General features: G+C 70.5%; 50 protein-coding genes and 3 pseudogenes (1 of these 53 cut by a window edge). 25 read left to right on the top strand and 28 right to left on the bottom strand.

Annotated elements, in window-relative coordinates; genetic code table 11:
- Positions 1 to 1,037: the 5' portion of a hypothetical protein gene (locus ABZX85_RS37290; RefSeq protein WP_355879116.1), read on the bottom strand. 526 nt of this gene lie to the left of the window's left edge; only the first 1,037 of its 1,563 coding nucleotides appear in the window; the start codon lies at positions 1,035 to 1,037; its stop codon lies off the left edge, out of view.
- A gap of 138 nt (positions 1,038 to 1,175) precedes the next feature.
- Entirely contained in the window at positions 1,176 to 2,360 is a 1,185-nt protein-coding gene (locus ABZX85_RS37285) for a SpoIIE family protein phosphatase (RefSeq protein WP_355879113.1), read from the bottom strand.
- 121 nt (positions 2,361 to 2,481) lie between these two features.
- Between ABZX85_RS37285 and ABZX85_RS37280 the strand changes: the two genes are divergently transcribed.
- Positions 2,482 to 2,904, top strand: a complete 423-nt coding sequence (locus ABZX85_RS37280) for a hypothetical protein (RefSeq protein ID WP_355879110.1) — start codon at positions 2,482 to 2,484, stop codon at positions 2,902 to 2,904.
- A 117-nt stretch (positions 2,905 to 3,021) separates the two neighbouring features.
- Here ABZX85_RS37280 and ABZX85_RS37275 read toward each other — a convergent pair whose 3' ends face one another.
- Positions 3,022 to 3,597 (bottom strand): SH3 domain-containing protein, encoded by a 576-nt coding sequence (locus tag ABZX85_RS37275; RefSeq protein ID WP_355879107.1) that lies wholly within the window; start codon positions 3,595 to 3,597, stop codon positions 3,022 to 3,024.
- A 192-nt stretch (positions 3,598 to 3,789) separates the two neighbouring features.
- Here ABZX85_RS37275 and ABZX85_RS37270 point away from each other — a divergent pair, with 192 nt between their 5' ends.
- Positions 3,790 to 4,656, top strand: coding sequence for a hypothetical protein (locus tag ABZX85_RS37270; RefSeq protein WP_355879104.1), 867 nt, complete (start codon positions 3,790 to 3,792; stop codon positions 4,654 to 4,656).
- 62 nt (positions 4,657 to 4,718) lie between these two features.
- Here ABZX85_RS37270 and ABZX85_RS37265 read toward each other — a convergent pair whose 3' ends face one another.
- Together ABZX85_RS37265 and ABZX85_RS37260 are read right to left on the bottom strand one after the other, a co-directional pair.
- Positions 4,719 to 5,612: an endonuclease/exonuclease/phosphatase family protein gene (locus tag ABZX85_RS37265; protein ID WP_355879101.1), complete on the bottom strand. Its 894-nt coding sequence runs from the start codon at positions 5,610 to 5,612 to the stop codon at positions 4,719 to 4,721.
- A 64-nt stretch (positions 5,613 to 5,676) separates the two neighbouring features.
- Positions 5,677 to 6,030, bottom strand: coding sequence for a hypothetical protein (locus tag ABZX85_RS37260; protein WP_355879098.1), 354 nt, complete (start codon positions 6,028 to 6,030; stop codon positions 5,677 to 5,679).
- Positions 6,031 to 6,133: 103 nt separating this feature from the next.
- Between ABZX85_RS37260 and ABZX85_RS37255 the strand changes: the two genes are divergently transcribed.
- Positions 6,134 to 6,553: a hypothetical protein gene (locus ABZX85_RS37255; RefSeq protein ID WP_355879096.1), complete on the top strand. Its 420-nt coding sequence runs from the start codon at positions 6,134 to 6,136 to the stop codon at positions 6,551 to 6,553.
- Here the strand turns inward: ABZX85_RS37255 and ABZX85_RS37250 are convergent.
- A complete protein-coding gene (locus tag ABZX85_RS37250; protein ID WP_355879093.1) occupies positions 6,550 to 8,637 on the bottom strand; it encodes a PhoX family protein in 2,088 nt (695 codons plus the stop codon). The genes ABZX85_RS37255 and ABZX85_RS37250 overlap by 4 nt on opposite strands.
- Before the next feature lie 311 nt (positions 8,638 to 8,948).
- On the opposite strand from ABZX85_RS37250, the gene ABZX85_RS37245 reads away from it, so the two are divergent.
- Complete coding sequence (locus ABZX85_RS37245; RefSeq protein ID WP_355879090.1) at positions 8,949 to 11,162, top strand: VWA domain-containing protein; 2,214 nt, start codon at positions 8,949 to 8,951, stop codon at positions 11,160 to 11,162.
- A 151-nt stretch (positions 11,163 to 11,313) separates the two neighbouring features.
- Positions 11,314 to 13,029 (top strand): methionine--tRNA ligase, encoded by a 1,716-nt coding sequence (metG, locus tag ABZX85_RS37240; protein ID WP_355879087.1) that lies wholly within the window; start codon positions 11,314 to 11,316, stop codon positions 13,027 to 13,029.
- Between the two features lie 237 nt (positions 13,030 to 13,266).
- Here metG and ABZX85_RS37235 read toward each other — a convergent pair whose 3' ends face one another.
- Positions 13,267 to 14,610: a polysaccharide lyase family 1 protein gene (locus tag ABZX85_RS37235; protein WP_355879084.1), complete on the bottom strand. Its 1,344-nt coding sequence runs from the start codon at positions 14,608 to 14,610 to the stop codon at positions 13,267 to 13,269.
- Between the two features lie 231 nt (positions 14,611 to 14,841).
- Here ABZX85_RS37235 and ABZX85_RS37230 point away from each other — a divergent pair, with 231 nt between their 5' ends.
- Positions 14,842 to 16,536, top strand: coding sequence for a hypothetical protein (locus ABZX85_RS37230; RefSeq protein ID WP_355879081.1), 1,695 nt, complete (start codon positions 14,842 to 14,844; stop codon positions 16,534 to 16,536).
- Between the two features lie 18 nt (positions 16,537 to 16,554).
- On the opposite strand, the gene ABZX85_RS37225 is transcribed toward ABZX85_RS37230, so the two are convergent.
- The 5 genes from ABZX85_RS37225 to aspS all read right to left on the bottom strand — a co-directional run bounded on the left by ABZX85_RS37225 (position 16,555) and on the right by aspS (position 22,717).
- Positions 16,555 to 17,133, bottom strand: coding sequence for a hypothetical protein (locus ABZX85_RS37225; RefSeq protein ID WP_355879078.1), 579 nt, complete (start codon positions 17,131 to 17,133; stop codon positions 16,555 to 16,557).
- Positions 17,134 to 17,183: 50 nt separating this feature from the next.
- Complete coding sequence (locus ABZX85_RS37220; protein ID WP_355879075.1) at positions 17,184 to 18,548, bottom strand: MFS transporter; 1,365 nt, start codon at positions 18,546 to 18,548, stop codon at positions 17,184 to 17,186.
- A gap of 190 nt (positions 18,549 to 18,738) precedes the next feature.
- Entirely contained in the window at positions 18,739 to 19,716 is a 978-nt protein-coding gene (locus ABZX85_RS37215; protein ID WP_355879072.1) for an intradiol ring-cleavage dioxygenase, read from the bottom strand.
- 130 nt (positions 19,717 to 19,846) lie between these two features.
- Positions 19,847 to 20,833 (bottom strand): intradiol ring-cleavage dioxygenase, encoded by a 987-nt coding sequence (locus ABZX85_RS37210; protein WP_355879069.1) that lies wholly within the window; start codon positions 20,831 to 20,833, stop codon positions 19,847 to 19,849.
- A 120-nt stretch (positions 20,834 to 20,953) separates the two neighbouring features.
- A complete protein-coding gene (gene aspS, locus ABZX85_RS37205; protein WP_355879066.1) occupies positions 20,954 to 22,717 on the bottom strand; it encodes an aspartate--tRNA ligase in 1,764 nt (587 codons plus the stop codon).
- Positions 22,718 to 22,900: 183 nt separating this feature from the next.
- Between aspS and ABZX85_RS37200 the strand changes: the two genes are divergently transcribed.
- Positions 22,901 to 24,985: a SpoIIE family protein phosphatase gene (locus ABZX85_RS37200; RefSeq protein ID WP_355879063.1), complete on the top strand. Its 2,085-nt coding sequence runs from the start codon at positions 22,901 to 22,903 to the stop codon at positions 24,983 to 24,985.
- A 97-nt stretch (positions 24,986 to 25,082) separates the two neighbouring features.
- On the opposite strand, the gene ABZX85_RS37195 is transcribed toward ABZX85_RS37200, so the two are convergent.
- Positions 25,083 to 26,054 carry a pirin family protein gene (locus ABZX85_RS37195; RefSeq protein ID WP_355879060.1) on the bottom strand — a complete coding sequence of 324 codons (972 nt, stop codon included), beginning with the start codon at positions 26,052 to 26,054 and terminating at the stop codon, positions 25,083 to 25,085.
- 425 nt (positions 26,055 to 26,479) lie between these two features.
- Between ABZX85_RS37195 and ABZX85_RS37190 the strand changes: the two genes are divergently transcribed.
- Positions 26,480 to 26,683 (top strand): cold-shock protein, encoded by a 204-nt coding sequence (locus ABZX85_RS37190; RefSeq protein ID WP_355879057.1) that lies wholly within the window; start codon positions 26,480 to 26,482, stop codon positions 26,681 to 26,683.
- Positions 26,684 to 26,772: 89 nt separating this feature from the next.
- On the top strand, positions 26,773 to 28,488 hold the full coding sequence (locus ABZX85_RS37185; RefSeq protein ID WP_355879055.1) for a DEAD/DEAH box helicase: 1,716 nt from the start codon (positions 26,773 to 26,775) through the stop codon (positions 28,486 to 28,488).
- A 99-nt stretch (positions 28,489 to 28,587) separates the two neighbouring features.
- Here the strand turns inward: ABZX85_RS37185 and ABZX85_RS37180 are convergent, their stop codons facing one another.
- Complete coding sequence (locus ABZX85_RS37180) at positions 28,588 to 29,064, bottom strand: SseB family protein (protein ID WP_050371310.1); 477 nt, start codon at positions 29,062 to 29,064, stop codon at positions 28,588 to 28,590.
- 254 nt (positions 29,065 to 29,318) lie between these two features.
- On the opposite strand from ABZX85_RS37180, the gene ABZX85_RS37175 reads away from it, so the two are divergent.
- The 5 genes from ABZX85_RS37175 to ABZX85_RS37155 all read left to right on the top strand — a co-directional run bounded on the left by ABZX85_RS37175 (position 29,319) and on the right by ABZX85_RS37155 (position 34,845).
- Positions 29,319 to 29,528: a hypothetical protein gene (locus ABZX85_RS37175; protein WP_355879051.1), complete on the top strand. Its 210-nt coding sequence runs from the start codon at positions 29,319 to 29,321 to the stop codon at positions 29,526 to 29,528.
- 80 nt (positions 29,529 to 29,608) lie between these two features.
- Positions 29,609 to 30,475, top strand: coding sequence for an intradiol ring-cleavage dioxygenase (locus ABZX85_RS37170; RefSeq protein WP_355879048.1), 867 nt, complete (start codon positions 29,609 to 29,611; stop codon positions 30,473 to 30,475).
- A 131-nt stretch (positions 30,476 to 30,606) separates the two neighbouring features.
- On the top strand, positions 30,607 to 32,433 hold the full coding sequence (locus ABZX85_RS37165) for an acyl-CoA dehydrogenase (RefSeq protein ID WP_355879045.1): 1,827 nt from the start codon (positions 30,607 to 30,609) through the stop codon (positions 32,431 to 32,433).
- A 236-nt stretch (positions 32,434 to 32,669) separates the two neighbouring features.
- Entirely contained in the window at positions 32,670 to 33,686 is a 1,017-nt protein-coding gene (locus ABZX85_RS37160) for a serine hydrolase (RefSeq protein ID WP_355879042.1), read from the top strand.
- Between the two features lie 604 nt (positions 33,687 to 34,290).
- A complete protein-coding gene (locus ABZX85_RS37155) occupies positions 34,291 to 34,845 on the top strand; it encodes a hypothetical protein (protein WP_355879039.1) in 555 nt (184 codons plus the stop codon).
- A 217-nt stretch (positions 34,846 to 35,062) separates the two neighbouring features.
- Here the strand turns inward: ABZX85_RS37155 and ABZX85_RS37150 are convergent.
- A pseudogene (locus tag ABZX85_RS37150) lies at positions 35,063 to 35,564 on the bottom strand (Scr1 family TA system antitoxin-like transcriptional regulator).
- 5 nt (positions 35,565 to 35,569) lie between these two features.
- Between ABZX85_RS37150 and ABZX85_RS37145 the strand changes: the two are divergent.
- The 5 genes and pseudogenes from ABZX85_RS37145 (at position 35,570) to ABZX85_RS37125 (ending at position 40,050) form a co-directional block, all read left to right on the top strand.
- Positions 35,570 to 35,818, top strand: a complete 249-nt coding sequence (locus tag ABZX85_RS37145; protein ID WP_355879037.1) for a hypothetical protein — start codon at positions 35,570 to 35,572, stop codon at positions 35,816 to 35,818.
- Between the two features lie 5 nt (positions 35,819 to 35,823).
- Positions 35,824 to 36,111: pseudogene (locus ABZX85_RS37140) on the top strand (50S ribosomal protein L11 methyltransferase); the annotation flags it as partial.
- Between the two features lie 121 nt (positions 36,112 to 36,232).
- Entirely contained in the window at positions 36,233 to 36,766 is a 534-nt protein-coding gene (locus tag ABZX85_RS37135) for a hypothetical protein (protein ID WP_355879455.1), read from the top strand.
- Positions 36,767 to 36,897: 131 nt separating this feature from the next.
- On the top strand, positions 36,898 to 38,616 hold the full coding sequence (locus ABZX85_RS37130; protein WP_355879034.1) for an ALF repeat-containing protein: 1,719 nt from the start codon (positions 36,898 to 36,900) through the stop codon (positions 38,614 to 38,616).
- 135 nt (positions 38,617 to 38,751) lie between these two features.
- Complete coding sequence (locus ABZX85_RS37125; RefSeq protein WP_355879031.1) at positions 38,752 to 40,050, top strand: M18 family aminopeptidase; 1,299 nt, start codon at positions 38,752 to 38,754, stop codon at positions 40,048 to 40,050.
- A 110-nt stretch (positions 40,051 to 40,160) separates the two neighbouring features.
- Here ABZX85_RS37125 and ABZX85_RS37120 read toward each other — a convergent pair whose 3' ends face one another.
- Together ABZX85_RS37120 and ABZX85_RS37115 are read right to left on the bottom strand one after the other, a co-directional pair.
- Positions 40,161 to 41,543 (bottom strand): GH1 family beta-glucosidase, encoded by a 1,383-nt coding sequence (locus tag ABZX85_RS37120; protein WP_355879029.1) that lies wholly within the window; start codon positions 41,541 to 41,543, stop codon positions 40,161 to 40,163.
- 500 nt (positions 41,544 to 42,043) lie between these two features.
- Complete coding sequence (locus tag ABZX85_RS37115) at positions 42,044 to 42,310, bottom strand: hypothetical protein (protein ID WP_355879026.1); 267 nt, start codon at positions 42,308 to 42,310, stop codon at positions 42,044 to 42,046.
- Between the two features lie 275 nt (positions 42,311 to 42,585).
- Between ABZX85_RS37115 and ABZX85_RS37110 the strand changes: the two genes are divergently transcribed.
- The gene (locus tag ABZX85_RS37110) at positions 42,586 to 43,797 is read left to right on the top strand and encodes a hypothetical protein (RefSeq protein WP_355879023.1); all 1,212 of its coding nucleotides are present in this window, start codon (positions 42,586 to 42,588) and stop codon (positions 43,795 to 43,797) included.
- Positions 43,798 to 43,883: 86 nt separating this feature from the next.
- Positions 43,884 to 45,206 (top strand): sugar efflux transporter, encoded by a 1,323-nt coding sequence (locus ABZX85_RS37105; protein ID WP_355879020.1) that lies wholly within the window; start codon positions 43,884 to 43,886, stop codon positions 45,204 to 45,206.
- 135 nt (positions 45,207 to 45,341) lie between these two features.
- Here the strand turns inward: ABZX85_RS37105 and ABZX85_RS37100 are convergent, their stop codons facing one another.
- Both ABZX85_RS37100 and ABZX85_RS37095 read right to left on the bottom strand, forming a co-directional pair.
- Positions 45,342 to 47,159 (bottom strand): NHL domain-containing thioredoxin family protein, encoded by a 1,818-nt coding sequence (locus tag ABZX85_RS37100; protein ID WP_355879017.1) that lies wholly within the window; start codon positions 47,157 to 47,159, stop codon positions 45,342 to 45,344.
- A gap of 30 nt (positions 47,160 to 47,189) precedes the next feature.
- On the bottom strand, positions 47,190 to 47,582 hold the full coding sequence (locus tag ABZX85_RS37095; protein ID WP_355879015.1) for a cupin domain-containing protein: 393 nt from the start codon (positions 47,580 to 47,582) through the stop codon (positions 47,190 to 47,192).
- 53 nt (positions 47,583 to 47,635) lie between these two features.
- On the opposite strand from ABZX85_RS37095, the gene ABZX85_RS37090 reads away from it, so the two are divergent.
- Together ABZX85_RS37090 and ABZX85_RS37085 are read left to right on the top strand one after the other, a co-directional pair.
- A complete protein-coding gene (locus tag ABZX85_RS37090; RefSeq protein WP_355879012.1) occupies positions 47,636 to 48,640 on the top strand; it encodes a helix-turn-helix domain-containing protein in 1,005 nt (334 codons plus the stop codon).
- The gene (locus ABZX85_RS37085; protein WP_355879009.1) at positions 48,637 to 49,131 is read left to right on the top strand and encodes an LURP-one-related family protein; all 495 of its coding nucleotides are present in this window, start codon (positions 48,637 to 48,639) and stop codon (positions 49,129 to 49,131) included. Before ABZX85_RS37090 ends, ABZX85_RS37085 begins: the two co-directional genes overlap by 4 nt.
- A 61-nt stretch (positions 49,132 to 49,192) precedes the next feature.
- Here the strand turns inward: ABZX85_RS37085 and ABZX85_RS37080 are convergent, their stop codons facing one another.
- Positions 49,193 to 49,987 carry a carbon-nitrogen family hydrolase gene (locus ABZX85_RS37080; protein ID WP_355879006.1) on the bottom strand — a complete coding sequence of 265 codons (795 nt, stop codon included), beginning with the start codon at positions 49,985 to 49,987 and terminating at the stop codon, positions 49,193 to 49,195.
- Positions 49,988 to 50,181: 194 nt separating this feature from the next.
- Between ABZX85_RS37080 and ABZX85_RS37075 the strand changes: the two genes are divergently transcribed.
- On the top strand, positions 50,182 to 51,006 hold the full coding sequence (locus tag ABZX85_RS37075; protein WP_355879003.1) for a maleylpyruvate isomerase family mycothiol-dependent enzyme: 825 nt from the start codon (positions 50,182 to 50,184) through the stop codon (positions 51,004 to 51,006).
- A gap of 92 nt (positions 51,007 to 51,098) precedes the next feature.
- Here the strand turns inward: ABZX85_RS37075 and ABZX85_RS37070 are convergent, their stop codons facing one another.
- Together ABZX85_RS37070 and ABZX85_RS37065 are read right to left on the bottom strand one after the other, a co-directional pair.
- Positions 51,099 to 52,406 (bottom strand): MFS transporter, encoded by a 1,308-nt coding sequence (locus ABZX85_RS37070; protein WP_355879000.1) that lies wholly within the window; start codon positions 52,404 to 52,406, stop codon positions 51,099 to 51,101.
- Entirely contained in the window at positions 52,403 to 53,065 is a 663-nt protein-coding gene (locus ABZX85_RS37065) for a GntR family transcriptional regulator (protein WP_355878998.1), read from the bottom strand. The genes ABZX85_RS37070 and ABZX85_RS37065 overlap by 4 nt, the downstream gene beginning before the upstream one ends.
- 219 nt (positions 53,066 to 53,284) lie before the next feature.
- Between ABZX85_RS37065 and ABZX85_RS37060 the strand changes: the two genes are divergently transcribed.
- Entirely contained in the window at positions 53,285 to 54,184 is a 900-nt protein-coding gene (locus ABZX85_RS37060; protein WP_355878995.1) for a serine hydrolase, read from the top strand.
- Positions 54,185 to 54,205: 21 nt separating this feature from the next.
- Here the strand turns inward: ABZX85_RS37060 and ABZX85_RS37055 are convergent, their stop codons facing one another.
- The 6 genes and pseudogenes from ABZX85_RS37055 to ABZX85_RS37030 form a co-directional block, all read right to left on the bottom strand.
- A complete protein-coding gene (locus ABZX85_RS37055) occupies positions 54,206 to 54,877 on the bottom strand; it encodes a contact-dependent growth inhibition system immunity protein (protein ID WP_355878992.1) in 672 nt (223 codons plus the stop codon).
- A gap of 21 nt (positions 54,878 to 54,898) precedes the next feature.
- A complete protein-coding gene (locus ABZX85_RS37050) occupies positions 54,899 to 55,198 on the bottom strand; it encodes an RNase A-like domain-containing protein (RefSeq protein WP_355878989.1) in 300 nt (99 codons plus the stop codon).
- 4 nt (positions 55,199 to 55,202) lie between these two features.
- A complete protein-coding gene (locus tag ABZX85_RS37045; RefSeq protein WP_355878986.1) occupies positions 55,203 to 55,532 on the bottom strand; it encodes a hypothetical protein in 330 nt (109 codons plus the stop codon).
- Positions 55,533 to 55,668: 136 nt separating this feature from the next.
- On the bottom strand, positions 55,669 to 56,241 hold the full coding sequence (locus ABZX85_RS37040; protein ID WP_355878983.1) for a hypothetical protein: 573 nt from the start codon (positions 56,239 to 56,241) through the stop codon (positions 55,669 to 55,671).
- A 16-nt stretch (positions 56,242 to 56,257) separates the two neighbouring features.
- Positions 56,258 to 57,061 (bottom strand): RNase A-like domain-containing protein, encoded by an 804-nt coding sequence (locus ABZX85_RS37035; RefSeq protein WP_355878980.1) that lies wholly within the window; start codon positions 57,059 to 57,061, stop codon positions 56,258 to 56,260.
- A gap of 151 nt (positions 57,062 to 57,212) precedes the next feature.
- Positions 57,213 to 57,298, bottom strand: a pseudogene (locus ABZX85_RS37030) (IS5/IS1182 family transposase); the annotation flags it as partial.

Genomic DNA, 57,298 nt, shown 5'->3' with positions numbered 1-57,298 from the left:
GGGGGGATGGGGAGGGTGGGGGGTCGGGAGGGGGCGGGGGCGATGGGCGCGGTGGGTGAAGTGGGGGTGATACCCGTAGTACTCGCGGCGCCGGTGAGGGTGGGCTCGGGGCTGAGGGCGGGGGCGGTCGTGGGGTGGCCCGTAGTACCCGTAGTACCCGTACCGATGCCCGTGCCGCCGACGTCCGCTCGGCCCTTGGGACCCGTAATACCCGTAGTACCCGCATCCCCGGTGCCCGCGCGTCCCGTAGTACCCGTAATACCCGCCCCGCCGACGCCACCGACGCCCCCGGCGCCCGTCATACCCGTAGTACCCCTACCCCCCGCGCTGCCTCCAGCCCCCGCAAGCCCCGTAGTACCCGTAGTACCCGTAGTACCCGTAGTACCGACCCCACCGGCCCCCCACCCCGTCCCCGGCTCCACCACCAGATCCGCGTTCTCCCCCTCGCCCCGCACCCGCGTCAGCGCGGCCCCGTGCAGGTGCTCGGTGCCGGGGCGGCCCCCGCTGCGCAGGATCGTGCCCACGGCTCTCATGTAGGAGGGCGTGCCGGTGCCGCGGCGCCCGCCGGGCGGTACGACTCGGCCGTAGACGGTGACGTGGGGACCGCAGTCGAGCGGGTTGTCGCGGAGCCACTCCCAGGAGTCGGCGTCGGCGTGCAGGTCGAGCAGGACGGTGGTGGCGCCGGGCTCCCGCAGGCGCAGTTCCTCGCGGAACCAGTGCCAGGGGAAGCCGGTGTAGCGGACGGTCGCGGGGGTGGTGCGGGCCAGCGCGAGGTGCGGAAGGCGCTGGCGGCGGTCGAGCTGGAGCTGGCCGACGACGAAGAGGGTCAGCGGACCGGGCGCCGCGGCGGCGGCCCGCAGCCTGGTCAGGACGGCCTGCGGTTCCAGCGGATCGGCGAGTTCGACGACGTTGGCGGTGTCCGTGCCGGACAGCACGGCGGGCGGCACGGCGGCCAGCACCGGCAGCACGGACGCGGCGTCCACCAGGCGGCCCTTGCCGACAGGCGAAGCCGCCAGCAGCAGCACCGTTCCGGGCATGGGTCCCTCCCCCTGATGGATCACGTACCTCAGCACCGTAGCCGCTACGACTGCGAAGGGAAGCCCCGGTCCGGCAAACCCCGGCTCACCCGGCCCTTCCCCCACCCCTGCCCCGGCTCTGTCCCACCCCCGCCCCGCTCACCCCTCCGGCACCATCCGTACGGCGAAGACCGTCGTGTCGTCCCCCAGCCGGCCCCCGCTGTGCCGCAGGGCCCCTTCCCGGACGAACTCCACCAGCCGCTCCGGCTCCGCGACCCCGGAATCCCCGCCCAGGGCCCGGGCCACCTCCTCCGCCAGGGGATAGAACCGCCCCTCGGCGTCCCGTGCCTCGGTCACCCCGTCCGTCACGAGCAGGACGGTCTCCCCCACCCCGACCTCGACCCGTACGACTTCGGGTCTACCCCACAGGTCCTCAGGGTCCCCGCTCCCCCCGAGTTCCCTCAGCCCGAGCGGCAGTCCGCCCCCACCACCGCCCCCGCCGCCTTCCTCGCTCCCGTCCCCGGCACCGCCCCCTAGTACCCGTACACCCCCGGTACCCACCACCAACGGCGGCTCGTGCCCGAACACCACCACCTCGACGACCACCACACCCCCGACCGCCCCCTCAGGGGGATACCCGAGGAGTACGGCGGTGGCGAACCGGTCCCCCTCCTCCCGCCCGACCGCCGCCGCGTGTGCCCGGTGGCGCAGCATCCGGGTCTCCAGCCGGGCGGCGACCACCCCGAGGTCGGCCTCGTGGTACCCGGCCTCGCGGAACGTCCCGAGCAGCGCCGCCGCGGCCTCGACCGCCGCGAGCCCCTTGCCCTGGACGTCGCCGACGAGCACGCGCGTCCCGTGCGGGCCGGGCTGGATGTCGTAGAAATCGCCGCCCACCCGGGCGTCCGCGTCGGCGGCGAGGTACACCTCCGCGTGCCGCAGCCCGCCCCAGTCGGGGGGCAGCGGGCGCAGCACGGTGCGCCGGGTGGTGTCGGCGACGTCCGCCATCCGCAGCATGCGCCGCTCGGCCCGCAGCCGGGCCGCGCACGCGAGCACGGCGAGCACCCCGCCGACGGCGACGAGCAGCAGGTCGACGGTGCCCGCCTTGTACCGGTCCGGCTCCCGCACCTCGGTGACGACGAACGCGGCGAGCGACAGCACCGCGAACAGCGCGGTCGTCCGCACCCCGCACAGCACGGCCGCGATCGCCGCGACGAACACGCAGAACGACTCGATGTGGAACCGGACGTCGGTCCCCATGTCCAGCAGGGTGATCCCGGCGAGCAGCACCAACGGCACCAGCCAGGTCCCCCTGCGCCCCCGTACGCCGAAGAGCCCGTGCCGCATGGAGCGAGGGAACCACGTTCCGCGACCGGAGGCATCCGCGCCGCGACCGACTTGCCACCGCCTCCCCCTAGGTGTGCCCTGGAGGTCAGGGGTGGGAGAGACCAGGAGAGGAGTACTCCCGATGGCTCACGCGGCACCCGCACCACACGCTCCGAACGACGTCTTCAGCGCCCGCGCGCACCGGATCGCGGCCTGGGCGGTCCCGGTGGTACTAGGGCTCGTCTACGGGTACTGGGTGGCGGCCGTCCGCCGCTCGGGCGGCCCGATCACCGGCTGGAACCTGCTGCTCGGCTTCGTCAGCGCGCTCGCCTTCGCGGCTGCCTACGTCGCGGTGCGCGCCCTGGCCCCGCGCATGAAGCGCGAGTTGCACGCCCTGCTGTGGACGGCCTTCGCGGGCTGTGCCTTCGGCTTCGTCTACAGCCAGACCGGCGCGACGATCTGGCGCTCGGTCATGATGTCCCTAGGGGTCGCGGCGGGCTTCTTCGTCGTCCAGTTCTACCGGTACTACACCCACGAGGACGGAGAGGGCCACCGCATCCGCTGACGCCGTACCCGTAGTACTCGGGTATCCCGTACTACGGGTACGACCGACAGGGCCGGGCCCCGGCGAGGAGGCAGCTCCTGCGCCGGGGCCCGGCCCTGTCACGGTCACGCCATCCGCTCACCACCAGCCCGAGGACCCGGCCGAACTCCAGCTCCAGGACCCGGACGCGCTCCACGACCCGGCGCCCGAGGCGCTCCAGGAGGTGTCGTAGGGGTCGTAGGAGTTGTTCGTGCCGTAGGGGTTGTCCCAGTTGCTCCAGTTGCCGTTCTTCCACTGGGGGCAGGGGTCGGAGCAGGTCGGCACCCAGGCGCCGCCGGTGTTCACGAAGGCGGCGCTGGCCCAGCCCTGGGCGCCGACGAGCCAGTACCAGTAGGGGTTCCCGTTGACGCTCTGCCCCTGGACCATGCACTGCACGCGGTCCTGGCTGCCGGGGGAGAGCGCGGTGACGACGCCCGAGTTCGTGGTGGGCGAGGACCGTACGTTGAGTTCCGTGCGGGAGACGACGGTGCCCCAGATCGGGCCGCCGCCTCCGCCGCCACCGCCTCCGCCGTGTCCGTCGGCGAAGGCCGGCGTCGTGGTCGGTGGAGTGGTCGATGGCGCTGCCGCCGCATGAGTGCCCACCGCGGCCACGGCCAGCGTGCCACCGGTGAGCAGGGCCGCGGCCAGGGTCCGCAGGACCGGAGTACTGCGCATGATTCGGCCTCCTTCTCCCCTGAACGTCCCCGTTTCTCCCCAGCACCAGGAAACACCCGTTCGGGTGAACCCTCCACCGGAGAGGGGAAGGGCCGGTTCGGGGCGGGTCGGCGGCTCCCGCACCCACATGGCGGCAACCCGCTGGCGTACCTCTCGAGTACCCCCTTGCCTGGAAACGTGCCCCTTACCCGCATGCCCCTTAGTACCCGTAGACCCCGTGGAGTCCGCAGCACCCGTAGACCCCGTACGACCGTCTCCGCCGCGCTGGTCGCCCTCGCCTGCCTCCTCGTGCCCCTCTCGACGCTCGCGCTCTGGGCGTCGCACGGGCTGCGGGACCAGGAGCGGTACGTGCGGGCGCTGGCGCCGCTGGCCACGGACGCGGCGGTGCGGCGGACGATCGTGGACGGCGTGGCCCGGGAGGCGCCCGGGGTGCCGCGGCGGATCGTCGAGGACGAGGTGCGCCGCTTCACCGCGACGCCCGCCTACCGCGCGGCCTGGGACGAGGGGAACCGGGAGACGTACGCGGCGGTGCTGAGGGCGCTGGAGGACCCGGCGCAGAAGGTGGTGGCGGTGACGCCCGCACCCCCGGCCCGGCATCAACTCGCCGCCGTGCAGGCGTCGTTCCCCAGTAACCCGGTCACTCTGCTACCCAGCGCGAACCTCGACGTGCTGCGCAGGAGCTACCACGCGCTGGACGTCGCCGGGTTCTGGCTGCCGGTCGCGGCGGTGGTGTTCGCGGGGGCGGGGATCACGCTCGCCGCGTGCCGTCGCCGGGCGCTGACGGCGACCGCGCTCGGTACGGCGCTGGGCGGGGCGCTGCTGGGCCTGTCGGTCGTCGTCGCCCGGTACCTCACCCTCGACGGCCTCACCGACCCGGCCCACCGCATCGCCGCGGCGGCCGTGTACGACGCCCTGACCGAGACCCTGCGCACCGCGTCCTGGCTGCTGCTGGCCGGGGGCCTCGCGGTGGCGGGGGCGGTCCGGCTGGCCAAGGCGGTGCGGGCGCGGGCGGGGCGGTCGGGGTCGGCCGGGACTGAAGTAGTACGGGTACGGCCCTGAGTACGGGGGGGGGGGAGGCGGCCCCGAGTCGGGTACGTCTCCGAGCCGGGCGGGGTCCCCGGTCAGCGTCGCTTGTGCAGGGTGACGTCCACGAGGAGGGCTCGGTGGTCGGTGCCGGGGAGGTCGAGGAAGCGGGCGTGGGACGCCGAGAAGTCGTCGCTCAGCAGGACGTGGTCGATCTGTGTGCCGAAGGCGGGGGTCGTACTTGAGGGCCAGCTCGGTTCGCGGCTCTGTCCGGCGAGGCGGGCCGCGTCCCGCAGTCCTGTGTCGAGGATGCGACGGAAGGCGGCGTGGTCCTGGGAGGCGTTGAAGTCCCCCGCGAGTACTACGGGTCCGGTCTGCCGGTCGGCCCATGCCTCGATCCGCCCCAGCTCCTTCTTCCACAGACCCACCTGACCGGGCAACGGCGGCTTGGGGTGGGCGAGTTGGAGGCGGACGGCGATGCCGTCGACGTCGGCGACCGCGCCCGGCATGCCCATCTCGGCGGGGATCGTCGGGGCGGGGGTGAGGGGGAGGCGGCTGAGGATGAGCGACCCCACAGAGGTACCTCCCTCGACCGCCTGCCGGTAGGGGTAGGGGGCGGCGAGTTCGCGGCGGAGGGTGGCCTGGCAGCCGTACTCGCACTCCTGGACGAAGACGAGGTCGGGGTTCTCGCGGCGGACGGCTTTCAGGAGGGCGTCGGTGGCCCAGCCGAACTCGACGTTGGAGGTGAGGACCTCGATGCGGGCGGCGACCGGGCCGTCGGGTTCGGCGGCGGGGCCGTAGGGCTGGAGGAGCCCGGCCAGTGCGCCGAGGACGGCTGCGGCCCAGAGGGCTCCCGGCCACCAGCGGACGAGGAGGGCGAGGAGGGCGGCGCCGGTGGCGGGGACGAGCAACCAGGGGAGGAACGCGAGGAGTTGGGGCACCGGGGTGACCGCGTCGACGCCGGCGATCCGGCATCCGACGACCACGCTCACCCCGGCGAGCGCCAGCGCCGCGCACCAGGCGCCGGCGATCCTTCCCCGGGGCCGGGCGGGCGGCTCAGTGGAACTCTCGGACCACCTCGATGCGTCCGACGATGTGCTCGTTGAACTCATCCAGCTCCTCCGCGGGCACCCACAGTTCCAGAATGGTCTTCCCACCAGCCTGCCGCACCGGGTACCGCTCCAAGAACTCGCTCTCCACCTCGAACCGCGTCACGTACCCCACACCCGACGCCGGCACGTTCCAGTCCCGCGCGATCCGTACGGCGTAGTCCTCATTGAGTACGGGATAGAAGATCGGCTGCTCCGGCAACCGGGGCGGCCACGCCGTCCACCCGGCAGCCTCGACCAACGCCAGCTCCTCCGGACCGGTGGGCCGCCAGAGGGTGGTCGTACGGGTAGGGGTACTCATGAGTGACGACCGTAGTCGTAGCCCCAGGGAGTGAGCGACGAGGTTTCCTGGCTCTGAAGTCGCTCAGATCGCCTTGTGCAGCGCGCAGGGCGCGGCGCGACCCGTGGCGGAGCCTACGGCGAGCGGGACACCGGCAAGCGGGACGCCGGTGGTCGCGGGGGCGGTCGAGCGGGGGCGTACGGCTGTGGTCGGGGTGCCCGACCTCGGAGGGCTCAAGGCCCTCGCGAGCGGGCCGGCGCGGACCGGCAGCGCCGAGTACGCGATTCCCGGGGGCGTCCGGGCGGGCGGGACGCTCGCTGTCGCGTTCGAGTGCGAGGGGGTGGGGCGGCTCGTGATGGACGTGGTGGGCGGTGGCGCCACCTTCACCGTGCCCTGCGAGGCGGGGGAGGTGGCGCCGTTCATGAACGAGGTCCAGATGAACCGGACCGATCCCGCCGGGAGGCTGCGGTTCTCGGCGGGCTCGGGGGTCACCTGGGCGTTCGCGGCCGGGTGGGACAAGTCCCCTCAGGGGAAGGGGAGTTAGATCCCGATGTCGCGGCCGTCCTTGCGCCAGACCGAGACGACCGCGGGGCGGACGATCTTGCCGGAGCCGTCGGGCCAGGTGGAGGCGGGCTTCTCGACGGAGGCGCCGTCGATTTCACCGGGGTGCTGGACGGCGACGAGGACGCGGCGGTCCTGGATGAGGGGGCCGCAGGTCTCGGCGCCGGTCGGGACGGTGAGGAACTGCTTCAGCTCACCGCGCCGGGCACCCTTGGTGGCGACGCCGAACAGGCCGTCGTGGGAGCCGAGTTGGTTGCCGTCGGTGGAGATCCACAGGTTGCCGTGCGGGTCGAAGGCGACGTTGTCCGGGCAGGAGATGGGGCTCACCCCGGACTTGGGGAAACCGGCGAAGTAGGTGTTCGGGTCGTTCGGGTCGCCCGCGACGAGGAACAGCGTCCAGCCGAACTTCAGCGACTCCGGCCGGCTGCGGTGCTCGGTCAACTCCAGTATGTGGCCGTGCTTGTTGGAGTTGCGCGGGTTCGCCTCGTCCGCCTTGGCGTTCGAACCGACGCCGCGGTTGGAGTTGTTGGTGAGCGCGACGTACACCTTGCCGGTGACCGGGGAGGGTTCGATGTCCTCGGGGCGGTCCATCTTCGTCGCGCCGACCTTGTCCCCGGCGAGCCGCGTGAAGACGAACACCTCGTCGGCGGTCATGCCCTCGACGTGCGAGACGGCGCCCTTCGCGGTCGCCGTCGCCAGCGGAATCCACTCGCCGCTGCCGTCGAACTCCCCGTCCGCGGGCAGCTTTCCGGTGCCGTCGATCTCGATCGCAGGCGAGTCGCCGGTCAACTTCGCGACGTACAGGGTGCCTTCGTCGAGGAGCGAGAGGTTGTGCTCGCGCACGGCTCGCGACGACCCCCGCTTCATCTTCTTGCTGCTGACGAACTTGTAGAAGTAGTCGAAGCGTTCGTCGTCGCCGGAGTAGATCACCGGGCGCCCGTCGGCGGTGAGACGGACGGTGGCGGCCTCGTGCTTGAAGCGGCCGAGCGCCGTGTGCTTGCGGGGCGTGGAGGACGGGTCGTACGGGTCGAACTCGACGACGTACCCGAAGCGGTGGACCTCGTTGGGCTCCTGCGCGACGTCGAACCGCTTGTCGAAGCGTTCCCACTTGCGCTCGGTGGCGCCGGTGCCGATGCCGTACCGCTTGTCGGTCGGGCGGGAGGAGTTCGCGAAGTACTGGTTGAAGTTCTCCTCGCCGTGCAGGGTCGTACCCCAGGGTGTCGTACCCCCGGAGCAGTTGTTGAGCGTCCCGTACACCTTGCGGCCGGTCGGGTCCGCGGAGGTCTTCAGCAGGTCGCTGCCCGCGGCGGGGCCGGTCAGCCGGAACTCGGTGGTCGCGGTGACCCGCCGGTTGAGGTGGTGGCGGGGGACGGCGGTGAGCTTGCCGGTCCTGCGGTCCTCCTGGACGACGACGGCGGCGAGGCCGTGCGCGGCCCAGGCGACCTCGACCTGCTGACGCGTCGGGTTCGCGGGGTCGTAGCCGCGGAACATCAGGATCTCGTCGGTGTACTCGTGGTTGGCGACGAGCAGCTGGCGGTCGCACTCGCCCGGCAGCGGAAGGAGGGCGAGGAAGTCGTTGTTGTACCCGAACTGGCCGGCCTGCGCGGCGCCGGTCTGGTTCTCCGGGTCGAACGCGGGGGCGCCCTTCACGATGGGCTCGCCCCAGCGGATGACGACGTTCTGCTCGTAGCCCTCGGGTACGACGACCGCGTCGGTGAGGTTGGGGGCGACGGAGCCGTACCGCAGGCCACGGGCCGCCTGGGCGTCGGGCTTGCCGGGGGTGGCGGGTACTACGGGTTTACCCGTGAGGGGTGCGGCGTCGGCGGACGGCGCGTTCGTGACACCGGCCGCGCCCGCCGCGGCGGCGACGGTGACGACGGCGGCGGCCCGCACCATCGAGCGGCGGCTGAGCGCGCCGGCGATCACGTCTCCGACGTACTCGTTCCCACTGGTGTTGGGCACCTCGTGGAAGCAGGCGTCGCCGCATCGGAAACGGCAGGTCATGGCGGATCGGCCGCCCGGATGGGAACCGTTCTGCGTGGCGATGATCGGCAGCAGCTTGTGCACTTTGCTCTCCCCTTGCGCGCCCTTGGTATGGGCGTGACGCTAGGGCGGTGTTTGTGCGGGAGCGGGGCCGATGGGTGAACGGAGGATGAACGGGTGGGGGATTAGGGGGTGTTGAGGGGGTCCGGGCGGGACGGGTGGGCGGGTCCTCGGAGTTGGCCGGTTTATGTGGTCGGGCATCGGTGCAGGGTGTTTGACACCCGCGCGCTTTTCCCGCTCACCCCTGCCCAAGATCGCCATGTGGGGCCGCTAACCTTACGTGTCCGTCCTGGCCAGGGATTGACGGGCTTCAACTCACGCGAAGGGTTGCGCACATGGGTATTCTCACTCTCCTGCGAAACGCGTTCGGCAGGTCACGCAAGGAGCGTGCCGCCGAAGCAGAGGGTGCGGACCAGGTTCCTACCCAGCAGGCGCCGGTCGCGGAATCCGCGGTGGAGTCCCCCGCGGAGGCGCCCGCGCCGACGCCGGCACCCTCCTCATCGCCGGTCTCGCCGGTCCCCGAGCCTCGTCAGTCGGACAGCTCCGAGCACGATCTCGTCACGGCCGCCTTCGACAATGTGAAGGTACCGGCGCCCACGCAGTCTCCCGAGGGGGGCGACGAGGGCGAGATTGAGACGACGCCGAAGGGGGCGGAGGCCGAGGCCGACACCGGGCACAAGGTTGACGCCGGGGAGTCGGTCTCGGGTACTACGGGTACCACGGGGTCCGCTGATGCCGTCGAGAGTCCTGCGGAGGGCGACGCCGGTACTACGGGGGCTCCCGTAGGGGGCGCGGAGGCTTCGGCGGAGGCCGAGGCGGCCGAGCGGGCCGAGGTTTCGGACGAGGCCGAGGCCGAGGCCAAGGTGGAGGGCAAGGCCGAGGCCGAGGTGGAGGGCAAGGCCAAGACCGAGTCCGGCACCGAGGCTGAGTCCTGCACCGAGACCGCTGAGGCGGAGGCCAAGACCGAGGTCGAGCCCGCCGAAACGCCGGTGGCCGAGGCTCCCGAGGTGACGCAGGCGCCGGAGACCGAGGCGGCCGAGGCGGAGCCTGAGACCAAGGCCGAGACCGAGACCGAGGCTGAGGCCGAGGTGGAGACCGAGGCCGAGCCGGCGCCGCCCGTCGACGCCCCCGAGGCCGAGGCCCCGGCCACCGAGGAGCCCGCCGCCGAATCAGCACCGGCGACCGAGCCGGCCCCCACCCCCGAGGCGACCCCGGAACCCACCGAGGAACGTCCCGCCGGCGTCGTAACCCCCGACGAGGACCAGTCCCCGGAGCCCGCCCAGGAAACCCCGTCCGAGGAACCCACCTCCACCCCGGCGGCGGAATCCGAGCCCACGCCGGAGCCCTCGGCGCCCCCCGCCCCCGAACTCACCGAGCCCGCCGACGAGACCCCCGCCGCAGCGGCCCCGACCGCCGAAGCCGAGGTCGAAGCTGAGGCCGAGGCCAAAGCCGACACCCCCGTCGCCCCGCTCGAAGAGCCCACCCCCGAGGCCCCGGAAGCCCAGCCGGAGCCGTCCCCCACCACCCCGGACGCCCTCACGGAACCGGCCGCCGACGCCCCCGAGCCCCAGCCCGAAACCCCCGCCGCCGAGCCCCTCGCCGCGGCACCCGAGGCCCCCGAGGCAGCAGCCACCCCCCTCCCCGAGGCCGAGGTCGAGGTCGAGGTCGACGAACCGACCACCCCCGAAGCCACCCCCACCCCGGCGGACCCGACCCCCGAGGCCGACGCCCCCGCCGCTGAAGCCGAAGCCGAGGCCAAGGCCGACAACACCCCCGAAGACCCGACCCCCGAGCCCGAGCCCACCGCCGAGGCCCCCGAGCCGGTCACCACCCCCACCGACCCGACCCCCACCCCCGAAGCGGAACCCGCCGCCGATTCCCCCACCCCGGCCCCCACCCCCAACCCCCTCCCCCCACACCTCACCACCGCCCACACCGCCTCCGCCCTCACCCTCGCCCACCTCGGCCTCACCACCGCCCGCGCCGCCGTCTACCTGGTCCTCGACCGCTCCGCGTCGATGCGCCCGTTCTACAAGGACGGCTCCGTGCAGGCGCTGGCGGACCAGACGCTGGCCCTGGCCACGCACCTCTCCCCGGCCGACCCGACCGTGCGCGTCGTGTTCTTCTCGACGGAGGTCGACGGCACGACGGACCTCGCGCTGACGGACGAGGACGCGAGCACGAAGGTGGACGACGTGCACGCGGGGCTCGGCAGGATGGGCCGTACGACGTACCACGCGGCGGTCGAGGAGATCACGAAGCACCTGGACGCGACGGCGGACCCGGACGCCCCGGCGTTGGTGATCTTCCAGACGGACGGCGCTCCGGACGCGAAGACCCCGGCGACGCAGTCCCTGACGGAGGCGGCGAAGACGCACCCCCGCCTCTTCTTCTCGTTCGTCGCGTTCGGCGACCACGAGAACAAGGCGTTCGACTACCTCCGCAAGCTGAAGACGGACAACACGTCCTTCTTCCACGCCGGCCCCACCCCTAAGGGCCTCACGGACGACGAGCTGTACGAGGGCGTCCTGAAGAACTGGCGCCCGTAATACCCGTAGACCCCGTCAGGGTCCGTAATACCCGTAGTACCCCCCTATGCCGCCCGCGCTCCCCCATTAAATGGAGCGCGGGCGGCATACACACGTCAGCTACGATTTCAAGGACCCAAAGACCGACAACCCGACCTGGGAGCAGCCCCCGATGGCTCGACACCTCATCACCAGCGCCCTTCCGTACATCAACGGAATCAAGCACCTGGGCAACATGGTGGGGTCCATGCTCCCGGCGGACGTCTACTCCCGCTACCTGCGCCAGCGCGGCCACGACGTCCTCTACATCTGCGCGACGGACGAGCACGGCACCCCCGCCGAACTCGCCGCGAAGGAGCAGGGCCTCCCGGTCGACGAGTTCTGCGCCCAGGCGCACGACGCGCAGAAGGCCGTGTACGACGGCTTCGCGCTCGCCTTCGACTACTTCGGCCGCAGCTCCAGCCCGCAGAACGTGGAGATCACCCAGCACTTCGCCCGCCGCCTGCACGAGAACGGGTTCATCGAGGAGCGGGCGATCCGCCAGGTCTACTCCCCCGCGGACGGCCGCTTCCTCCCGGACCGCTACGTCGAGGGCACCTGCCCGCACTGCGGCTACGACAAGGCCCGCGGCGACCAGTGCGAGAACTGCACGCGCGTCCTGGACCCGACCGACCTGATCAACCCGCGCAGCGCGATCTCGGGCTCCACGGACCTCGAAGTCCGCGAGACGAAGCACCTGTTCCTCCTCCAGTCGAAGCTCCAGCGCGAGGTCGAGGAGTGGGTCGCGGCCCACGAGGACGAGTGGCCGCACCTCTCCTCGTCGATCGCCCGCAAGTGGCTCACGGAGGGTCTGCACGACCGTGCGATCACCCGCGACCTCGACTGGGGCGTGCCCGTCCCGGCCGACACCTGGCCCGAACTCGCCGCCGAGGGCAAGGTGTTCTACGTCTGGTTCGACGCGCCGATCGAGTACATCGCCGCGACGAAGGAGTGGTCCGACCTCGAACCGGCCACCCGTGACTGGAAGTCGTGGTGGTACGAGTCCCAGGACACCGTCCGCTACACGGAGTTCATGGCGAAGGACAACGTCCCCTTCCACACGGTGATGTTCCCGGCGACCGAACTCGGCGTCCGTGAACCGTGGAAGATGGTCGACTACGTCAAGTCCTTCAACTGGCTGACGTATTACGGCGGGAAGTTCTCGACTTCCCAGAAGCGCGGGGTCTTCACGGACCAGGCGCTCGCCATCCTCCCCGCCGACTACTGGCGCTACTTCCTCATCGCCAACGCCCCCGAGTCGGACGACTCCTCGTTCACCTGGGAGCACTTCACGGCGACCGTGAACAAGGACCTCGCGGACACGCTCGGCAACTTCGTCAACCGCGTCCTGTCCTTCTCGAAGAAGCGGTTCGGCGACGAGGTCCCGGCGGGCGGCACCCCCGGCGAGGCGGAGGAGCGGCTCGGTACGGAGATCGCGGCGCTCCTCGCGGAGTACGAGGCGCAGATGGACGCGCTCCAGTTCCGCAAGGCCGCGGCGGCGCTGCGTGCCCTGTGGTCGGCCGGCAACTCCTACCTGGAGGAGAAGGCGCCCTGGCTGGAGATCAAGACCAGCCCCGAGGGCGCGGCCTTGACCCTCCGTACGGCGATGAACCTCATCCACCTCTACTCGGTGGTCTCGGAGCCCTTCATCCCCGCGACGGCGAAGACGATGCGCGAGTCCTTCACGCTCGACGGCGACACGGCGGCCTGGATCACCCCGGACGCCGCGAAGTCCCTCGACGCCGTCCCCGCGGGCGCCCCCTTCACCGTCCCGCCGGTCCTGTTCGCGAAGCTGACGGACGAGGACCTGGAGACGTACAAGGAGCGCTTCGGCGGTCAGCCGGCGTAATACTCCGGAGCCAGTACTCCGGAGCGAGTACTCAGGAGCCAGTACTTCAGAGCTGTACGACAGGTGGCCGGCCGCCCCGGGGAATCCCGGGCCGGCCGGCCACCTTCGTTGCGCGGTCCCCGTGTCCCTCCACCCGGTGACCGCGCGACCGGCCGAGGTCGGCGTCTCCAGGGGCGGGCTGCGGTACCCGCTGCTGGAGGAGACGTCGGCCGGTGGTTCGGAGGTACTACCCGGTGACTACTTGAGGACGTCCGCGCCGGTCGTCGACGTCAGGGCCGTCGGCAGGTTCTTCGCGGTCGACTCCAGCCCCGCGGTGAGGGCCGGGACCCAGTTCACGGTCGCCTTGAGGTCCTTGGACGCGGCGGCGTTGTAGAGGGAGACGAGGTCGGTGTAGGTGCCGTTGACGAGGTTGCCGCTGCTCTTGACCGAGCCCGTGCCGTCGCTGGACAGGAGCTTGGAGAGCTTGGTGCCGGCGGGCACCTTCCAGTAGTTGTTCTCGGCGACGACCTGCGCCTTGGCCCGGGCGTTGATGCTGTACTGCGGGGTGTACCCGTTCAGCGCGGTGATGTCGTAGTAGTTGTTGTAGATGTGCACCTGGCCGAGCCGGGCGAGCGGCGCGCGCTGGACGACGCCCTTCCACACGTTGTGGTGGATGGAGACGCGCAGCTTGCCGGTGCTGTCGGTGTCGCTGGCCCCGATCAGCATCGTCTTGTCGTGGCAGGTGAAGACGTTGCGGGAGACAGTCACCAGGTCCGAGCCCTTGGTGATGTCGAGCGCGCCGTCGTGGATCTGGTACTCCCTCCCGTAGTACTTCGGGTTGGAGGTGTCGAAGTGGGGCGCGTCGGTGAACGTGTTGTGGTCCGCCCATACGTGGGTGGCACCCCGCAGGGTCACCGAGTCGTACTGGCTGTTCCAGTTCCCGGTGCTGCCGTCGGTCGGGTCCCACTGCGGGAAGCAGTCCTCGGTCGCGGAGAGCGTGAGGTTGCGGACGATCACGTTGTCCACGTTCTGGATCTGGAGGCTGCCCCCGGTGATACCGGCCTTGGTGCCGGGCACTCCAACGATCGTCGTGTTCGCGGGCACCTTGAAGACGATGTTCTTGGCCTGCTTGACCTGCGCCGCGGCCCGCGCCTTCTCCTGTGTCCCGGCGGGCAGCTTCTTGCGGCCGTAGGTGGCGGGGTCGTACGCCTTCAGGTACGACGTCAGCGAGTACCCCGTACCTGAGGCGTAGTCCGCGCAGCCGAGCTTCTTGCCCGCGTCGTTCGTGTTCGCGTCGACGGTCCCCTTGATCTTGATGATCCGGGGCGTCTTGTCCGACACCGAGCCGAGCGCCTTCACGAGCTGCGCCCGGGTGGAGACGGTGAAGGTGTGCGCGGCGTCGGCCTTCGCCCCGCCCGTGGTCCCGCTCCCGTACGACGCCCAGCCGTCCTTCGCGGCCAGCGTCTGGTGGTACAGGTCCGCCGCCCCGGCGTTCGCGTTCAGCACGAACACCCCGGCCCCGACCCCGGCGGCCACCACGGCGGCGGACACGACGAGGGTACGGCGCTTGCGAACGGACCTGCGGTGAGAGGAAGTTGCCACGAAGGAAGTCCTTACGGGTCTGCGCTTCTTGCTCGCGCTTGCTGCTTACGACCCCTCAGTGGTCACCGGGTGAAGGAAGGTTGCCGCACCATCAGATTTTTTTCGCACGGCCCCCACACCCCCCACGAATCCCCTACGTCCCAGGTATCGGTTACGACGATCAGATGATCATCGGCATCCCCCAGGGAGTGGCGTCCACGCACCCCACCACCCCGCCGCGACCCTCGTCCCGTGCGGAGACGACAACCGAGACCCCTGTACCTGGCGGTGGCCGTACTGCTGGCCACCTGGACCCTGACCGCGGCCCAGCACCCGGCGACCACCCCGAACACCCCAGCCGCCTCACCCACCCCACCCGCCGACGCCAAGTCGGCCCGCGCGGACGGCTATTGGCTCACCCTCGCCGCCCGGGTCTGCGACGACTACCCCGACATCATGTCCAACCTCCTCCGCGACAACAATCAGCAGTCCCTGCGCGACCTCGGCAAGGACTCCGTCTACACCGCGGGCCAGCCGGTGAACCCGGCGACGGAGCAGGCCAACGACCCCAACTGCCGCCCCCTGACCGGCTGGAGGTTCACCCTGGGCCGGGGCATCGGCGGCGAGGTGGACGGCCTCTCCACCGTCGTCCCCAGTACCTCAGAGGTACGACCTGTGACGGAGGCGTCGGCCCCGCTCCTCGACGACGCGGGCGACCCGACGGGCGACACCCTGGCCGGCGCGGTCAACGTCGAGCTGGGCTCCACCGACCAGGCGCTCGCCCTCGCCCGCCGGCTCCAGATCCAGGGCGGCACCCCCACGGACCCGCTCAACTCGGCGGACTTCGGGGCCACTTACGCGTTCGGCGCGCTGCGCTGCGCAGTCGACAACCAGAAGAACGACAACGTGGACCGCGCCGCGTACCCGGCCGGCTTCCACCACGTCTCGTGCTTCTACTACACGGTCGCCCCGGCGCCGGGTGCCGGCACCGTCGTCGTCCGCAAGGAGGTGAAGGACAGCGACGCCACCCAGACCTTCGGCTTCACGGGGAACCTCTCCTACACCCCGGACCACGACTTCTCCCTCGCCGTGACGAACGGCGCCGCCGCCGAGCAGACGTTCCGCCGGTCGGCGACGAAGGGCACGAAGTACCCGGCGTGGAGCTTCGAGGAGACGGTCCCGGACGGCTGGACCCTCTCCGACCTGGCCTGTTCCTCGGCCCGGGGGACGAGCACCACGACGACGAGCGTCTCCGGCGCCGCGACCGTCGACCTCGCCGACGGCGACACCGTGACCTGCACCTACACGAACGCCCGGCGACAGACCTCGGGCGGTACCGGCACCCTCGCGCTCCGCAAGCGGACGACCGGCCGCGCCGGCGGCCCCTTCACGTTCACCGCCGACGGCACCACCTCCCTCGGCTCCGCGACCACCACCGCCGAGAACACCCCGGTCGCCCTGACCTGGCACGAACTCCCCGTCGGCCGCCACACCGTCACCGAGACCCTCCCCGCCGCCACGGCCGAGGGCTCCTGGAGCTTCGAGAGCGCGGTCTGCGGCGGTACGACGATCAGCCCCACGTCGTCGACGGCCGACACCGTCACCTTCCCCGTCGACCTCCCCAGGACGGGCCTGGACTGCACGATCACCAACCGCTGGACCCCGTGCACAACCCCGACGCCGACCCCGACACCCACCCCTAGTACCACCCCGAAACCCACCCCCACCCCCACCTCAACCCCTACGACCCCTAATACCCCCACGCCCACTCCGACCCCGATCCCCACCCCGACCACAATCCCAACCCCGACCCCCTCCCCTTCCCCCACCCCTCAACTCCCCACCACCGGCCCCTCCGTCTCCCACACCTTCCTCGCCGTACTCTCCGCCGCCCTCATCCTCACCGGCACCGCCCTCCTCGCCCTCCGCCGCCGCCTCCAGCGCTGACCCAGAAGAGACGCCCCCTCACCGCGAGCACCCCAAGGACCCCGAGGAACCCGAGAAGCCCCCCGAAACGAACGCGACCCCACCCCCGGGGCCACCGGCCCCGGCCCCACCCCGGCCCGCCCCCTCGTCCCGCCCCATCCCCAACCCCTCCCGGGCCACCCGAACCTCCCGCAGCCCCTCCCGCGCGGTCCGCGCGACAGCGTCGTACTCCTCCGCCGTGCGCGCCTCGGCGAGCCGCAGCCGGGCGTTGCGGTGGTGCTCCATCGCCGCCGACAGCGCCCGCCCGGTCCCCTCGTCCGCACCGGCCCACAACCGCGCGTCCGGCACGATCATGCTCTCCCCCAGCCGCACGACCCAGTGATTGGCCTCGGCCTCGGCGGCGAGCCCGGTGAGACCCGTAGTACCCCTGGCATCCGTAGTACCCGTAATACCCCCGGCCCTCCCGCGCCCGCGCCCGCGCCCACCTCCAGCCCCACCCCCACCTCCACGTCCGTCTCCACCCCCACCTCCACCCCGGCCCCACCCCTTCCCCAACCCCACGACAGAGGCCACCGCCCCCACGATCAGCAGCACGGACAGCCCGATCATGTACTCCACGGCAGTGGCCTCTCGTTCACCCGGCGATCTCGATTCCCGCCGCTCATCCCCTATGACACGGCAGAGCGCTGTGCACCCCCCTCGGGATTCCTGTGCGCCTCCGATGAGGTGTCGGTGTGCGCCGAGGCCCGCGCCCCCCGGAGGTACCGCGCGGCGATCACCGCGAGGAGGGACGCGGCGGTCAGCGTGTAGAGCCCCCCGTTCGTGCTCCCGGTCGTGTCCTTCAGGTACCCGAAGAGGAACGGCGACACGAACCCGCCCAGGTTTCCTATGGAGTTGACCAGCGCGAGCCCCGGCGCCGCGATCCGCAGATCGAGCCCGGCCTGCGCCATCGGCCAGAACAGCGTGGCCGCGCACTTGGACCCGACCCCCGCGAGGGTGATCGCGGCGAGCCCGAACCAGGGGCTGCCGAGCGTCGCGAGGTACGTCCCGACCGCCGACAGCACCAGCGTGACCGCCAGATACGGCCGCCGGTCGTCGGCCCGGTCGGTGAAGTGCGACATGGAGTACATCGCGATCATCGAGCACACCGCCGGGATCGCGGAGAGCAGCCCGACCTGGAAGGACGACAGCCCGCCGATCTCCTCGATCAGACTGGGGAGCCAGAAGGTGATGGCATACCCGGTGAGCGTCATCGCGAAGAACGCGCCGGTGAGCAGGGCGACTTGGGGGTGGAACATGAGCCGCAGCCGGGACACCCGCGGCTCCCGGCTGCGCACCTGCTCGTCGCGCGACACGGCCGTACGCAGCGCCTTCTTCTCCTCGGTGGTGAGCCAGCCGGCGTCCTCGATGCGGGAGACGAGGAAGAAGCCGGCGGCGATGCCGACCAGTACCGAGAAGGTGCCTTCGAGGGCGAACATCCAGCGCCAGCCCGCGAATCCGCCGATGCCGTGCAGCTCCAGGAGCGCGCCGGTGATCGGCCCGGTGATGATGCCGGCGGCGGCCGAACCGCCGAGGAAGATCGCGGTGGCGCGGCCCCGGCTCGCGTCGGGCAGCCACTGGGTGATGTACAGCATCGCGCCGGGGAAGAAGCCGGCCTCGGCGACGCCGAGCAGGAAACGCAGGACGTAGAACCAGGTCACGCTGTGGATGAAGCTCATCGCGATGATCACCGCGCCCCAGGTGATCATGATCCGGGTGAGCCAGACGCGGGCGCCGAACCGCTCCAGCAGCATGTTGCTCGGCACCTCGAACAGGGCGTACCCGATGAAGAACAGCCCGGCGCCGAGCCCGTACGCGGTCGCGCCGATGCCGACGTCCGCCTTCAACTCGTCCTGGATGAAGCCGACATTGGTGCGGTCGAGATTGTTGACCAGCAGCATGAGGACGAGGAGCGGCATCATGCGGCGCAGAAACTTGCCGACCGCCCGCCGCTCGGTCCCCTCGGCCACCCCGGTCACCGAAACTTCTGACATCGTTGTCGTACCCCTGTTCACGTACATGAATACCCATCACGTGCGTGGAGGACCCTACGGAGCCACCCATTCGAGGTCAACGGGTTGGATGGAACTTCACATATATGAACACCCCATGGACGGGTACGACGCCGGCGGGCCCGACCCCGCTGTCGTACGACGGGGTCGGGCCCGAGGCTGGACGCGCGGGTCAGCCGCTCGTGGCGGCGGGGGAGGCGGACGGCGACGCGGAGGGGGCCGGTCCGCCCTGGCCGTCGTTGACGGACTCGGGGTCGACGCCGACCGTCAGGGACGCGTGGACGCCCCGGGCGATGTTCCGCCGGTCGTACCGGAGTCTCAGTAGTCCTCCGGAGCTACCGCTCTGGTCGTAGATGGTGTCCTCGGTGAGCAGGGTGCGCTCGGCGGTGTTGGAGGCGTAGGGCTCGACGGGCTCGGTGAGCAGGACGGACGCCTCGTCGAAGAAGAACTGGCCGGTGTGGCAGGTGTGCCCGCCCTCGTAGCCCGTGTCGGTCCACTCGCCGTCGACATGGACCTTGGCGTGGATGTGGACGCAGCGGCCCCGGTACCAGCCGGGGAAGACGGTCCTGAAGGTGACGTTCCCGTGCCGGTCCGTACGCCACGTCCCTCTCAGGTAGCGGGTGTCGTCGGTCGGCTCCTGGTGTCCGCCGGGGTTGCCGCCGCCGGGCGGGGGACCGGTGGGGGCGTCGGTCGGGGGCGCTCCCGTGGGGGCCGGGCCGCCTCCGCCGTTGCCCATGCCCTCGTACCCGGAGTAGACCCCGACGGCGTCGCAGTGCCAGATGTCGACGGCGGCGTTCGGGACGGGCCGGCAGGTGTCGGCGTCGATCACCTTGAGGGCGAGGGTGAGCGGGATGCCGGGCCGGTCCTCGGTGACGTCGCGGCGGAGCTTGTCGGCGTCGATGTAGTACGGGCCCTCGGTGGTCTCCGAGGTGAGGACGTAGCAGTCCGCGGGCGGGGTTCTCCGGCCGTCCGCGGGCGGGGTTCTCCGGCCGTCCGCGCCCGGTTTTCTGTCGTCGGCCGCCGCGTCCACGGCGAGCGCGCCGCCCCCGAGCCCGGCGACGGCGAGCGCTCCCGCACCCACCGCGACGACTCGACGGCGCGTCAGATCACTTACTGTGAAGGGTACTTGGGGTTCCTGATGCTCTGTCATGCGCGAGGAAGCTAGGTAAGGACCCTGTCAACGAGCTAGGAAAACGGCGCCCTTTCGCACGGTCGCGCGAAAGGGGCCGGAAATCGACGTACTCACGGCCTGCACGCCGACAGCGGGACTTCGGGGTGGCTCAGCTGGTGCCCTCGTTGGTCGAGTCCGGGTCGACACCCATGGTGATGGAGGCGACGACGCCCTTGGCGATGTTGTTCTTGTTGTACTTCAGCTTGAGGAGACCGCCGGTCGTCCCGCTCTGGTCGTAGATGGTGTCCTCGGTGAGGGTCGTACGGGTCGTCGTACTCGTGGAGTACGGGTCGACGGACTCCGTCAGGACGACCGTGTCCTCGTCGAAGAAGAACTGGCCGGTGTGGCAGGTGTTGCCGCCCTCGTAACCGGCGTCCGTCCACTCGCCGTTGACGTGCACCTTGGTGTGGATGTGGACGCAGCGGCCCTGGTACCAGCCGGGGAAGATCGTCTTGAAGGTGACGTTGCCCTGCTTGTCCGTACGCCAGGTCCCCCGCAGGTAGCGGGTGTCGCTGGTCGGCTCCTCGTGGCCGCCGCCACCGCCGCCGCCCGTGGGGGGCTCGCCGGTGGGGGTGCCGGTGGGCGCGTCGGTCGGGGGCTCGCCCGTGGGGGCGTCGGTCGGCGGGGTGCCGCCGCCACCGCCCTGGGAGAAGGACTCGTACCCGGAGTACAGGCCGAGCGCGTCGCAGTGCCAGACGTCGACGGCCGCGTTCGGGACCGGCTTGCAGGTCTCGGAGTCGATCACCTTGAGCTGGAGGGTCAGCGGGATGCCCGCCTTGTCCTCGATGATGTTCTGGCGCAGCTTGTCGGCGTCGATGTAGTAGGGGCCCTCGGTGGTCTCCGAGGTGAGCTTGTAGCAGACCGTGCCGGCGGAGGCGGAGGCCGACGCGCCGGTCTTCCTGTTCGCGCCGACGCCGTTCGCGGCGGTGCCCTTGCCCGGCTCGCTGGCGTTCGCGCTCATGGCCAGCGCGGTCGCGCCGCCGACCGCGGCGACGGCGGCGCCGCCCGCGACGACGACCTTACGGCGCGTCAAGTTCCTTTTGTGTTTGGGGCCTTGGGGGTTCTCGGTGTTCTCGGTGCTCTCGTTTCCCGTCATGGCAAGGAAGGTAGGTAAGAAGGCTGTCATGATCGTGGGCCCAGGCTGTGCGTAGCTTAGAAAGCTGAAAAGGGCCGGAGATCACCATGGATCTCCGGCCCCCTACGGGTCGTACGGGTACTACTTCGGCTGCGGCTTCCTGATGTTCAGGTGCAGCTCCCGCAGCCGCGTCTCCTCCAGCTCGGTCGGCGCGCCCATCATCAGGTCCTGGGCGTTGCCGTTGAGCGGGAAGGCGATGGTCTCGCGGATGTTGGGCTCGTCGGCCAGCAGCATGACGATGCGGTCGACGCCGGGGGCGATGCCACCGTGCGGCGGGGCGCCGAAGCGCAGGGCGCGCAGCATGCCGGCGAACTCGCGCTCGACGGTCTCGCTGTCGTAGCCCGCGATGTTGAACGCCTTGAGCATGATGTCGGGCTCGTGGTTACGGATCGCGCCGGACGACAGCTCGACGCCGTTGCAGACGATGTCGTACTGCCAGGCCAGGATGTCCAGCGGGTCCTGGTTCTCCAGCGCGTCCATCCCGCCCTGCGGCATGGAGAACGGGTTGTGCGAGAAGTCGATCTTGCCGGTCTCCTCGTCCTTCTCGTACATCGGGAAGTCGACGATCCAGCAGAACCGGAAGACGTTCTCCTCGAAGTGCCCGGCGCGCTTGGCGGCCTCGACCCGGACCGCGCCCATGATCTTGGAGACCTCGTCGAACTCACCGGCGCCGAAGAAGATCGCGTGCCCGGCGGTGAGCGAGAGCCGCTTCGTCAGCTCGGCGACGTTCTCCTCGGTGAGGAACTTCGCGATCGGGCCGGACAGCGTGCCGTCCTCGCCGACGCGCACCCACGCCAGGCCCTTCGCGCCGAGCGAGACGGCGAAGTCGCCGAGCTGGTCGAAGAACTTGCGCGGCTGGTCCTGGACGGCCGGCACCGGCAGCGCGCGGACGTGCTTCCCGGCGAACGCCTTGAACTCGGAGCCCTCGAACACGTCGGTGATGTCGACGAGTTCGAGCTGGGCGCGCAGGTCGGGCTTGTCGGAGCCGTACTTCAGCATCGACTCGCGGAACGGGATGCGCGGGAACGGCGAGGTGACCTCACGACCGCCGCCGAACTCGGTGAACAGCTCGGTCATGAGCTTCTCGATCGGCTGGAAGACGTCCTCCTGCTCGACGAAGCTCATCTCGACGTCGAGCTGGTAGAACTCGCCGGGCGAGCGGTCGGCGCGGGCGTCCTCGTCGCGGAAGCAGGGCGCGATCTGGAAGTAGCGGTCGAACCCGGAGATCATCAGCAGCTGCTTGAACTGCTGCGGCGCCTGCGGGAGCGCGTAGAAGCGGCCCGGGTGCAGACGGGAGGGGACCACGAAGTCGCGCGCGCCCTCGGGGGAGGTCGCGGTGAGGATCGGGGTGGCCATCTCGTTGAAGCCGAGGGCGACCATCTTGTGCCGGATCGCGGAGATCACGGCCGTCCGCAGCATGATGTTGCGGTGCATGCGCTCGCGGCGCAGGTCGAGGAAGCGGTATTCGAGGCGGCGCTCCTCGTTGACGCCGTCCTCGGCATTGATGGTGAAGGGGAGCGGCTGGGCGGCGCCGAGCAGCTCGACCTCGGAGACCTCGACCTCGATCTCGCCGGTGGGGAGGTCGGGGTTCACGTTCTCTGTTCCACGTGAAACAACGCGGCCGTCGACGCGGACGGTCGACTCCTTGGTGACCTTGTCGAGGGCGTCGTAGGCGGCGGTGCCGGGCCGGGCGACGAGCTGCGTGATGCCGTGGTGGTCGCGCAGATCGATGAAGAGGATGCCGCCCAGGTCGCGACGATTGTGCAGCCAGCCGCTCAGCCGGACGTCGGCGGCGACGTCAGAGGCGCGGAGCTGGCCGCAGGTGTGGGACCTGTACCGGTGCATCGTCGGGTGTTCCTCTTCATTCGTGGTCTGCCGAGGTGGCTCTCCTCGACGGGGCGGGCCAGAGTGCCCGGGCCCGTCAAGGGTACCGGCCGCCCGGAAATCGCCTCTCCTGATATCCGGGGCGCAGCGGCGGTCGTGCGACATCACTGGCGTCCGAGCCGGGAATCTTCTTAAAGTAGGGCAATGCGCACTGGTGAGCCCCTGCCCGCGGTGGAGCAGGTCCTTGCCGCTCTCTCGACCGGCGTCTGGCACTGGTCCACGGCGTCCGGACTGGTCACGGTCGACGCCGAGGCCGCCCGGCTGCTCGGGCTGCCCGCCGAGGAAACGGTTCTCACCGAGGCGCAGACCCGGGCCCGACTGCACCCCGTCGACTGGAACGAGATCACCGGGGTGATCCAGCTCGCGGTCGCGGAGCAGACGCTCGCGGAGGTCCGTATCCGGATCATGGACGACCAGGGGCGGGTCGTACGGGTCGTACGGAGCCGCTCGAAGCCGTCGTTCGATCCGGTGAAGCGCGCGTACGAGCTGATCGGCACCCTCCAGGAGGTCACCGAGCCGGCGCCGGGCACCCCGGCGGGGCGGCGGGCGGTGACCGGGGACTGGCGTCGCTCGCGGGAGGCGTTCCTGCTGGACGCGGGGCGGGCGCTGGCGGAGGCGCGGTCTACCGCTGAGGTACTACGGGTAGCGGCAGGGTTGTCGATGCCGGGGTTCACGCCCGACGGGCTCGCGGTCTTCGGGGTGGAGGGCGAGCGGCTGACGGTCATCGGCCACCACGGGCAGCAGCCCGGCGAGGAGGCGCCGTTCACCCAGCTCTCGGTGCGGACGGACTATCCCGCCGCGGAGGTGGTACGTACGGGGCGTGCCGTGTACCTCTCCTCCCCCGAGAGGTACCAGGAGCGCTACCCCCTGACCTGGCCGCTCGCCGCCCACTTCGGCCGCCGGTCCTGGGCCTTCCTGCCGCTGACCGTCGCCGGGCGGACGATGGGGGCGTGGATGGCCGCGTTCACCTACCCCGTCGCGTTCACGCCGGACGAGCGCTCGGTCCTGACGACCGTCGCCCGCATGCTCGCCCAGGCCCTGAGCCGGGCCGGCGCCGCCGAGACCCAGCGCGAACTGACGGACGGCCTCCAGCGCTCGATGCTCCCGACCCTGGGCGAGATACCCGGGATGACCCTGGCCGCGCGCTACATCCCGACCGGGGGTGGCCTTCAGGTAGGGGGTGACTGGTACGACATGATCCCGCTGCCGCGCGGCGGGTTCGCGCTCGTCATCGGGGACGTCCAGGGCCACGACGTACGCGCCGCCGGTCTCATGGGCCAGCTGCGGATAGCTCTCAGGGCCTACGCCTCCGAGGGGCACCGCCCCGACGCGGTCCTCTCCCGGGCGTCCCGCTTCTTCTACGGCCTCACCCATACGGACGAGTCCCCGCGCTTCGCCACCTGCTTCTATGTCGAGGTCGACCCGGAGACCGGCGTCCTGGAGACGGCCCGCGCCGGCCATCTCGACCCGACGATCCGCATGCCGGACGGCACGGTCCTGCTCCGCTCGACGACGGGCGGGCTTCCCCTGGGGATCGACCCCGACACCGACTACCCGACGTCCCGGATCACCCTGGACCCCGGCGAGACCCTGCTGCTCTGCACGGACGGCCTGCTGGAGACCGGCGGGCACGACCTGGACACGGGCTGGAAGCGCATCCGGGAGACCCTCGAAACCCACCGGGGCACGCTGGAGGATCTGGCCGACTCCCTGGTCCAGACGGTCCTCGGCCCCTCCTCCCACCACACCACGGGCCCCCTCGCCGACCGCCGCGAGGACGACGTCGCCCTCGTCCTCCTCTCCCGCGCCCCCGACACCCCCCGCACCCCCGCCCGGCCCCGGCGCACGGTCCTCTCGATCGCCCAGTCCGAGCCGGAACGCGTCGCCGACGCCCGGCACCAGCTCCGCGACCTCCTCCACGACTGGCCCTCCCCCGACCAGCTCGACTCCGCCGTCCTGCTCCTCTCCGAACTCCTCACCAACGTCCTCGTCCACACCGACGCCGACGCGCTCCTCCTCGCGGAGATCACCGGCACCCCCGGCGTCCGCCGCCTCCGCGTCGAGGTCACCGACACGAGCGACGACCTCCCCCACAAACGCCGCCCCGGCGAACTCGCCTCCTCCGGCCGGGGGTTGGTCCTCATGGACCTCCTCGCCGACAACTGGGGGGTCGACCCTCGGGGCGAGGGCAAGAGCATCTGGTTCGAGCTGTTCGAGCCGAGGGCCTGACGCGCCGCAAGAGAACGGCCCCGCCCGGCGAAGTGCCGTGCGGGGCCGTTCTGTTGACGACTGATCAGGAACTGACGGCCGATCAGGAACCTTGCGGTCAGATCCCGTTCTCGGTCATCCCGTGGACCGCCGGCACCGTCCCCAGCCGCCCCTTCTGGAAGTCCTCGAACGCCTGCTGGAGTTCGGCCTTGGTGTTCATGACGAAGGGGCCGTAGTGGGCCATGGGCTCGCGGATGGGACGGCCGCCGAGGAGGACGATGTCGAGGTCGGGGGTGTGGGAGTCCTGGGACTCGTCGGCGCGGACCGTGAGGGAGGTGCCGGTGCCGAAGACGGCGGTCTGGCCCAGGTGGATGGGGCGGCGTTCGGCGCCGACGGAGCCGCGGCCCGCCATGACGTACGCGAGGCCGTTGAAGTCCTCGCGCCACGGCAGGGTGATCTCGGCGCCCGGCGCGAGGGTCGCGTGGATCATCGTGATCGGGGTGTGGGTCGCGCCGGGGCCCTGGTGGCCGTCCAGCTCACCCGCGATGACGCGCAGCAGCGCGCCCCCGTCGGGGGAGGTGAGCAGCTGGACGCTGCCGCCGCGGATGTCCTGATACTTCGGAGCCATCATCTTGTCGCGCGCCGGGAGGTTCACCCACAGCTGGAGGCCGTGGAAGAGTCCGCCGGACATGACGAGCGACTCCGGCGGCGCCTCGATGTGCAGGAGGCCCGAGCCCGCCGTCATCCACTGGGTGTCGCCGTTGGTGATGGTCCCGCCGCCGCCCTGGCTGTCCTGGTGGTCGAAGATCCCGTCGACGATGTAGGTGACGGTCTCGAAGCCGCGGTGCGGGTGCCACGGGGTGCCCTTGGGCTCCCCGGGCGCGTACTCCACCTCACCCATCTGGTCCATCATGATGAACGGGTCGAGATGGCGGTAGTTGATCCCCGCGAACGCCCGGCGCACCGGGAAGCCCTCACCCTCGTAACCGCTCGGCGCGGTCGTGACGGCGAGTACGGGACGCGCGACGGCATCGGCCGGCGCGGTGACACGGGGGAGCGTCAACGGGTTCTCGACGGTCACTGCGGGCATGTCGGTTCCTCCTCGGACGCCGTACGGCACAACGCCGTACCGCAACGTCTCACGACGATTTTAGTTGAACGGTGAACTTTCTGCCACCCCTCCGAACAGCGGACGGGCGGCGCGCATTCCCGGGCCCCCTCAGGTACTACGGGGACCGCTCGCGGGTACTACGGGGACTCCCCCGGGGGCTACCCGTAGCACCGCGGGGCGCCATGGGAACGAGCAGGCGGGGAGGGGGTTGCCGGGCACGGCGGGCGCCGACGGCGTCGTCCAGAAGTCGATCGTGTATCGCGCGCAGGTGTGTTACGGTTCCTGTGTTGCAGTTGCGGTACCCATGAACCTATGTGCGCCCGACGGGATTGCTTCCATCGGGCGCATTATTCGTTTTCCGGCATCTCCGGATGGGGCCTCTGCTCTACCTGAAGGAGATCGTCATGGCACTCGGAACCGTCAAGTGGTTCAACTCGGAAAAGGGCTTCGGCTTCATCGAGCAGGACGGCGGCGGCCCCGACGTCTTCGCCCACTACTCGAACATCCAGTCCCAGGGCTTCCGTGAGCTCCAGGAGGGCCAGCGCGTGTCCTTCGACGTCACGCAGGGCCAGAAGGGCCCGCAGGCGGAGAACATCGTCCCCGCCTGATCGCCGGACGTCTTTCGCTCGCCGGGGTTCGCACCAGCGTTGGTGCGGGCCCCGGTTTGCGCTGTTTCCAGGAAAAGGTGGACCCCCGCATGTCCCGCAGGCCCCAGAAGCCGAACCGTCGCGCCTCGTCGCCCCAGCAGTCCCCCTCGGCGCCGAGGGAGTTCCGGCTGCCGGAGAGCACGACGCCCGCGCTGCCCCCCGTCGCGGACTTCGCGGACCTGGACATGCCGGCCGGGCTGCTGAAGACCCTGACCGCGCAGGGCGTCACCACGCCCTTCCCGATCCAGGCCGCGACGCTCCCCAACTCCCTCGCCGGCCGTGACCTCCTCGGCCGCGGCCGTACCGGCTCCGGCAAGACCCTCGCGTTCGGCCTCGCGGTCCTCGCCCGCACGGCGGGCCTGCGCGCCCAGCCGAAGGCGCCGCTCGCGCTGGTACTAGTACCTACGAGGGAGCTGGCGCAGCAGGTCACCGACGCGCTCTCCCCGTACGCGACGGCCGTGAACCTCCGGATGGCCACCGTGGTAGGGGGTCTGTCCATCACCCGGCAGGCCGACACCCTGCGGCGCGGCGTCGAGGTGGTCGTCGCGAGCCCCGGCCGGCTCAACGACCTCGTCGAGCGCGGCGACTGCGTCCTGGACGACGTCCGCATCACGGTCCTCGACGAGGCCGACCAGATGACCGACATGGGCTTCCTGCCGCAGATCACCAAGCTGATCCAGAAGGTGCGGCCGGACGGACAGCGGATGCTGTTCTCGGCGACCCTCGACCAGAACATCGACCGCCTCGTCCAGCGCTTCCTGAGCGACCCGGTGACGCACTCCGTCGACCCGTCCGCCGGCGCGGTGACGACGATGGAGCACCACGTCCTGCACCTCGCGGACGAGACCGACAAGAAGGCCGTCACCACGCGGATCGCCGCGCGCGACGGCCGCGTCATCCTCTTCCTCGACACCAAGCGCTCCGCCGACCGGCTGGCCAAGCGGCTCCTCGCCGTCGGGGTCCGCGCCGCCGCGCTGCACGGCGGGCGCTCCCAGCCGCAGCGCAACCGCACGCTCGACCAGTTCAAGAACGGGCAGGTCACGACGTTGGTCGCGACGAACGTGGCGGCCCGTGGCATACACATCGACGACCTCGACCTGGTCGTCAACGTCGATCCGCCGACCGACCACAAGGACTACGTCCACCGGGGTGGCCGCACGGCCCGCGCCGGCGGCTCCGGGACCGTCGTCACGCTGGTCCTTCCGGAGCAGAAGCGGGAGGTCACGCGGCTGATGTCGGACGCGGGGATTCGGCCGCGGACGTCCCGGATCGTCTCGACGGACGCCGAGCTGTCCACGATCACGGGGGCGCGGGAGCCGTCGGGGGTCGCGGTGACCATCGAGGTGCCGCAGCCGGTGGCTCCGCAGCGGGGTACGGGTACGGGGTCCGGGTCCGGTGGCTCGTCCCGGCGTCGGCGCCGGGGTGGCGGGGGCGGTGGGGGCGCGGCCTCCGCCGGGGCTCCGGCCGGGGCACCGGGCAAGGGCGAGGGCCGGGGCGGCGAGCGCCGGGGCAGGGGTGGTACGACGTCCCGGAGCGGTACGCCGGCCAGGAGCGGCTCGGCGTCCAGGAGCGGTACGGCGTCGGCGAGCCCGTCGGCCTCGGGTGGCGCGGCGTCCGGCGGGCGGGGGTCCGGCGGGCGTCGGTCCGGGGGTGCGGCGGCTTCGGGTACTACGGGTACGGGTGCCGGTGCCGGTGCCCGCAGGGGTGGCCGGGGTACCGGCGGAGGTACCGGGCAGCGGGGCGGCCGACGGACGTCCACGACCTGAGAGCTACGGGTACGGGCCCCCTACCCGAGAGGTACGGGTACGAGGGGCCCTACGTGAGGGGTACGGGTATGTCAGCCCCGTACCCCTGCGGAGCCACCCTCAGCCGTACATCCTGCGCATCGCGAACTCCACCATCTGCTCGACGGCCTTCGCGTCGAACACCATCCGGTGCTCGCCCTCCATGTCGAGGACGAACCCGTACCCCGTGGGGAGCAGGTCGATGACCTCGGCGCCGGTGATGACGAAGTACTTGGACTCCTTGCCGGCGTAGCGCCGCAGCTCCTTGAGCGAGCTGAACATGGGGATGACCGGCTGCTGGGTGTTGTGCAGCGCGAGGAACCCCGGGGTGTCCCCGCGCGGGCAGTACACCTTCGACGTGGCGAAGATCTGCTGGAAGTCCTCGGCGGCCATCTGCCCGGTGGTGAACGCCCGCACCGCGTCGGACAGCGACGGAGGAGACGGCTCCGGATAGAGGGGCGGCTGCTGACCGTACCCACCGACACCGCCGGGCTGCTGCGGCGGCGCGTACTGCTGCTGAGCGGCGCCCTCGCCCATGGGCTGGCCGTATCCGTACATGCCCCCAGCCTATCGAGAGTCAGCTGGGTCACGGGGTGCGGGCGGCTTTAATACCGGCCATGACGGGGGCGCCGTCGAAAGCCGCCCCGGGTCCGAGGCCGGCCCCGCCGCCGACATGGGGCCGCACCGGTCCAGGTCCCGTCCCGCCCGTTCCGCACCGCCGCCCTCCGCACCGCTGCCCTCCGCACCGGCGGCCTGACCATCGCCACTCCCTCGGCGCCTCTCCGGCCTCGGCCGGCGGCATGCGGTTGCCGATGAGCGGCGTCCACGAGGAGGTCACCGGGCCGAGCGGGCCGATCCGCGGCTCCGAGCAGGTCACGCGCACCGCCACCGGCCGGGTGACCGGCTGCCGGGTACGTACGGCGCGATCCCTGGGGCGAATTTCGGGCCGCCACGAGAACGACGCGGAGAGCCGCCTCGCCCTCCACCGTCGGCGTATGCCGCCCAAACCGACAGCCACTTGACAGCCCCTGGCCTGGCATCGGGGCGCCGGGCGCTCGTAGCGTCTGACTGAGCAGGCAACGGGCCAGGGAGAGGGGCGGTCATGGAGCGGGACCATGTCGGGGACGAGGTACATGAGCACGACCGGGGATTGTCGTACGACCTTCCCGTGCTCGCCCGGCGGCGGATGATCCGGCTGATGGCGGGGGTGGGGCTGGTGCCGCTCGTGGGGTGCAGTGCGGAGGGGGAGGACTCACCGGCGGCATCGGGCTCTTCGGGCTCTTCGGGTTCGTCGGGCTCTTCGGGGGGCCCGGCGGCCAGTGGTGCCGGTGACGGCGAGTGTGCCGTGATTCCCGAGGAGACCGCTGGGCCCTATCCGGGGGACGGGTCGAACGGGGTGAATGTGCTCAAGGAGAGCGGTGTCGTCAGGAGCGACATCCGGGCGAGTTTCGGGGATTCGGCGGGCGGTACCGCGGAAGGCGTACCTCTCAAGGTCACCCTGACCGTCGTCGAGGCCGATTCGGGGTGCGGGACGCCGAAGCAGGGGGCGGCCGTCTATCTGTGGCAGGCCGACCGGGCCGGGGACTACTCCCTGTACACCGAGGGGGTGACGGACGAGAACTACCTGAGAGGGGTCCAGGAGACGGACGAGAAGGGGCAGGTCACCTTCACCAGCATCTTTCCCGGCTGCTACCCGGGCCGCTGGCCGCACATCCACTTCGAGGTGTACGGGTCTCTCAGGGACGCCACAGCCGCGACGGCGATCACGAACACCTCGCAGCTCGCCTTCCCGAAGGACGTCTGCGACACGGTCTACGCGACCGAGGGGTACGAGTCGAGCGGCCCCAACCTGGCCCGGCTCACCCTGGAGTCGGACATGGTCTTCCGGGACGGGTACGACCGGCAGCTGGCGGCGACGGAGGGGAGCCCGGCGGCCGGTTACACGGCCACGCTGACGGTCGCGGTGTGAACCGTCACAGATGACCGGTCGGGGTTGCGGCTTATTACCGGCGGGTAGCATCATCGTAGCTACTTGTTGGTACGTGAAACCACTGCGCGAGGAACACAGTGCCTCGCCGATCTCTTGACGGAGCCATCACCATGGGGCACTACAAGTCGAACCTCCGCGACATCGAGTTCAACCTCTTCGAAGTACTCGGCCGCGACAAGCTGTACGGCACGGGCCTGTTCGAGGAGATGGACACGGACACCGCGAAAAGCATCCTGGAGGAGCTGACGCGGCTGTCCGAGAACGAGCTGGCGGAGTCCTTCACGGACGCCGACCGCAACCCCCCGGTCTTCGACCCGCAGACCAACACCGCGCCGGTCACTCCGTCCTTCAAGAAGTCGTACAAGGCGTTCATGGACTCCGAGTACTGGCGGCTCGGCCTGCCGGAGGAGATCGGCGGGACCACCGCGCCGCCGTCCCTGATCTGGGCGTACGCGGAGCTGATCCTCGGCGCGAACCCGGCCGTGTGGATGTACTCCTCCGGACCGGCGTTCGCCCGCATCCTCTTCGAGGAGGGCACCGAGGAGCAGAAGAAATGGGCGGCGATCGCGGTCGAGAAGACCTGGGGCTCCACCATGGTGCTGACCGAGCCGGACGCCGGTTCGGACGTCGGCGCGGGTCGTACCAAAGCGGTACAGCAGGAGGACGGCTCCTGGCACATCGAGGGCGTGAAGCGGTTCATCACCTCGGGTGAGCACGACATGGAGGAGAACATCCTCCACTACGTCCTCGCCCGCCCCGAGGGCGCCGGACCCGGTACCAAGGGACTGTCCCTCTTCCTGGTCCCCAAGTACCTCTTCGACTTCGAGACCGGCGAGCTGGGCGAGCGCAACGGCGCCTACGCGACGAACGTCGAGCACAAGATGGGCCTCAAGGCGTCCAACACCTGCGAGATGACGTTCGGCGACCGCCACCCCGCCAAGGGCTGGCTGATCGGCGACAAGCACGACGGCATCCGCCAGATGTTCCGCATCATCGAGTTCGCCCGCATGATGGTCGGCACGAAGGCGATCTCCACCCTCTCCACCGGCTACCTCAACGCGCTGGAGTACGCCAAGGAGCGCGTCCAGGGCACCGACCTCGCGGCGTTCGGCGACAAGGCCGCGCCCAAGGTCACCATCACCCACCACCCCGACGTCCGCCGCTCCCTGCTCACCCAGAAGGCGTACGCCGAGGGTATGAGGGCGCTGGTCCTGCACACCGCCTCCGTCCAGGACGCGATCGCGGTCAAGGAAGCGGCCGGCGAGGACGCGAAGGCCGAGCACGCGCTCAACGACCTGCTCCTGCCGATCGTCAAGGGCTACGGGTCGGAGAAGGGCTACGAACAGCTCGCGCAGTCGCTCCAGACGTTCGGCGGCTCCGGGTTCCTCCAGGAGTACCCGATCGAGCAGTACATCCGGGACGCGAAGATCGATACCCTCTACGAGGGCACGACCGCGATCCAGGGCCAGGACTTCTTCTTCCGCAAGATCGTCCGCAACCAGGGCGCCGCGCTGAACGGCCTCGCCGAGGACATCAAGAAGTTCCTCGCGCTCGGCACGGGCGGCGAGGAACTCGCCGGTGCGCGTGAGCAGTTGGCGAAGGCGGCCGTCGAGCTGGAGGCGATCGTCGGGCTCATGCTGACCGACCTCGCGGCCACCGAGCAGGACGTCAAGAACATCTACAAGGTGGGCCTCAACACGACCCGCCTGCTCCTCGCCTCCGGTGATGTCATCGTCGGCTACCTCCTCCTCAGGGGCGCCGCGATCGCCACCGAGAAGCTGGAGACCGCCTCCGCCAAGGACGTGCCCTTCTACACCGGCAAGATCGCCGCCGCGAAGTTCTTCGCCTCGACGGTCCTGCCGGGCGTGACGCTCGCCCGCAAGGTCGCCTCCGGGGTCGACCTGGACGTGATGGAGCTGGACGAGGCGGCGTTCTAGTACCCGTAGTACTCACGCGAGTACCCCGGTAAGTCCTCAGGTGGGGCCCGTTTCCGTCGTCCGGAAGCGGGCCCCAGCCCCTTTCCGGGCGAACGCCGCGCCCTGCGCATCCTCATCAAAACAAAAGGTAATTTAGCTCCCTATTTCCCTTTTGTTAATCATGCTATTGTGCGGAATCGTCATTCGCGAAAACGAGCGATGTGAATATTCCGCGAATTAAGCGTGAAGGGTTTACTGTGCACAAGTACATAAAGGTGGCGGCCGGCGTAATGGCGCTCGCAGCCTTGACGCCGACCGCCGCATCCGCAGCGCCCGGCAGCCCGGAGGACGCCAAGGTCATATGCACACCGGACGGCGACGGGCCGATCGCACACCTCCTGGCCCGGCACCTCGAGAAAGACATATACGAGGCCCTGAAGAGCCGCGCCAGCGTGGCGTCGGTCGCGCTCTACGACCGCAGGACCGGCATCGAGTGCGCATACGACGAGAACCGGCAGCAGGACTCGGCGAGCGTGATAAAGACCGCCATCCTGGGTGCACTGCTCTTCCAGAGCAACGGCCCTCTGACCAGTGAGGACGATGCCCTCGCCCGGAAGATGATCACCGTCTCGGACAATACCTCGGCCACGACTCTCTGGAAAAAGCTTTCCGACCTGACGAATCCGTCCGCCCCGAATCCCGTCAAGATCCAGGAATTCCTCGACGCGGTGGGAATGAGCGACACCGTCCTCGACAAGGAGGGCTTCTGGGGTCTCAGCCAGGTCACCGCAGCGGATCAGCTCAAACTCCTGAAGGCGTTCACCGACAACGGTGAACACGGAACGCCGGTGCTCTCCCCGGAGGCCCGCGCCTACGCGCTGGACCTCATGAATCACGTCCAGAGCGACCAGCGCTGGGGAACGCCGGCGGGAGCCCCCCAGAACGCTGTCGTCCATGTCAAGAACGGCTGGCTCCGGCGCTCCAACAACCCTGATGTGGACCCCTACGACAGGCTTGACTGGAAAGTCAACAGCATGGCCGCGTTCACCGGTGACGACTACGACTACGGGCTTGTCGTCCTCACCGAGAACAACAGGGTCGCTGACGGCCAACCGGCCGAATCCGGGTGGACCTACGGGATAAACACCATCGAAGGGGTCGCCCACGCGGTCCACCACGATCTGTACCCGGCGGAGTCGTCCTTCCGTAGCCTCAAGCCCAGTCCGCAGAGCCTGGTCAAGCAGTTCAAGTTGCAGCCTCAGCAGCCCCGATGAGGTGGATGAGGGCGGTCTGAGACGTCGACGCCCTGTCTAGCCGGCCACCGTGCGCCCGGCGTTGTCGACACCGCGCCGGGCGCGCGGCGGCCGGCCGCATGGCTCCGGGCTGCTTCGACTCGTCGTCCGTGGCGACGGGACGGCCGAAGGGCGATTCCTTCCCGGCACGGTCTCCTTCATGATCGCCCGCCCGCACGCCGCTCCCCAACTGGTGCGACCGGCGGGCCTGTTGACTCAGCCGTCGGACGAACATCCCACCCCGACCGGTGTCGAGACGCTGACCGAGTGGCCCCCCGGTTCGTCGCCCGACTCGCCGTGCCCGGCGCCCAGTACATCGGCATGAGCACGGACAGCGGCCCTCTCCCTCCTGCCCGACGGCGACGGCAGGTTCCGGGTGCGGCAGGGCGGCCCGGCATGGAGTCTTCCCGCCTGACGGGCTCTCACCTCGCTGTTTCCGTTGTTTCCAAACGGCGTACAGATGACCGGTGTTGGTGCTAGCGTGCGCTGCACAACATCAAAAAGATGGCCCCGTCAGGGCTCGGAGTGTTAGCAGCACTCCGCTGACGGGGCCGTGACGACACTCACCCACTAAGGAAATGTCGCCGTGCGCAACTTTACCGCGCGCGCCATCTCGGCGTGCCTGCGTACCCTGCTCCAACTCCTTCTCCCCGCCTCCGGCAGGCGCCGCGCCCCGCAGCCCCTGGCCGTTCCCACCCCGGCCGAGCCGCACGTCAGCCCCTGGTCCCGGCCGTGGACCAGCCCCAGCAAGGCCGAGGCCGCCGCGTTCTTCCGGCAGCAGGCCGAACGGGACCTCCAGTACGAACGCCGCCAGGCAGCCGCGTACGCGACCCTCGGCGTGGACTACCCGTACACCTACGAAGGCGCCCCCTTCGGCATGGACGACTTCGTCCAGCCGACGCCGAGCAGCGTGCCGAGCAGCGGTGCACGCATGACCCGCGAGGCCCTCACCAGCGACGTCATGCCCTTCGGCGCGGTCTGCTGTCACTGCCGACGGTGGACCGGCGTCCCCGTGCCCTGCCGACACCTCGGTGGAATCACCCTCCACGCCTGCCCCGACTGCGTCCTCACGGCCGAGACGGGGCCCACGGCGAACGAGCCGATCCACAACTCCCCGCCCCAGCAACGGCGTTCGGCATAGCCGCGATGGGGAAGCCTTGCCGCGCCGGGTTGGGCGGTGGAGCTTCCCCTGTGAGCGTCAGCCTTGAGGCTCTCCATGAAGGAGGTGAACGCGGCGGCGGAGATGCCGAGTACGGGGACGGTGGTGCCCTGGGTGGCAATGTTCAGCGCGACCTCGGCACAGTCACCGCCGTTGTTGCTGTGCGAGGACTTGACCCGGCGAAGGGAAACTTCGGTAGTCACGGTGTGCCCTTTCGAACCTGTCTGATCACGGCCACGGACTCTGCCTGGGACAGCGCTTCGGCCTGTAGTTGATGGAAGGCCGTCGATGTCGCTGCCACAGCGGGGGTTGTCGGCGAACTCGATCAGGCTGTCGAGCTGAGCGCCCATGACCTCAGGGCCTCCGATGGGGCGCCGGATGCAACTCTCGTCGAGGACCACGAACATCATCGGCGGTCGGGAGCGCTCGAACAGCGCCTTCTGCCGCCGCAGCAGGAACGAGAACCGCTCATCAGCTTCTCGAAGCGTTCCCCGGTGCCCGACACCGTGTCAGCGGCCCTCGCAAACTGCAAGGTTGGCCACTTGCGACCAGTTTCAATCGCCGAGATATGTGACCCCGAGTACTTCATGGGCCCCGCCAAGTCCTCCTGTCGCCAGCCCTGCGCCTACCGCATGCTACGGAAACGCTCCGAACCCCGCTTGGGGCGAGGCGTCCGGATTCAGCTCCTTACGGTTCACCAAGTTGCTTGCCCCCTTTCCGACGAGAGAATCCCCCACCCGTTCCGGACGTCGGCGCGGTCCTGGTCGACAGGCAGGGCACGGTCGGTGAGTTCCATGCCGCCGCGTACGGGTTCTGGTCGCTGCGGCCGGTCGCCGGCGGGGTCGAGCGGACCGTGGAGCCCGGGTCGGCCGAGCCGGCGAGTGCGGAGGAGCGGATGCGGACGAAGGTCGCCGTCGCGAACGAACGGACCGAGCGGCGGGGGAAGTTGGGGTGAACGGGATGGACTGGGAGCGGAAGGCGATCGCCCTCGCCGAACCGGGCGCCCGCGCCGAGGGGTTGCCGACGTCGTCGTCGACGATGCCGAGTCTCGTCGTCCAGATGCTGCGGCACGGGCGGCTCGGGCAGGGGCTGTCGGTGCTGGACCTCGGGACGGGGGCGGGCGGGCTCGCCGTGTACGCCTGTCGGTGGCTCGGGGACCGGTGCGTGACGAGTCTCGACGTCGACCCCTATCTCGTCCGCGTCGCCGGGGAGCGGCTCGCGGAACTGGGGCGACATCCGGCGATGCTGACGGCGGACGCGACCGAGCACGTGCCCGGTGTGTACGACAGGATCGTCTCCACGGTCGCGCTCTCGCCTGGTCCTTCGACTCCGGCCCGTACTGCGGGCGTTGGAGCCGGGCGGGCGGCTCGTGACCACGCTCGCACGGACGTCCCTCGTCGTCACCGGGTGGAGGAACGTGGCCGGGGACGCCGTCGGGCGGGTCAAAAAGGGCATGGCGGGCTTCATGTCGACCCGGTCCGACGACAACTTCCCCGCGGGACAGGCCGAGTTGCTCGCGCCGGCCCGCACGGAGGAGGGGGAGCATCGCGGCATCGGGCGCTGTCCCGTCGTCGATGTCTCGGAGGCGTGGGAGGTGCGGTCGATGCTGGAGGTCACCACGCCGGGTGTCGAACTCGCCTATGAGACCGACGGGTTGACCCGTACCGCCTTCCTCGTCCACCCCGACGGTTCCTGGGCCCGCGCCACCGCCGAGGGGCTCGACGCACCGGACGTCCACGAGGGTGGACCCCGGCGGCTGTGGCTGGCCCTCGAACGCATCCGGAACCGGCTCAACGCCGAGGGCGGACTGCCGTTGCTCGGCGCGGACCTCCGGATCACGCCGGACGGGGTGTGCCATCTGTCGCGGGGACGGTGGCAGGCGACCATGGGCGAGGATCAGTGACGTCCGGGGCCCGTGCCCCTTCCCTCGCCGTGCGAGTACTTTGCCGGTTTTTTGCTTGTGTTCAAATATGGCTCTACTGTCACTGTCGACCACTTACTTTGCTTTATGTCTGTACTTGAGAAGAGTTCGCAGTGACATTTCCACGACGCGCGCTGTGCCTGAACCTGCTGTCCGGCGCGCTCGTGCTGGGACTGCTGGGCGCCGCCGGCCCCGCCCTGGCCGATGCCCCGGCGCCGACCGGCACAGACCGGGCGAAAGCGGTCCAGTTGTGGGAGACGGGCGGGCCGGGAGTCAAGGAAGGCGCGGAGGCCGCGCTCGTCGGGGGTGACGACGCCGTCCGGGCGTTCCTGGCCCAAGCTGCCAACCTGTCGTACCAGGACGACCGGGTGGCCGTCAGCCGGCTCTACAACACCGGCGGCGCCGCTCTCCGGGAGGCTGTCCGCAACGCCCTCAAGAGCGATTCGCCGGACAGGGTCCGGGCGTTCCTCAAGGACGGATGGAAGGCGCCGCTGGAACAGGACCAGCGGGTCCAGGTCTCGCAGATCATCAACGCGGGCGGGCCCGGGGTCCGGAAGGCGGGCCGGGCCGCGCTCGACAGCGGCTCGCCCGACAAGATCCGGGACTTCCTCACCACCGGGCAGTTCGAGCAGCGTCAGCAGGACGAACGCGTCCAGGTCGCCCAGCTCCTCAAGGGTGCGGGCGCGAACGTGGGGGCCGCGGCCCAGATCGCGATGGACGGCTCGGCGGCGGACGTCCGGCAGTTCCTCCAGGTCGGCCGGTACACGGCCCACGCCCACGACCAGGAACGCGCCACCATCACGCGGCTGGACGCCCAGGCGGCGAGGTCGGGCAAGGCCGCCGCGGTGGCGGCCCGCGCCGGAAAGGCCCCCGCGGCGAAGAAGGCCGCCGACGCGGCCGGCGCGGCCGTCACCGAGGCCAAGAAGGTCCACGACCTCGCCGTCCGCACCGACGCCGGGAAGCTGGCCGCGCGGACCGACGAGGCCCTCACCCGCGCCAGGGCCCTCGCGGCCCAGGCGGACAAGCTGGCCGCCGGCGAACAGGCCGCCGTCCAGGCGGCCGAGGCCCTCCGGACCCAGGCGGACGCCCTCGCCGCACAGGCCGCCGAGCCCGGCGCCGACCCGGCGAAGATCGCGCCCGAAGGCCGCGCCGTGGCCCTCGCGACCGCGAAGACCGGCCGCTCCCAGAGCCGTTCCGCCGCCCTCGCGGCCCTGTCCGGCAGCGACACCGACATCACCGCCTACGCCCGCACCGGCCGCGCGGACGCCGATGCCCGGGACGACCGGGCGGACGTCGAACACCTCGCGGAAACCGCGAGCGCTCCCGAGGTCCGCGCTGCCGCCACGAGGGCTCTTCAGGGCGACGGCACCGCGGTGAAAGCGTTTCTGACGGAGGGCCGGTACGAGGTGGTGAAGCAGCGGCTGCGCGTGCTCGTCGCCCAGGCCGCGACCGGCGCGGGTCCGATCGAGAAGGCAGCCGTCCGCAGGGCACTGAACGCCGACACCGCCGAAGCCCTGCACCGGTTCCTCACCACCGACGGGCCCCTCGCCCGCACCCAGGACGAACGCGTCCACGCCGCCCAGCTCCTCGGCAGCCCCGGCGCCGAGCTGCGAGCCGCCGCGCGCGTCGCCCTGGACGGCCCCGACGACCTGCTCCGCGCCTTCATCGCGACCGGCCAGTTCCAGGCCCGCCGCCAGGACCAGCTCACCGCCACCCACACGGCCCAGATCCAGCAGCTCATCACCCACGCCACCGGGATCGCCGCGACGGCCCGGAAGGACGTGGCATCGGCGGCCAAGACTCGGCCGAAGCCGCCGGTCAAGCGGGGCTGAGCGGGGCGGGACACGGATCACCGTTTCGTGCGCGGGGGCGTCCCGTCGAACGGTGTGGGACCCGTAATACCTCGGGGATACTCCCCCGTAATACCGAGACCGACTCCCCGTCCCTCCCCTAGTTAAAGTGACCCCATGACCCAACCCACCCGCTTCGACCGCGGCCACACCGACGACCTCAAGTCATTCCTGACGGCAAGCCCCACGCCGTACCACGCCGTGGCCACCGCAGCGGACCGGTTGGAGAAGGCCGGGTTCCGGCAGCTCGCCGAGACCGAGGCGTGGGACGGGGCGACCGGGGGCGTGTACGTGCTGCGGGGCGGGGCGATCGTCGCCTGGTACGTCCCTCAGGGCGCGAGCCCGCACACGCCGTTCCGGATCGTCGGGGCGCACACCGACTCCCCGAACCTGCGCGTCAAACCCCTCCCGGACACCGGCGCGCACGGCTGGCGCCAGGTCGCCGTCGAGATCTACGGCGGTCCGCTGCTCAACTCGTGGCTGGACCGGGACCTCGGGATCGCCGGACGGCTCACCCTGCGCGACGGGTCGAGCCGGCTCGTCAATGTGAGCCGCCCGCTGCTGCGGGTCCCCCAACTCGCCATCCACCTCGACCGGTCGGTCACCGCGGAGGGCCTGAAGCTGGACAAGCAGCGGCACTTGCAGCCGGTGTGGGGTCTCGGGGACGCCCGCGAGGGCGACTTGATCGCCTTCCTGGAGGAGGAAGCGGGTCTCGCGCCGGGCGAGGTCACCGGCTGGGACCTGATGACCCACTCCGTGGAGCCGCCCGCCTACCTCGGCCGCGACGAGGAGTTCCTCGCCGGTCCCCGGATGGACAACCTCCTCTCGGTGCACGCGGCGACCGCCGCGCTCGCCGCCGTCGCGACCCACGTCGGCGACGAACTCCCCTACATCCCGGTCTTCGTGGCGTTCGACCACGAGGAGAACGGCTCGCAGTCCGACACCGGCGCGGACGGCCCGCTGCTCGGCGGCGTCCTGGAGCGCTCGGTGTTCGCGCGCGGCGGCTCGTACGAGGACCGCGCCCGCGCCTTCGCCGGGACCGTCTGTCTCTCCTCCGACACCGGGCACGCCGTGCACCCCAACTACGCGGAGCGGCACGACCCGACGCACCACCCCCGGATCAACGGCGGCCCGATCCTCAAGGTGAACGTCAACAACCGGTACGCCACGGACGGTTCGGGGCGCGCGGTGTTCGCCGCCGCCTGCGAGAAGGCGGGCGTGCCGTTCCAGTCGTTCGTGTCGAACAACTCGATGCCGTGCGGTACGACGATCGGGCCGATCACCGCCGCCCGGCACGGCATCCGGACCGTCGACATCGGCGCGGCGATCCTCTCCATGCACAGCGCCCGCGAACTCTGCGGCGCCGACGACCCGTTCCTCCTCGCGAACTCGCTGGCCGCGTTCCTGGAGGGCTGAGGAGGATCAGCGGGCCGAGCAGTACGTGAGGGGTAGCTCCGAGGTACGTCGTACCAGGGGGCTACCCCTCACGTTCTAGCTCTCAAGGGCTACCCCCCAAGTACTCCCCCTCACTGCTCCCGGCAGGCCCGAGCCGCGTCCCGGAACCACAGGGCGCTCGCCTTCGGCGTCCGGCGCTGCGTCTCGTAGTCCACGTGCACGATCCCGAACCGCTTCTCGTACCCGTACGCCCACTCGAAGTTGTCCATCAGCGACCAGCAGAAGTACCCCCGGACGTCCGCCCCGGCCGCCCGCGCGAGCCCTATCGCGGCGAGGTGGTCGGCGAGATACGCGGTGCGGTCGCTGTCCTGAATGTGTCCCGTCGCGTCGACAGGGGAGTCGCTGTCGTCGAACGCGGCGCCGTTCTCGGTGATGTACAGCGGCAGCGCGGGGTACTCATGGCTGATCCGGGTGAGGAGGGCGGTCAGCCCTTCCGGATAGATCTCCCACGGCATGGCGGTGGCGGGCCGCCCGGTCTGCGGGACGCCCTCGTAGCCGTGCGGCTCGTCGGTCGCGCGGACCACGTCGCGGAAGTAGTAGTTCACCCCGAGGAAGTCCAGCGGCTGCGCGATCGTCTTCAGGTCGCCGTCCCGCACCGGGAGTTGCGCGTCCTGCCGGGCCAGGTCGGTGAGCAGGTCGGCCGGGTAGCGGCCCAGCAGCACCGGGTCGAGGTAGATCCGCGCCCCGATCGCGTCCGCGCGGCGTGCCGCCTCGATGTCCTCGGGGGCGTCCGAGGCGGGGTGGGCCACCAACGGGTTGAGGGTGATGCCGACTTGGGCGTCCGGCACGGCCTCGCGGATCTGCTGGACGGCGAGGCCGTGGCCCAGCAGGAGGTGGTGGGCCGCCTTCGTGAAGTCGGGGAAACTCCGCCTGCCCGGCGCGTGGTTGCCGAAGTAGTAGCCCAACATAGCTGAGCAGAAAGGCTCGTTGAGGGTGATCCAGTGCTTCACCCGGTCGCCGAGCGCCTGCGCGACCATCCCCGCGTACTCGGCGAAGCGGTACGCCGTCTCCCGCTCGGGCCAGCCGCCCGTGTCCTCCAGCGCCTGCGGCAGGTCCCAGTGGTACAGGGTCGCCCAGGGCGTGATGCCCTTGGCGAGGAGCTCGTCCACCAGACGGTCGTAGAAGGCGACCCCCGCCGCGTTCGCCGGACCGCTTCCGCCGGGCTGGATGCGTGGCCAGGCGACCGAGAACCGGTAGGCGTCCAGGCCGAGTTGGGAGAGCAGCGCCACGTCCTCGGGCATCCGGTGGTAGTGGTCGCAGGCCACGTCCCCGGTGTCGCCCGCGGCCACCTTCCCGGGGGTGTGGCTGAAGGTGTCCCAGACGGACGGCTGCCGCCCGTCCTCGGCGACGGCCCCCTCGATCTGGTACGCGGCCGTGGCCGCCCCCCAGACGAAGTCGGCCGGCAGCCCTCGCACCGCCTCGCTCCCCACGGGCTCCGTGCTCGTAGCGGTCATCCGTTCCGCCTCCCTGACGACGGTACGACGCACGGCGTACGGGGCCTTCCGCTTACGGCGTCCCTCACCCCGAAGTCGTACCGCATACGACGTACGCACCCCCATGTGGGAGCGCTCCCAAGCAGGCTTACCCAATCCCTCACCCCTGTCAAGCGCCGCCGTTTTCCGGACAATCGGGCGGCTCGGGCAACCGGACGCAACGGACCGGTTGACAGGGGCGGGCCGTCCCCGGAAGTGTCTTGGGAGCGCTCCCAAATGACCTGTCCCACTCCTCGGTCCCACTCAAGAACGACCACGAACGACCACGAACGATCGCCTGCCTCCGATCCGTCCTTCGGCCGTCGCACCGGAAAGTGACCGCACGTATGCGCAGCTCCGTTCCGTCCGGGCCCTTGCCGGGAACCCCGTTCGCGAGGCACGATCTCGGTCTGGCGGGCCGGTTCCGTCGGCGCCCGGTCCGTCCGTCCGACCGTCGAGTCGCCCTGGGGATAGGCGTTTCGTCACCCCTCGTGGTCGGTCTCGATCCCACCACCGTGTGCGATCCGGTCCGCCCCGGACGCGTCCGCCGCCGGGTCCCACAACACGGACGGATCGGGCAAGGCCGTGCCGTCCGGCTCGCCCATGAACTGGCCGAATCCGGTGTGTTCGCGGTGATCCTCGCCGGGGGTGGGGAGTCGTTGCCGCGGCGGGCCGTCGGGCGGATCGTCGAGGCGCCGCGCGAGGCGGGGATCGGGCTCGGGTTCGTCACCGACGGCACCCTGCTCCACCGCCGTCCCGGTCGGCTCGGCGAGTGCGCGTCCTGGGTGCGGGTCTCGGTCGACGCCGGGAGCGGGGAGGTCTGCCGGCTGTTCCGGACGGGCTGGGGGAGACGTGGTGGGTTCCCTCAAGTCGTCGCGGGCATGCGGTTGTTGGCTGGGCGGAGGCGGGGCTGCTCGACGACTTCGCCTCCTGCGCCTGAGACCGGTACTCCGTACGACGCCGGCCCGCGCCGCCGTTCAGCGCGGCCCCTTCGTCCGAACCGTCGAGGCCAGGAGTCCCCTGTATGCGTCCAGCCGTGATCGGAGCCGGTCCCGTGGGGCTGACCTGCGTCGAGGAATCGCTCGCTGACGGGCACGGCGTGGTCGGTCACGAGAAGTACCGGGCCTTCAGCGGGAGTTGGCACCCGGCGGCCGGCGGAGCGCACGCCAGGGTCGGGATGCCGGGTTCCCTCATGGGCGCGCCCTCCTCCACCCACCCGCCCGGCTTCGCCGGGGACTTGCCGATCCGGGCCGGGGTGCGGGGGTGTCTGCACGGCCGCGCGAAGGAACTCGGGGTGCTGGGCGTGGGGTGGTTCGGGTGGGAGGCCGTCGGGGTGGGGGAGCGGCGGCGGGGCACGACCCGGGCGTCCAGCTCGATCTGGTGGGGTGCGGGCGGTGAGGGGACCGATGCTGGGAGGGGCGGCGGAGGCGCCAGCGCCAGCACCGGCACCGGCACCGGCACCGGCACCGGCACCAGGAGGGTCAGCGGGTCCGGGCCGGCAGCCAACTCGACGCGTCTCGGCGGGACTTCGGAGCTCACCGATACCTTGGGACCCTCCAGCGCTTCGGACCTCTCCAGCTCTTCGGGCTTTGCCGGTGCTTCGGGCCTCGCCCACGCTTCGGAACCCACCGGCCCTGGTCACCACAACCACCTTGGCCACCCTGACCACTTCGAGCACCACGACCACTCCGAGTTCCACGACGCCGTCCTCGTCGCCGACGGCGAGCCGCGGCGTCCTCGGTTTCCGGACGGCGGCCTCCCCGCGCCCGGGACCGGTGTCCGCGTCCTGACCTCGCCCGCCGAGTACCGGGAACCCGAGACCTTCGCGGTCGAGCGGGTGCTGGTGGTCGGGGGCGGGGTCAGCGGCGCGGGCATCGCGGCGGATCTCACGCCGTACGCCGGGCAGGGCGACCCGGCCAACCTCAGTCTGTGCACGCCGAGTTCGATCCAGGCCGCGCACGGCGACCGGTTCGGCTCGGACTCCGTACGGCACCGCGTCCGCGCCGTGTTGCCGCCTGCTGCACGTGAACGGCTATCGGTGGAAAGGGAGTTCGGCGTGAGGGAGTTCGCGGCGGCGGCACGGGGGCCCGAAGGGCGGGTGCACCAACCGTGGTTGCCGTATCGGCAGCGGGGTTCGACGGCGACCCCTTCCGCCCTGCCGACTCCACAGACTCCGCCGACTCCATCCACCTCGCCCACCCCGTCCACCCCACCGCCCACCGGGAGCATCGCGTGAGTGCCGAAACAGCGCCGGAGACGCCGGGCACGTCGGGTACGTCGGGCGCACCCGGTGGCAGGTGGCGGCTCGTTGCCGACCCAGCCGTGCGTAACCTGATCGCGGCGACCGGTGCGGTCGGGGTGGCCGGGGCGTTTCTGGTTCCGACGACCAGTCTTTTCCTGACGGAGGCGGTCGCCGCGACGCCGCTGATGGTGGGCCTGTTCTTCGCCGCCCGCTCGATCGCGGAGATCGGTACGGACGTCGTCGTCGGCGCGGTCTCCGACCGGCTGCGGGACCGCCGGGCGATCCTCGTCCTGACGGCGCTGCTGAACGCGTCGGGCGCGCTGTGCTACACGTTTCTGCGGGACTACGCGCTGCTGCTGGTCACCGGGATGGTCCTGTTCGGCCTCGGCGGCGCCTGCTTCGGGCAACTCTTCGCTTATACCCGCGAGTTGGCGGACGACCGAGGGGTCGACGCCCCGTTCTTCAACGGCTTCCTGCGCTCGGTGACCTCGCTCGCCTGGGTGATCGGGCCACCCCTGGCCTTCTGGATCGTCGCGCAGTGGTCGTTCGCGGTGCTGTACGCGGCGACGGCCGCGCTCTCGCTGGTCGCGGCGGTGCTGTGCCGCTGGGGCCTGCCGTATCCGCGTACGGCGCGGGAGGCGTCCGGCGAGGAGCAACTCCCCGGTAAGGGCGGGCTGTTCACCGGGGTCGGCCCGCGCACGCTGCTGGTGCTGGGCTCGGTGGTGCTGCTGCTCGGCGCGAACGCGATGTATCAGATCAACCTGCCGCTCTACGTCACCGACGAGCTGGGCATGAGCGGCCAGTTCGCGGGCCTGCTCCTCGGGGTGAGCGCCGCCCTGGAGATCCCTCTGATGGTGATGGTCGGCGTGTGGGCGGACCGGATCGGCAAGCGGCGGCTGCTGATCGGGGCGACGGTGTGCGCCACGGCGTTCTTCGCGCTGCTGCCGGTCGCCGACTCCGGGCGGGCCGCGCTGCTCGCGCTCCAGCCGCTCAACGCGGCCTGGGCGGCGGTGGCGTTGAACATTCCGGTGGTGATGCTCCAGGACAGTCTGCCCGGCCGGTTCGGCACCGCGTCCGCGCTGTACTCCGGCGCCTTCAAGGCGGGGATGTTCCTGGGCGGCCTCGCGGTCGGCACGGTCGCCACCTGGACGGGGTACACGCAGGTCTTCTGGGTGTGCGCCGGACTCACCGCGCTGGCCGGGGTGTTGGTGCTGCCCCTGCGGGCACGGGACACGGACCCGGCGGGGCCGAAGCGGAACTCGGTGGAGGCAGGGGCGAGTTCGGGGCCCGGTGCCACGAACTCCCGGACCCCACAAGCCCCCGAGGACCCCGCTCCCCCCACCGACGGAAGCTCCGAACGACCGACCCCCAGCCCCGAACGACCGCTCCCCAACTCCGAGTGACCGCTCCCGCCCGCTCTACACGCCCACCCGCCCCCGCCTACCCGCCTACCCGCCCACAACCCTTCCGCTCCCCTCCCCCACCCCCTCGCCCCCCTGGTCCGCCAGAGCTACCCCTCCCGGCCTACCCCCCGAGAGCTACTCGTCCATCCCCGCCAACACCAACGCCAACCGATCCACCCCGTCCCCGGTGAGACGGACCGGCACCCCCCAGTCCTGCTGGTGCACATGGCACGCCGGATACTCGTTCGCCGCGTCGTCGTCGCAGGACGCGGCCATCGCGGAGACGTGCAGGACACCCTCGGTGACCGCCGGGTTCAGTTCAAGGACCCGGGAGAGAGCGGAGTCCGCGCCGTCCCCCGAGAGCAGCAGTTCCGGTGGGGTCGAGGAGACGAGCAGCCGGGTCGACGGGCCGTAGCGGGTGTCGAGCTTCTGTCCCGACGGCGCCTGGAACACGACGTCCAGCCGGAGCTTCCCCGCCGCGACCTCCGTCGCCGCGCGCCGCGTGCGGTGGGCGACCGCCTCGACGCGCACCGCCTCCTCCGGCAGCCGCAGCCGCGTCAGGCGGTGGCGGGCGGACTCGACGACGACCAGGTCGTCCCCGACCAGCACCGCGTCCGACGGCTCCCGCAGGTCCGTCGCGAGGGTGGTGACCTCGCCGGTCGCGGGGTCGTAGCGGCGCAGGGCGTGGTTGTACGTGTCGCTGACCGCCACCGAGCCGTCGGGGAGGGCGGTCACGCCCAGGGGGTGCTGGAGGAGCGCCTGGTCGGCGGGCCCGTCCCGGTGGCCGAAGTCGAAGAGACCGGTTCCGATCGCCGTGTGAACGCTTCCGTCCGGATCGACCCACCTAAGGGCGGACGTTTCGGAATCGGCCAGCCAGAGGCGGTCGTCCGTCGCCGCGAGTCCGGAGGGCTGGGCGAACCACGCCTGCGCGCCGGGCCCGTCCACCAACCCCTCGTTGGTGGTGCCGGCGGCGACGGAGACGGTGGCCTCGCCGGGGTCGTACGCCCAGAGCTGGTGGACGCCCGCCATCGCGATCCACACCCGGCCGCCGAAGAGGGCGACGTCCCACGGGGAGGAGAGGTCGGTCTCGCGCGCGGGGCCCGAGGTCGGGGAGCCCTGCCACCACTGGCGGCCGGTCCCGGCCAGGGTCGTGACCTCCCCGGTCGTCAGGTCCAGGCGGCGCAGCGCGTGGTTGACGGTGTCCGCGACGACCACCGAGCCGTCGGCCAGCAGCGCGAGGCCCTGCGGCTCGCTGAACGCCGCCGAGTCCGCCGGGCCGTCGGTGAACCCGCGCGTGCCGGAGCCGATGCGGCGGACGACGCTCTCGCCGTCCGCCGCAAGCTCGACGAGCTGATGCCGGGTGGTGTCGCTGACCAGGAACGTCCCGGACGGCAGGACGAGCGCCTTGCCCGGGAAGCGCAGGGCGGTCGGCTCCGGCTCGGGAGCGACGTACGGACCGTCCCCGCGCCGCAGGGTGCCCTTCTCGGCGTGCTCGGCCTCCAGCTCCGTCACCAGGCGGTCGATCGCGTGCACGTGGCCCTCGCCCGCGTGCTGCGCGACGACGTACCCCTCCGGGTCGATCACCACCAGCGTCGGCCACGCGCGTACCGCGTACTGCTTCCACGTCGCCAGCTCCGGGTCGTCCAGCACCGGGTGCTCCACGCCGTACCGCTCCACCGCGTCCACGACCGCCTGGTGCTCCGCCTCGTGCACGAACTTCGGGGAGTGCACGCCGATCACCACGACCGTGTCCGCGTGCTTCGCCTCCAGCTCCCGGAGTTCGTCCAGGACGTGCAGGCAGTTGATGCAGCAGAACGTCCAGAAGTCGAGGATCACGATGCGTCCGCGCAGGTCGGACAGGGTGTATCGGCGGTCGCCCGTGTTCAGCCAGCCGCCCTTGCCGACCAGTTCGGGGGCTCGGACGCGGACGCGGCGCGGGGTGGTGCGGTTCATGTCCTCAAGGGTGCCACCGGGCACTGACAGTCACGACAGGGCGTGTCCCGTCGTCGCGTCCACGTGGTCCGGGACGTCGTCGTGGCGGTCGCCGACGGTGAGGGTGCCGGTGGGTTCGAGGACGAGGATGTCGGTGGGGACGGGGGCGTACGGCTTATGCTCGACGCCGCGCGGGACGGTGAACGCGGAGCCCTTGGGGAGGACGACCGTGCGTTCGCCGTCCGGTTCGCGCAGGGCGATGTGCAGTTCGCCGTCGAGGACGAGGAAGAACTCGTCGGTGTGGTCGTGCGCGTGCCAGAGATGCTCGCCCTCGACGTGGGCGACCCGGACGTCGTAGTCGTTGACGGAGGCGACGATCCGGGGGCTCCACTGCTGGGTGAAGGACGCGAGGGCGGCGGGGAGGGAGACCGGTTGAGTGCTCATGCCGATCATGCTGGCGCTCGCCCGTACCCCGGTGCGAGTGCTAGGAATCGCACATGGCGCAAGAATCCTCGCAGCGGAGGCTGCCGCACCGGGTGACCGTCGTCGTCGACGAGGGCACCAACCCTTTCGAGGTCGGCATCGCCACCGAGATCTTCGGCCTCCCCCGTCCCGAACTGGGGCTCCCGGAGCGGCTCTACGAGGTGACCCTGTGCACGCCCACGCGCGCGGTGCGCATGAACCACGGGTTCTTCACCCTGACCGGGGCGGCCGGTCTGGAGGCCGTGGACGGCGCCGACACGGTCGTCGTACCGGGCAGGCCCGACAACGTCGTCCCGCGCGGGGAGGACGTGCTGGAAGCGATCCGCCACGCGCACGCGCGCGGAGCACGCGTCGTGAGCCTGTGCACCGGCAGCTTCGCGCTCGCCGAAGCGGGGCTCCTGGACGGCCGCAGGGCCACCACCCACTGGATGTGGGCGGACACCTTCAGGGAACTCCACCCGAAGGTGCTGCTCGAACCGGACGTGCTGTTCGTCGACGAGGGCGACGTCCTCACCGCCGCCGGCAGCGCCGCCGCGCTCGACCTCGGCCTGTACGTCGTACGGCGGGACCACGGCGCGGAGATCGCCAACGCGGTGGCCCGCCGGCTCCTGTTCGCCGCCCACCGGGACGGCGGTCAGCGGCAGTTCGTCGAGCGGCCCGTCCCGGACGTCCCCGACGAGTCCCTCGCGCCGCTCCTGGAGTGGGCCCAGGAGCGGCTGGACGCCCCCCTGACGGTCGCCGGCCTCGCCGCCCGGGCCGCGATGTCCCCGGCGACCCTGCACCGCCGGTTCCGGGCGCAGCTCGGGACGACGCCGCTGGCCTGGCTGACCGGGGAGCGGGTGGCGCACGCGTGCCGGCTGATCGAGCGCGGGGAGGAGCGGCTGGACGTCGTCGCCGCGCGGTCGGGGCTGGGGACGGCGGCGAACCTTCGCGCGCGCGTGCGGCAGGCGACCGGACTCAGCCCCTCGGCGTACAGGCGGCGTTTCGGACCGGGTGGCGGGGAAGCCGTATCGGCATGAGATTCCTGGTACGCGACCGGCTCCTCGGCTTCGGCGAGGACTACTGGATCGAGGACGACCACGGGCAGAAGGTGTTCCTGGTCGACGGCAAGGCGATGCGGCTGCGGGACACGTTCGAGCTGAAGGACACCCGCGGGCGGGTCCTCATCGACATCCACCAGAAGATGTTCGCCCTGCGGGACACGATGGTCATCGAGCGGGACGGGGAGCCGCTGGCCCGTATCCGCCGCAAGCGGCTCTCCCTGCTGCGCAACCACTACCGCGTGTCCCTCGTGGACGGCACCGACCTCGACGTCTCCGGCAAGATCATGGACCGCGAGTTCGCCGTCGAGTACGACGGTGAGCTGCTCGCCGTCATCTCCCGCCGCCGGCTGCACGTCCGCGAGACGTACGGCGTCGACGTCGTCCGGGACGACGCGGACCCGGCGCTGCTGATCGCCGTGGCGGTCTGCGTGATCCACCTGGCGGAGAAGGAACGGGAGGACGACTGACCCCCGACTGACCCCCGACCGGCCCTCCGCCCAGGTCGCGCGACCCGGGTCACCGCCCGGGTCACCGCTCAGGCGCCGCCAGCCCCAGCAACCGGTCCTTCAGCGCCGGGAACACCTCCCGGGTCTCCGCGACCTTCCCCGGTTCGAAGTCGACCGTGAGGATCTCCTCCTCCCGGCCCGCCTCGCCCAGCACCTCGCCCCACGGATCTACCACGATCGAGTGACCGGCCTGGGGAACCCCGGCGTGGGTGCCGGCCGTTCCACAGGCGAGTACGAAGGACTGGTTCTCGACGGCGCGGGCCTGGGCGAGGAGGGTCCAGTGGGAGCGGCGGCGTTCGGGCCAGCCGGCCGAGAGGACGAGGGTTTCGGCGCCCGCGTCGACGAGGCCGCGGAAGAGTTCGGGGAAGCGGAGGTCGTAGCAGGTGGCGAGGCCGATGACGGTCTCGGGAAGGGCGGCGGTGACGAGTTCGCGGCCGGCGCCCATCAGGACGGCCTCGCCCTTGTCGAAGCCGAAGCGGTGGATCTTCCGGTAGGTCGCGGCGAGGTCACCTGAGGGTGAGAAAAGGAGGGAGGTGTTGTAGAGAGATCCGTCGGCATCGCGCTCGGGGATCGAACCGGCGTGCAGCCAGACCCCCGCGTCCCCCGCCGCCTTGGCCATCGCGTCGTACGTCGCCCCCCGCAGGCTCTCCGCCTCGGCGTCGAACAGCTCGTAGGCGAAGGCTCCCGTGGTCCAGAGCTCGGGAAGGACGACGAGATCGGAGTCACTCCGCCCGCGCACGAGCGCGGCGACGCGCTCCCGCCGGTCTTCGACCGATTCGCCCTCACCAACGGCGACTTGGATCAACGAGGCGCGCACACTACCACCGTCCTGGCATTCGAGTTGTCCACATCGGCCTACGATCGTCACACGAAAGCACTGCCAGGGTGGTCCACAGCAGCGTAACTTAGCGTGCTAAGACACCTGCCGACAGCAGCCGACGCCGTCAACTCCCATTGGCAACGCCGCCACAAACCGCCGCCCGTGTACCGACCGCCGAGGGGTCCCGTTCCGTGAGTCTGCATCCCACCCTCCAGCCCTACGCCGACGCCTGGACGCACTCCATAGAAGCGATAACCGAGTTGGTGCAGCCCCTGGTGGAGGCGGACTGGAACCTTCGTACGCCGTGCCCCGGCTGGTCGGTGAGGGACATCGTCTCGCACGTCATCGGGCTCGACTGCGAGATGTACGGCGACCCCCGGCCGATCCACTCCCTCCCCCGCGACCTCTTCCACCTCACCACCGACCTCCAGCGGTACATGGAGGTCCAGGTCGACGTCCGCCGCCACCACACCTCCCCGGAGATGACGTCGGAGCTGGAGTACACGATCATCCGGCGCAACCGCCAGCTGCGGAACGAGAACCGGGACCCGTCGGCGCGGGTCCGCGGCCCGCTGGGCACGGAGCTGACCCTCGAAGAGTCGATGCGCTCCCACGCGTTCACGATCTGGGCGCACGAACAGGACCTGCGTACGGCCCTCGGCCGCCCCGGCAACCTCGACTCCCCCGGCGCGCACGTCGCCCGTGACGTCCTCCTCGACGCGCTGCCGGCGATCGTCGCCGAGAAGTCGAACGCCCCCCGCAGCTCGGCGATCGTCTTCGACGTCACCGGCCCGGTGGAGTTCCTGCGGACGATCCGCGTCGACATCCAGGGCCGCGGCACCCTCGAAACGGTTCCGGCGCTCGGCCCGGCCGCGTCCTTCGTCCTCGACTGGGAGACGTACGTCCGCCTGGCCTGCGGTCGTGTCACGCCGGAGGCCGTCGCCGACCGCGTCAAGGCGGAGGGCGATCCGGAACTGACGGCGGCGATCCTGCGGAACTTCACGGTCACGCCGTAGGCGACACCGGCGGACATCGGGGGCGCGCAAGAGACTCCGCGCGCCTCACCGTCGTCCCGGTCCGCCTCACCGTCGTCCGCGTCGGGCACCGGCTACGCCGGAACGTGCACCGTCTCCACCCGGGACGCCACCAACCGCTCTCGTTCCCTCCGCTCCGCCCGCTTGCGCAGCCGGAGGATCTGACTGATTCCGATCGCCTGGAGAACGAAGACGACCGAGAACGCGATCCCGTAGTTGTCCGAAGTGGCGTCCAGCAGGACGCCGATCAGGAACAACGTGGTCATCGAGGCCGTGAAGCCGCCGATGTTGGTGATGCCGGAGGCGGTCCCCTGGCGCTCGGGCGGGTTCGCGGGGCGCGCGAAGTCGAAGCCGATCATCGAGGCGGGCCCGCAGGCGCCGAGGACGACGCAGAGGACGACGAGCACCCAGGTCGGCGCCCGGTCGCCGGGGTAGCCGATCGCGAGGGCCCACGCCACCGCCGTCGCCGCGACGGTCCCGAGCGCCAGCGGCAGCCGCGCCTCGTGGTGCCGGGCGATGAGCTGGCCGTAGACCACCCCGAAGACCATGTTCGACAGGACGACCAGGGTCAGCAGCCCACCGGCCTCACCCCTCGTCAGCCCCTGCCCCTGCACGAGGAACGGCATCCCCCACAGCAGCAGGAACACCATCGCCGGGAACTGGGTCGTGAAGTGCACCCACAGCCCCATCCGCGTCCCAGGCTCCCGCCAGGCCGTCGCGATCTGCCGCCGTACGTACGCGGCGCCCTGATGCGGCATCGGGTCGGGCTCGTACCCGTCCGGGTGGTCCCTCAGGAACAGCACCAGCAGGACGAGGACGACGATCCCGAGCCCGGCGCTGCCCGCGAACGCGGCGGTCCAGCCGACGCCGTGCAGCAGCCGGGCGATGACCAGCGTCGACACCAGGTTCCCGGCGACCCCGGCGAGCCCCGCGAGCTGGGCGATCATCGGACCGCGCCGCGCGGGGAACCAGCGGCTGCCGAGCCGCAGTACGGAGATGAACGTCATGGCGTCGCCGCAGCCGAGCAGCGCGCGCGAGGCGAGGGCGGTGCCGTACGACGGGGAGAACGCGAACCCCAGCTGTCCCGCCGTGAACAGCACGACGCCGATGGCCAGCACCCGCTTGGTGCCGAGCCGGTCGACGAGGAGGCCGACGGGTATCTGCATCCCGGCGTAGACGAGGAGCTGGAGGATCGAGAACGTCGACAGCGCGGAGGCGCCGACGTGGAAGCGGTCGGCGGCGTCGAGGCCGGCCACCCCCAGCGACGTACGGAAGATGACGGCGACGAAGTAGACCGACACCCCGATGGTCCACATGGCGACGGCTCGGCGTCCGCCGGGCGGGTCACCCGGGAGGGTGGAGTTCCTCGACGAGAGGCTCATCGGACATCGCCCCGGGCGAGGTGCGCGAACCAGTCGACGTGCCGGCAGACGATCGAGACGGCCGCCTCGGCGTCGCCGGCCCGCAGGGCGTCGAGGATCTGCTCGTGCTCGATCAGGGACTTGGCGATCCGGTCGGGGTGCGCGTGCATGATCGCCACGCCCATCCGCAGCTGCCGGTCGCGGAGTTGGTCATAGAGTCGGGTAAGAATTTCGTTGCCGCCGCTGCGGACGATCTCGGCGTGGAAACAGCGGTCGGTGACGGCCGCGGCGGCCAGGTCGCCGCGCCCGGCCTCCTCCTTCTGCCGCTCCAGCAGCTCCGCGAGCCGCGCGATCAGACCCGCCGGGGCGGGGACGGCCTTGCGGACGGCGTGCTCCTCGATCAGCAGCCTGGTCTCGACGACGTCGGCGATCTCCTGCGCGGAGACCGGCAGGACCAGCGCGCCCTTCTTGGGATACAGCCTGATCAGGCCCTCGACCTCCAGGCGCAGCAGCGCTTCCCTGACCGGCGTCCGGGAAACCCCCACGGCGTCGGCGAGTTCACCTTCGGTGAGAAGGGTGCCGCCCTCGAAACGGCGGTCCAGGACGCCCTGCTTGACGTGGGCGTAGACGCGGTCGGCGGCGGGTTGTCTGGTCGGTGCGGGGGCGGGGGCTGACGGCATGCGGACAGGATAGATACAACACGTACGCATCGGGGGAACGTTTCACCATGCGGACGAGGGCCGCCCCCGGAGCCCCACTTTCCCCAAGAGATTCAAAATTCCTCGGAGCAGACGCACAACTTTCTGTGCTAGTTACGTGTCACAGACATGCGGCCATACTCTTCCCCCCACCCAACCGGGCCGCATTCAGGGGCATTTCAGACAATCGGGGTATCTCACTTGATAACCGCACTCAAGGGCAAGCCCGTCCGCAGAGCCGCCGCCGTCAGCGCGACGGCCGTCGCGATGCTCGCGGCCGGCGCCCTCGCCGCGGCTCCCGCGCAGGCCGTCACCGCGCCCACGATCGCCGCGCAGACCGGTTTCGTGATGAACAACGCGACCGGCAAGGCGTTCGGGAAGCTCGCAGACAAACAGATGTCCACAGGCTCCACCACGAAGATCATGACCGCAGCCGTCGTTCTGTCTCAGCCGAAGCTGAACCTGAACGACAAGGTCACGATCCAGATGGCGTACAGCGACTACATCGTCAAGAACAACGCGTCGTCCGCCAAGCTGATCGTCGGCGACAAGGTCACGGTCCGTCAGCTGCTGTACGGGCTGATGCTGCCGTCCGGCTGCGACGCCGCGTACGCGCTGGCCGACAAGTACGGCACGGGCTCCACCCGTGACGCACGCGTCAAGAACTTCATCTCCAAGATGAACGCCAAGGCGAAGTCGTTCGGCATGAAGAACACGACGTTCGACTCGTTCGACGGCATCGGCAACGGCAAGAACAAGTCCACGGCAAGGGACCTCACGACCCTCGCGAAGAACGCGCTCAAGGACGCGAACTTCCGGGCGATCGTGAAGACGAAGTCGTACACCGCGACGACCGTCACCAAGACCGGCTCCAGCCGGAAGATGGCCGCCTGGGTCAACACGAACACGCTCCTGTCCAGCTACAGCGGCACGATCGGCGTCAAGACCGGCTCCGGTCCCGAGGCCAAGTACTGCCTCGTCTTCGCCGCCACGCGCGGGGGCAAGACCATGGTCGGTACGGTCCTGGCGTCCACCAACGCCACGGTCCGCGCCCAGGACGCGACGAAGCTGCTCAACTACGGGTTCGCGAACCTGAAGTAGGGGTTGTGCGTACGAGGGGGCTCACGGCACGGGGTGCGGTGGGCCCCCTCGGCGTTCCGCGACCAGGTCCAGCCAGGCGCTCGGTGTGTACGGGGCCGGTGGGTCGACCTCCATACCGAGTTCCGCCAGGGCGAGGGCGTAGGCGGACTCCTCCAGGTCCAGCGCGAGGAGTTCGTGGATCTCGCCGGTGAGGCGGGCTGTGAGGTGGGGGTCCGTGGTCGCGCGGTAGTCGGCGACCGCGTCCTCGTGACTCGCGAACTCGTCCGGCATGTCCTGGGAGAACCAGCCGCCGAGGAACTGGCCGAGTTCGGGGAAGCGGGCGTGCCACTCCCAGTGGGTGGTGGGGGTGGCCGAGGGCGGAACCTCGCCTTTCTCGACGCTGTGCCTGATGTGGTCGGCAAGGCACGACAGCCACTGCCGGATGCCGTCCTCGGGTACGCCGACGTCCGGCAGCGCGTAGTACTCGCCCAGCCGCAGCCGCAGCCGTCCCGGCGGGTTGTCGGCGTACTCCCTGAGCTGCCGCTCCGCCTGCGCGAGCGCCCAGGGGCGGGTGTGCCAGGTGTGTCGCAGGTAGGCGGTGAGCGCCTGGCTGGGCCGCTCCGGAGTGTCGTCGGCGTCCTGCCCGACGAACGCGCGCATCACCTGGTCGAGTTCGCCGTGGCGGCGGTCGTGTTCGAGGGGGGTCAGGGGCATGGGGTGACCTTCGGGTGGGGGTTACAGGTAGACGGGGAACGTGGCGTGGACGACGAAGCCGTGCGGACCGCCCTGATCCCGCCGGAGCACCACCCGCGCCGCCCGTACCTCGACGGCCCCTCTCCCCGCCAGCATCATCGCCTGCAATAACACCCGCCCCACCGGCTCCTCCCGCGACGGCCACGCCGCCTCGATGGTCAGCCGAGGGCGGGTGGACTGGGCGAGCCAGCGGTGGACGAGCTGTTCGTTGGCGGTGACGACGTGCTGGGTGGCCCACTGGGCGGTTTCGCGGTCGGGGTAGGTGGAGGTTCTGGTACGCACGTTGTTACCTCGTTCGGGGATGCGAGTTGCTGGACTCACCGCACGACGGCCGGCCTCGGACGAAATAGAAGGACCAGAAGACTCCGACCTCTTCGGGAGTGACGACCACGAACCCCGCGTCTCCGGTGTACTCCGTGAGGGGTGTCCAGCTCTTGACCTGAGCCGGCAGCCGACCGGCTTCGGTGATACGGCAGTTGTCGTAGTGGACGGCGTCGCACCCGAACCGGCCGAGCAGGGTTCTCGCGTCGACCTCCGCTGCCCGGTCCCAGGAGCTGACCGTCTGCCATTCGAACGTCAGCCGGCCTCGCGGATCGGGGACCTCGCGGCGCAGCACGGATCGCACGTCATCCGGCCGGCCTGGCCTCGTCCGCGGTCCTGTCGCCACGTACGTGTACACATCGTCCAGAAGACGCACCAGGGTCATGTCCCAGGTCGTCCGACTCATGACGTCGTTCACGGCATGCCCCGGTTCAGTGGGCATTGAACCGCCAGACGACCCCGACCTCCGACGGCGAGACGGCCACGAGCCCAAGGTCCATCAGATAGTCGGTCATCCCGGATTCTCCTGTGAACCTGGGGAAGAAATCAGAGTCCCGGACCTCCGCCATCTCGCCCACGGTCGCGTAATAGGAGCATTCTGAACCGTAACGCGCAAGCAACGTACGCGCATCGGCGAGAATCCCTTCCTTTCGCTCTGCGAAGTTCGGGATGTTGCCCACCTTGAACCATTCGTCCGTCAACAACACGACGAATCTTTCGGCCAGTTCCGGGGTGATCTCACGAAGGATCTCGCCGAGTCGATCCTCGGCGACGACATGAAAGGGGAAAGAGACATCGCGTCGCGAATCTCTCGCGTTCTCCTCCTTGTCCCAGTCCAACGTGACCCACCCCCGCGGGTCCGTGGTTCTACGGGCCATGACCGCCAGCACATCGGTAAGCCAACTCTCGTGAACACGCGGGCCACTGGCCACGAATGAGTATTCGTCCTCGAACAGGCGCAGAACAGCGGCTTCCCATTCCTGTCGTGCGGGGGAGTTCTTCACGGTACCCGGATTCCTGTCAGGGGATCGGCATGGAGGTGAGGACGACGAACGGAGGGTCCAAGGAGTCATCATACTTAAGCGAGGTTCTGATCCCCTTGACAGGGATGACCTTGGCATTCATACCGGCTGCCTTGTAGCCGCTTTGCGGGTCGTTCGGATCGATGGGCTGCTTGAAGACGCTCCTCCCGCTGTACTCCCCATGGGGTGCGACGCTGTCGAATTCCTCTGCTTTGCTTCCGTTCGTCGGAGGCGGCGGCCCCTTGAGCCATGCCTCGATGGCTGCCGAGTTCTGATCGATGTTGTACTGCGTCAACTCTTGCGCTTTCTCCATGTCCGCGAAAGCGGATGAAGAGGAGACCGTCGGCTTTCCGTACGGCCATGCATCAGTCGTTCTCCCGTTCGTCAGATCCCTGAGCCGTTGAACAAGCTGCTCATCGCTCTTTCCAACGTGTTTGTCGATGGAGTGCGCGCCGGTGATTCCTTCGCTGCTCGCGAGGTCGATCCGGTAGACACCGTTCTTGATGTCCTCTGGGTCACTCCACCTGAGTTCCTTCTTGAACTCGTCGAGCGACCGCGCCCCGAACGCCTCCGCGCGGGCCTCTTCGGCGGCGTAGGTGGGAACACTGCGGAGGGCTTCCTCCAGTGCCGGTCTGAGTTTGGTCAGGTCGGTGCTGAGTTCATGGATTGTGGTGTTGTAGGAGTCCACGGCCGAATTGAGGCGGCCGGTGTCGATGTTGAGGAGGAATTCCGCGGCGATCGTGGGGAGTTCACCGACGAGTTCGGCGAAGTCCTTGAAGCTTTTGATGGCGAAGGTCTTCACCGCGGCGTCCTTGTAGACGTCGATGATGGTGGAGCGGATCTTCGTGACCTAGGCACTGCACGCGTCGCACGCGGTCGCGACGGCGCGGGCCGTGTCCCGGAGGACGTCCAGGGAGGGCTGTCGGCCGTCCTTGTGGTTCCACTAAGGATCTTCAGCGGTGACGCTCAAGGGTGAGAACCGCCTTCACGATTGACGTGAGTCGGTTGGGGCTGATGCGGGCTTTGCGGAAAATGCGCC

Source organism: Streptomyces sp. NPDC004539, from assembly GCF_040610055.1.
Lineage (GTDB): Bacteria > Actinomycetota > Actinomycetes > Streptomycetales > Streptomycetaceae > Streptomyces.
This window is presented reverse-complemented; position numbering and strand designations above follow the sequence as displayed.

Coding starts and splice junctions, on each gene's coding strand:
- ABZX85_RS37285 (WP_355879113.1), bottom strand. CDS start 2,360: ATGCGGCACGGGCTCTTCGGCGTACGGGGGCGCAGGGGGACCTGGCTG.
- ABZX85_RS37280 (WP_355879110.1), top strand. CDS start 2,482: ATGGCTCACGCGGCACCCGCACCACACGCTCCGAACGACGTCTTCAGC.
- ABZX85_RS37275 (WP_355879107.1), bottom strand. CDS start 3,597: ATGCGCAGTACTCCGGTCCTGCGGACCCTGGCCGCGGCCCTGCTCACC.
- ABZX85_RS37270 (WP_355879104.1), top strand. CDS start 3,790: ATGCCCCTTAGTACCCGTAGACCCCGTGGAGTCCGCAGCACCCGTAGA.
- ABZX85_RS37260 (WP_355879098.1), bottom strand. CDS start 6,030: ATGAGTACCCCTACCCGTACGACCACCCTCTGGCGGCCCACCGGTCCG.
- ABZX85_RS37245 (WP_355879090.1), top strand. CDS start 8,949: ATGGGTATTCTCACTCTCCTGCGAAACGCGTTCGGCAGGTCACGCAAG.
- metG (WP_355879087.1), top strand. CDS start 11,314: ATGGCTCGACACCTCATCACCAGCGCCCTTCCGTACATCAACGGAATC.
- ABZX85_RS37220 (WP_355879075.1), bottom strand. CDS start 18,548: ATGTCAGAAGTTTCGGTGACCGGGGTGGCCGAGGGGACCGAGCGGCGG.
- ABZX85_RS37215 (WP_355879072.1), bottom strand. CDS start 19,716: ATGACAGAGCATCAGGAACCCCAAGTACCCTTCACAGTAAGTGATCTG.
- ABZX85_RS37210 (WP_355879069.1), bottom strand. CDS start 20,833: ATGACGGGAAACGAGAGCACCGAGAACACCGAGAACCCCCAAGGCCCC.
- aspS (WP_355879066.1), bottom strand. CDS start 22,717: ATGCACCGGTACAGGTCCCACACCTGCGGCCAGCTCCGCGCCTCTGAC.
- ABZX85_RS37200 (WP_355879063.1), top strand. CDS start 22,901: ATGCGCACTGGTGAGCCCCTGCCCGCGGTGGAGCAGGTCCTTGCCGCT.
- ABZX85_RS37195 (WP_355879060.1), bottom strand. CDS start 26,054: ATGCCCGCAGTGACCGTCGAGAACCCGTTGACGCTCCCCCGTGTCACC.
- ABZX85_RS37190 (WP_355879057.1), top strand. CDS start 26,480: ATGGCACTCGGAACCGTCAAGTGGTTCAACTCGGAAAAGGGCTTCGGC.
- ABZX85_RS37185 (WP_355879055.1), top strand. CDS start 26,773: ATGTCCCGCAGGCCCCAGAAGCCGAACCGTCGCGCCTCGTCGCCCCAG.
- ABZX85_RS37180 (WP_050371310.1), bottom strand. CDS start 29,064: ATGTACGGATACGGCCAGCCCATGGGCGAGGGCGCCGCTCAGCAGCAG.
- ABZX85_RS37175 (WP_355879051.1), top strand. CDS start 29,319: ATGAGCGGCGTCCACGAGGAGGTCACCGGGCCGAGCGGGCCGATCCGC.
- ABZX85_RS37170 (WP_355879048.1), top strand. CDS start 29,609: ATGGAGCGGGACCATGTCGGGGACGAGGTACATGAGCACGACCGGGGA.
- ABZX85_RS37165 (WP_355879045.1), top strand. CDS start 30,607: ATGGGGCACTACAAGTCGAACCTCCGCGACATCGAGTTCAACCTCTTC.
- ABZX85_RS37125 (WP_355879031.1), top strand. CDS start 38,752: ATGACCCAACCCACCCGCTTCGACCGCGGCCACACCGACGACCTCAAG.
- ABZX85_RS37120 (WP_355879029.1), bottom strand. CDS start 41,543: ATGACCGCTACGAGCACGGAGCCCGTGGGGAGCGAGGCGGTGCGAGGG.
- ABZX85_RS37110 (WP_355879023.1), top strand. CDS start 42,586: ATGCGTCCAGCCGTGATCGGAGCCGGTCCCGTGGGGCTGACCTGCGTC.
- ABZX85_RS37100 (WP_355879017.1), bottom strand. CDS start 47,159: ATGAACCGCACCACCCCGCGCCGCGTCCGCGTCCGAGCCCCCGAACTG.
- ABZX85_RS37095 (WP_355879015.1), bottom strand. CDS start 47,582: ATGAGCACTCAACCGGTCTCCCTCCCCGCCGCCCTCGCGTCCTTCACC.
- ABZX85_RS37090 (WP_355879012.1), top strand. CDS start 47,636: ATGGCGCAAGAATCCTCGCAGCGGAGGCTGCCGCACCGGGTGACCGTC.
- ABZX85_RS37085 (WP_355879009.1), top strand. CDS start 48,637: ATGAGATTCCTGGTACGCGACCGGCTCCTCGGCTTCGGCGAGGACTAC.
- ABZX85_RS37070 (WP_355879000.1), bottom strand. CDS start 52,406: ATGAGCCTCTCGTCGAGGAACTCCACCCTCCCGGGTGACCCGCCCGGC.
- ABZX85_RS37065 (WP_355878998.1), bottom strand. CDS start 53,065: ATGCCGTCAGCCCCCGCCCCCGCACCGACCAGACAACCCGCCGCCGAC.
- ABZX85_RS37055 (WP_355878992.1), bottom strand. CDS start 54,877: ATGCCCCTGACCCCCCTCGAACACGACCGCCGCCACGGCGAACTCGAC.